This window comes from Acidisphaera sp. L21, assembly GCF_009765685.1.
Lineage (GTDB): Bacteria > Pseudomonadota > Alphaproteobacteria > Acetobacterales > Acetobacteraceae > LMUY01.
Genome location: NZ_LMUY01000032.1, coordinates 91,273 through 146,455 on the forward strand (window position 1 = coordinate 91,273; position 55,183 = coordinate 146,455).

Here is a 55,183-nt window from a genome sequence, read left to right on the forward strand (position 1 = left end):
AATAGCGATCCGCGGATGACGCGAGTGTTCTCCACCTTCACGGCCACCAACCCGTCGCTGTTTCTGGATATCGACCGAGAGAAGGCGCAGGCGCTGGGGTTGGCGGTGACGGACGTGTTCAACGCGCTGCAGGCGACGTTGGGCGGTGTCTACATCAACGACTTCAACCTGTTCGGCCGTGTGTGGCAGGTGAACATCCAGGGCGAGGAGCAGGATCGCAGCAAGATCGACGACCTCTGGAAGATCTATATCCGCAACAAGACCGGCGGGGTGGTGCCACTGCGCGCCATCGCGGATTTGCGCATCGTGCTGGGGCCGCAGGTGATCACGCGGTACAACAACTACCGATCGGTCACGGTCAACGGTAGCCCGGCGCCCGGTGGGTCTACGGGCGCGGCGTTGACGGCGATGACGCAGGTCTCGGCCAAAACCTTGCCCAATGGCTACAAATTCGAGTGGACGGGCACGGCGTATCAGGAGGTGGCGGCGTCGGGGCAGACCGGGTTCATCCTGGCGCTGGCGATCCTGTTCGCGTACCTGTTCCTGGTCGGGCTGTACGAGAGCTGGGTGATCCCGATTCCGGTGTTGCTGTCGGTGTCGGTTGGCGTGCTCGGCTCGTTCGCGGGCATCCTGCTGGCGGGGCTGACGCTGGATCTGTATGCGCAGATCGGGCTGGTGGTGCTGATCGCGCTGGCGGCGAAGAACGGCATTCTCATCGTGGAATTCGCCAAGGACCGGCGCGAGGCGGGCGAGAGCATCAAGGATGCGGCGATCCTGGGGGCGAAAACCCGGTTCCGCGCGGTGATGATGACGTCGGTCGCGTTCATCCTGGGGCTGCTGCCGCTGGTGATCGCGTCGGGCGCGGCGGAGATCAGCCGGCGGGACGTGGGCACGCCGGTGTTCGCCGGGATGATTGCGTCGTCCAGCATCGGGATCTTCATCGTACCGATGCTGTACGTGACGTTCCAGACGATGCGGGAAGGTGCGAAGCGGCGGTTTGGGCGTAAGCCGCCGGTGGTCGAGGCGCACTGACGGGGCTTACAAGGCCCCGCCCTGCACCCCTTTTGCCAAGCTACTTGCTCCGGTGGGGCGTCTGCGGTCATGCTCCCACTTAGGCCGTCGCTAAGAGCGGCCTCAGTTGGGGGATACCTGCCATGTCCGACGCTGCGCGCGCCGGCCGCAATACCATTGGGGATCTGCTGCGCCGGTCGGCGGAGCGTTACCGCGATCGCGTGGCGTTGCGCTGGGGCGATACCGCCTGGACATACCGCGCGCTGGATGACGCGGCGGAGCGTGCGGCGGGGGCGCTACTGGGCGCCGGGTTGGCGTTCGGCGACCGGGTCGTGGCGTATGGACGCAACTCCGACCTCTACCTGATTGCCTGGCTGGCGTGCTGCAAGGCGGGGCTGATCCATGTCTCCGCCAATTACGCGCTGACCGCGACGGAACTGCGCTACATCGTGCAGCAATCCGGCGCCAATCTGCTGCTGCACGACCCGTCGCTGAGCGATAACGCGGCGGCGGCCGGCGTGCGCACGGTCCTGTTCGCCGATGCGCTGGATGGTGCGAAAGGCCCAATGGGAGAGCAGGTGAGCGACGGGGACATCGCCCAGCTCTGCTACACCTCGGGCACCACCGGGTCGCCCAAGGGCGCGGTGATGACGCATCGGGCGCTGATGAGCGAATATGTGAGCTGCATCGTGGCGTGCGAGCATAGCGCCGCCGATCGCGTGCTGGCGGCGCTGCCGCTGTATCACACGGCGCAACTGCATTGCTTCACCATGCCGCAACTGATGGCGGGGGCGGAGATCGTGCTGATCGAGGCGCCCGTCCCTGCCCTGTGCCTGGAACTGATCGAACGGCACCGGATCACCTCGTTCTTCTCGCCGCCGACGGTGTGGATCAATTTGCTGCGGCATCCGGATTTCGACCGGCGGGATTTGTCCAGCCTGCGCAACATCTATTACGGCGCGGCGATCATGCCGGTGCCGGTGCTGCACGAGTTGCGGCAGCGCATCCCGGGCGTGCGGGCGTTCAACTGCTATGGGCAGAGCGAGATGTCGCCGCTGGCCACAGTACTGCGGCCGGAGGAGCATGATGCCCGCCCCTCCTCCGTCGGGCGGCCGGTGCTGCATGTGCAGACGCGGGTGGTGGATCTGGACATGAAGGATGTGCCGCCGGGTGAGCAGGGGGAGATCGTGCATCGATCCCCGCATTTGATGCTGCGGTACTGGGACAACCCGGCGGCGACAGAGGAGGCGTTTGCCGGTGGGTGGTTCCATTCCGGCGATGTCGGGACGATGGATGCGGATGGCTATCTCTACGTCGTCGACCGCATCAAGGACGTGATCAACACTGGCGGCGTGCTGGTGGCGAGCCGGGAGGTGGAGGATGCGATCTTCACCCACCCGGCGATCGCCGAATGCGCCGTGATCGCCATCGCCGACGAACGCTGGATCGAGGCGATTGCCGCCGTGGTGGTGCTGCGCGAGGGCGCCGAGGTAACGGAGGACGCGCTGTTGGCGCATAGCCGGCAAACTCTGGCGCCGTTCAAAGTGCCGAAACGGGTGTTCTTCGCCGAGGCGCTGCCGAAGAATACGGCGGGCAAATTGCTGAAGCGGGAGTTGCGGCGGGCATACACCGGGCAGACGAGCGCGGTGCTGGGAATGGCGGCTTCCGCTTGACAGGGGGCAGGAGTTTCTGCGAGTGAGAATTGCTCGCAACAAGCTCTGCCCGCTTTCCTGGAGTGACTCGCATGCCCGACGACAGGCCGGAAAAACCATCGCGCACTGTGTGGTTCGAGACGGGGATGGCGATGACGATGAGTTGCAGCCCGTCACGCGAGACGGGTGCGCTACCGCAAAAGCAGGCGCCGGCGAATGATGAAGGGCGTCAGCAGCGCGGGACCGCCAAGTAGGTGAGCGGGTCGACGGCCTGGCCGTTGACCAGGACGGCGAAGAAGACGTGCGTGCCGTAGGTGACGCCGGTGCGGGCCACATGTCCCAGCGGCTCGCCTGCGGCGACGTTGCGTTTGCCCTCCGCGATGGCCGGCACGAGGTTGCCGAGATGGGCGTAGAGCGTGATCATGCCGCCCGGGTGTTCCAGGTGGACGGTGACGCCGCCCAGGCCTTGGCGCTTGATGATGAGGACCCGACCGGCCGCCGCGGCGTGGACCAACGCGCCGGCAGGGGCTGGCAGGTCGATCCCGTTGTGGAACGCCGCGGGGGCGTGCGGGCCGACCGCATGGCGCATCCCGAAGGGCGAGGACACGCAGGCCGGGGTAACGGGTGATTGCAGCACGGGTTGCGCGCGCGGCTGGCCGAGCGGCACCAGCAGGAGCGCAGCCAATAGGGCGCGCCTCATCGTCGGGTGACCGAGCCTGGCGCCGGTGCGGGGGCCAGCAGGTCGATCGGTTGGTTTGTGGCCAGGGCCGCAAGCACCTTCAGCGGGCCGCCATGCGAGATTAGGATGTGGTCGCCCATCGGTAGGTCGCTCCAGAAAGCGCGTATGCGAGCCACCAACGCGGCGCCGGTTTCGCCACCGGGTGGGCAGAAGGCCCAGGGGTCGGCGGCCCAGGCGTCCAAGGCTTCGCGGGGCACATCGTCCCAAGGCAGCCCTTCCCAGGCGCCGAAGTCGAGTTCCATCAGGCGGTCGTCCGGCCGGCATGGGCCCAATGCCTCGGCCACGGCGCGGCAACGCTGCAGGGGGCTGGTCCAGATGATGCCACCCTGCCCTGCCAATTGGGCCGAGAGCGTTGCCGCGGATTCCGGGTCGGCCAACGGCAGGTCGGTGCGTCCGTAACACCGCCCGGCCGCGTCGACCGGGGGGTGGCGGACGAGCGCGATCAAGCGGGGATCAGGCTGGCATGGGCGGCGACGACCCGCCATCCTTCTGGCAGGCGCACCCAGCTTTGCATCTGGCGGCCGATCTTGCCGGGCGCGCTGGCGCGCTCGAACAGGGTGGAGGCGGTGGCGAAATCGTGGCCGAAGGTGGTGATGACGGTGCGGGAGATGCTGCGGGTCAGGCCCTGGGACGGGCGGGCGGCGCGGAAGGCGGCGATCTCGGCGGCGCCGTAGAGGTTCTCGCCGATGCCGTAGCGGATGACTTCGGCACTGTCCCAGAAGGTGGCGTCCAGGACGGGCACATCGTTGGTGTTGAGCGCGACCTCGTAGCGCATGAAGGCCTCGTGCACTTCGGCGACGATCTCGGGCAGGTTGATTTGCATGGTTAGTCCCATCCTATGGGTTGGCGCGTGGCGCAGATGCCGTCGCGTTCCAGGGCGCGGGCGACCCGGAGGGCGATGTCCTCGCGCCAGGGGGCGGCGATGAGTTGGACGCCGATCGGCATGCCCTCGACGGGTGCCGGGACCGCGACGACGGGCAGGCCGATGAAGCTGATGGGCTGGGTGAAGATGCCCATGTTGGCGCGGACCGGCAGGGTGACGCCGTCGAGTTCGAAGGTTTGCTGGCCCAGCAGGGGGGCGCCGCAGGGGGTGGCGGGGGCGAGGATGACGTCGACCGTGTCGAACAGCGCGAGAATGTCGGCGCGGAATTGGCGGCGGAACTTCTGAGCCTGGGTGACGAGGACGGAGGGCACCAGGGCACCGGCGAGCAGACGGTCGCGCACGGCCGGGTCGAAATCGGCGGGGCGGGTGCGGAGGCGGTCCAGGTGTAGCGCCGCGCCCTCGGTCGCGGTGATGACGTAGGCGGCGGCGCGGGCGCGGGCGGCGTTGGGGAGATCGATCTCGCGGGTGGCGCCGAGGGCCTGGGCGATGGTGTGGAGGGCGGCGAGTGCCTCGGGGAAGGCGTTGCGCTGGAAGTAGCCGCCGGCGATGCCGAGGCGGAGGCCGGCCAAACCGGTCTCAAGCGAGGGCATGGCGGGGGTGATGGGTTGGTCGACGCAGGCGGGATCGGCCGGGTCGGGGCCCTGCATGGCGTCGTAGCTGAGCGCCAGGTCGGCAACGCTGCGGGCCAGCGGGCCGAGATGGTCGAGGGAGGCGACGAAGGGGAAGGTGCCGTGCCGGGTCAGGCGGCCGAAGGTGGGTTTGAGGCCCCAGATGCCGCAGAGCGAGGCGGGGACGCGGATGGAACCGTTGGTGTCCGAGCCTAGGGCGATTGGGACCAGGCCGCCGGCCACCGCGGAACCGGAGCCACCGGAGGAGCCGCCGGACATGCGGGTGGGGTCGTGCGGGTTGCGGGATGGGCCGTCATGCACGTTCTCGCCGGTGAAGTCGTAGGCGTATTCGCCCATGTTGAGCGCGCCGACCAGGATGGCACCGGCGGCTTCGAGGCGGGCGATGAGGGGGCCATCCTCGGTAGCGGGCGGGCGGTCGCGGTTGATGAATGAGCCGGCGCGGGTGGGAAGGCCGGCGACGTCGAACAGGTTCTTCACGGCGAAGGGGACGCCGGCCAGTGGCCCCGTGGGGTTGGTGGCGGCGCGGGCCAGAGCGCGTTCGGCGACGATGTCGGTGAAGGCGTTAAGCGTGCCGTCATGGCGGGCGATGCGGTCGAGCGCGGCCTGCACGGTGGCGGTGGCGGTGGTGCGGCCGGTCGTGACGTCGGCAGCGATGGCGGCGGCGGTGGGCCAGGTCATGCGCGGAATACCGGGGCTGGATCCAGAAGGTCTGGCAAGGGTGGGTCGGTCAGCGTGGCGGCTTGGGCGAGGATGGTGCGCAGGTTGAAGGCGATGCCGGCCTCCCACGCCGGGTCGATGGGCAGGCGCATGAGGGCGGCGCCGGCGCGGATGAAGTCGGTGATGGCGGTCGCGGCGAGGTAGGCGCGCCAGCCGCCGTGGGCGGTGATGTCCTGGGCACCGGCGACCCCCGCGGCTTCGGCCAGGAAGCCGAGGCAGGGGCCGGATTGGAGCAGCACCGTGCCGAAGCCGAGCGGTGGTGGAATTTGGGCGAGCAGAGGGCCGATGGCGGTGGTGGGGAGCGCCCAGATCTCGCCGGCGATGGAGGCGCCGCCTTGGGTTGCGACCAAGCCGGGGCGGTTGCCGAGGGCGTAGAGGCGGTAGCCGGGGACGGTCTTGGCTTCGGCGACGAAGCGGCCACCGAGGGCGGTGACTTGGCCGTTGAGCGGCAGGCCGGCCATGTGGCCACCGATGCAGAATAGTTCGGTTTCGTTGGGGCCGGCGGCGTCCGGGGTGGCGGGCTGGGGCAATGGCGCTGCGGTGGCGCCGACCGTGTTGGTGGCGGCGCGGTGGAGTTGGTCGGCGAGCGCGGCCAGGCGGCCTTCGGACCAGGCGGGGCCGACGAGGGTGATGCCGCCGGGCAGGCCGTCCGCGCCCATGCCGGAGGGCACGGCCCAGGCGGCGAGGTCGCAGAGATTGACGAAGTTGGTCCAGGTGCCGAGGCGGCTGTTGGGGCCGATGGGGTCGGCGGCCAGGTCGGCCAAACTGGGGGTGTTCGGGGCGGTGGGCAGTAGCAGCACGTCGAATCTGGCGAAAAGCTGGGTGGCGAAGCGGCGCGCCTGGGCCAGTTGGTGAAAGGCGTCGAAGGCGTCGACGGTGCGGCGGTCCAGGCCGCCCTCCAGGATGGCGCGGGTGGTGGGGTGCAGGATGTCCGGGGTTTGTAGGACACCTCGGAGGGCGGCGGTGCGCTCGGCGACCCAGGGACCGTCGTAGAGCAGGTGGGCGATTTGCAGGAGCGGGGTGATGTCGACCTCCGCTGCGCCCAGGCTGGCGGCGGCGGCGCGGTACAGGCGGGCTTGCTCGGGCGCGCAGATGTCGGCGGCGACGCTGGCCACACGCATCGTGGCGGGGGCGCCGCGGCGCAGATGGGGCACGGGGGCGGCGCGGGAATACGGGTCCGCCTCGTCCAGGGCAGCAATGATGCGGGCAATTTCCAGCGCCTCGTCCACGCTGCGGGCGAAGACGGAGATGGTGTCGATCGAGCGGCATGCGGGGATCATGCCGCGGGCGGATACGCTGCCGATGGTGGGCTTTAGGCCGACGATGTTGCCGAACATCGCGGGGACGCGGCCGGACCCAGCGGTGTCGGTGCCGAGTGCGAACGGCACGATGCCGGCGGCGACCACGGCGCCGGAGCCGGAGGATGAGCCGCCGGGCACGCGCGCCGGGTCGAAGACATTGCGGGGGACGCCGTAGGGGCTGCGGACGCCGACCAGCCCGGTGGCGAATTGGTCGAGGTTGGTCTTGCCGATGAGCACTGCGCCAGCGTCCAGCAGGCGCTGGACGGCCGGCGCGTGGACGGTCGGGGTGAAGGCGTAGCCTGGGCAGGCGGCAGTGGTGGGCACGCCGGCGACGTCGATATTGTCCTTTACGGCGAAGGGCACGCCCCAGAGGGGACGATCTTGCGGACCCTCTGCCTCCAGCACGGCCGCGCGGGCGAGGATCTCGGCATCGGGGATGCGGGTGATCCAAATGGCCGGGTCGGCATGGGCCGCGTCGGCTGCCAATGCGGCCTGGACCGCCGATACCGGGGAGGAAAAATTCATGAGATGCTCCGTAGCCGCGCCGATCGGATGCAGCAACATTCGGGCCACGCTCGACAGGTCATCCTGCGAAACCGTAGGTTCCGCGTTGATGGACACAACCAGACTCCTCGGGCTGCCACCCTTCGTTGCTGTCTGTGCGCTGGCTGCGCTGTCGTTCGGGATGCACCGGATGGATTTGGCGCTGGGGGAGTTGGGGCTGTTGTGGTTGGCCATCGTCGCCACCATTGCGGTGTTCGCGCCGGCCTGCGCCAACGCGGCGTGGCTGGCGCCGTATCTGGCCTGGGTCACGTTCGCCGGGGCGCTGAATGACGCGGTCTGGCACATGAACCGTCGTCCTGCTTAACAGGCCCGCATGATCGAGATTTCTGGCCTGACGAAGCGGTTCGGGGACACCACCGTCCTCGATCATCTGAACCTGACCGTGCCCGGCGGTAGTCTGCTGGCGCTACTGGGGCCGTCCGGGTCGGGCAAGAGCACGGTGCTTCGGATCATCGCCGGACTGGAGGCGCCGGATGCGGGGACGCTGCGGTTGGATGGGCAAGATGCGGCGGGGGTGACGCCGGGTGCGCGCCGGATCGGGTTCGTGTTCCAGGGATATGCGCTGTTCGCGCACATGACCGCGGCCGAGAACATTGCGTTCGGGCTGCAGGTGATGCGGCGCCCGCAGCGACCCACGCGGGTGGAGATCGCGGCCGAGGTGCAGCGGCTGCTGGCGCTGGTGCGGTTGGATGGGCTGGGCAACCGCCTGCCGGCTCAGCTCTCGGGCGGGCAGTGCCAACGTGTGGCGCTGGCGCGGGCGCTGGCGATTCGGCCTCGTATCCTGCTGTTGGACGAGCCGTTCGGCGCACTGGATCGCGAAGTACGCGACGAGTTGCGGGGGGAATTGCGCCGGGTGCACGACGAGTTGGGCATCACCACCGTGCTGGTGACGCATGACCACGAGGACGCGGCTGTGCTGGCCGATCGCGTGGTGACGCTGAACCGCGGCCGGGTTGTGGACGATGCAGGCCCGGCTACAACCGCCGCACCGGAATCGTCCAGGCCAGCACCAGCGCCACGCTGACGAAGCCGGCGATGGTGAGGAAGGCGGATCGGAATGCGTCCCGGATTTCCGCCGACACCAGCGCCTGGTGCGCTGCGTCCAGCGACGCCATGACGACGGGGCCGCGTTCCACCATCCCGGCGAACAGCGTGGCGGTGTTGCGGTCGGTGGCGGACAAGACGGCGAACAGCACCGCGCCGACGATCGCCGTGCCGAACGCGCCGCCGACGGAGCGGGAGAACTGCACCGACGCCGCGGCCGAACCCAAATTCGCCCGGCCCGCGACCAACTGCACCGTCAGCTGCACGACCGGCATGCCCGTGCCCAAGGTCATCGAGTAGACGGCGAAGAGGATCGGGATGGAAATGTTGGACAGGTGTGGCGCCGCCAGCGCCAGCACGACCAGGGTGCACACGGTGAATGCCAGCCCGATCGACGGGAAGATGGCGGTGCGCTGGGTCTTGGCCATCATCCGCCCGGTGAACAGGGAGCCGAAGGCGATGCCCGCCGTCATCGGCAGCAGCATCAGCCCGACCTGGCCGGGCCCGACGCCGCGCACCACCTGCAGCCAGATCGGCACGAACGTCACCATCCCCACCAGCCCGGCGCCGATGAAGGCGCCCATGAGGTCGCAGCGCCAGATGGCGGATTGCTTCAGCAAGTCCAGCGGCAGCAGCGGGCTGGCGGCCCGGCGTTCCTGCCGCAGCAGCAGCACCAGGGCGATGGCGGCGACGATCACCATCGCGGCCACCAGGGGCAGAGCCGCCAGGTCGAATTGCTGAATCCGCTCCAGCGCCAGCAACAGGGAGGTGATGAAGGCGGAGAATAGCACCACGCCGGTGACGTCGAATTGCAGGCGGCCGCCGGTGCCGGGTTTCTGCGGCAGGCGCAGGGCCAACAGTCCGGCGATGATGCCGAGCGGGATGTTGACGATGAACACCGACGGCCAGCCCCAATGCTGCGTCAGCCAGCCACCGGCGACGGGGCCGAAGGTGGAGGACGCGACGAAGATGCTGGCGAGGTAGCCCTGGTATCGTCCGCGCTCCCGTGGGGGCACCGCCTCCCCTACCAGGGCCTGGCTGGTGGTCATGAGGCCGCCGCCGCCGAACCCCTGCAGCACGCGCGCCGCGGTGAGCAACAGCACGGTGGGGGCGGCGGCGCAGAGGATGGATGCCAGCAGGAAGACCGCCAGGGCCACGAACAGCATCCGGCGGCGGCCGAGCACGTCGCTGAGCCGGCCGTACACGGGGGCGGCGATGGTGGTGGCGACCAGGTAGGAGACCACGACCCAGGACACACGCTCCACATCGCCGAGCGAGCCGGCGATGGCGGGGAGCGCGGTGGCGACGATGGTCTGGTCCACTGCGGCCAGGAACATCGGCAGCATGATCGACGGAAAGACGGTGAAGAAGAGCGCGCGCGAGCTTGGTTCGGCGCCGGCCGTTGCCGCGGCTGAGTTGGACGTCATGCGCAGCAGCATCGGCCGCAGCGGCTTGTCCGGACATTGCTGGCGTGTTCACGTTTCCGCGAGCGAGGTCCTGACAAGTGCCCACTGGACGGTTTGGCCGCGTGCCCCGAGTATGCGCGGCAATGAACGAAACCATTCCACTCGACGGCCTGCCAACCGCACGCCGGCGATGGGCCGTGACCACGATCGTGATCGCCGTGGCGATGGCGGCGATGGACACCTCGATCGCGAATGCCGTGCTGCCGACGATCGCGGTCGACCTGCATGCCACGCCGGCGGACTCGATCTGGGTGGTGAACTCCTACCAGCTTGCTCTGGTGGCCTGCCTGCTGCCGTTTTCGTCGCTGGGGGAGATTTTCGGGTATCGGCGGGTCTATCAGTATGGGCTGATGCTGTTCGTGGTGGCGTCGCTGGCGTGCTCGTTGAGCTGGTCGCTCGGGAGCCTGACGGCGGCGCGCGTGCTGCAGGGCATCGGCGCGGCGGGCATCATGAGCGTGAACACCGCGCTGATCCGCTTCATCTACCCGGCGCGGCATCTGGGCCGGGGCGTGGGGGTGAATGCGCTGGTGGTGGGTAGTTTCACCGCGGTTGGTCCGACGGTGGCGGCGGGCGTGCTGTCGGTTGCGTCGTGGCAATGGTTGTTCGCGATCAACGTGCCGTTCGGGCTGGTGGCGATCTACCTGGCGCATCGCGCCCTGCCCGCGACGCCGCGGGCGACGCATCGGTTCGACGGCATCAGCGCGTTGCTGAACGCGGCCACGTTCGGGCTGTTGATCTTCGGCATTGGAGAGGCGGCGCATCATGCCAACTGGACCACCACGGCGGCCGTGGTGGGCGGGACGGTGGTGATGGGGTTCCTGCTGATCCAGCGGCAGATCGGGCTGCCGGCACCAATGTTCCCGGTGGATCTGTATCGCCGACCGATCTTCGCGTTGTCGTCGCTGACGTCGACCTGCTCGTTCGCGGCGCAGGGACTGTCGTTCGTGTCGCTGCCGTTCTTTTTTCAGACGGTGCTGGGGCATACGGCGGTGGAGACGGGGCTGCTGCTGACACCCTGGCCGGTGGTGACGGCGATCATGGCGCCGATCGCCGGGCCGCTGTCGGACAAATACCCGCCGGCGATCCTGGGCGGCATCGGCATGGTGACGTTGTGCATCGGGTTGACTCTGTTGGCGACGCTGCCGAGTGATCCGACCAATCTTGGCATCGTCTGGCGGATGATGATTTGTGGCGCCGGGTTCGGGTTTTTCCAATCGCCGAACCTGAAGGCGCTGATGTCCGCCGCGCCGCCCGAACGCAGCGGTGGCGCCAGCGGCACGATTGCCACGTCCCGCCTGGTGGGACAGTCCACCGGGGCAGCTCTGGTGGCGCTTTGCTTCGGGATTTCCGCCGTTCATGGGCCGGCCCTGGCGCTGACGCTGGGAGCGTGTTTTGCGGGTGGGGCGGCGGTGGTGAGTTTCTCGCGGTTGCTGACCAAGCGGTAGCGTGGCGGCGGGCTAGACCAGGCCGGCCGCCTTGGCCCAGACCATGAGCGCCCAGCCCAGGGTTACCCCGGTGATGGCCATCGTGGGGGCCATGCCGATGGTGCGGCCGACCGGCGTGACCAGGTAGCCGGCCCAGAACGTGACCCGGCAGACGGTGAACACGATGCAGAGCGCCGCGATGGCGGGCATGTGCGGCGCGTCCACGCCGGCGACCAGCGCCAGCAGACCGGCGCCGAAGACGATCCCGTGTTCGACCGAGTTGCCGATGATGCGTTGATTGGTTCGCAGGAATGGACCGTCACCGCCGGCCGCCGGGTCGAGGGCGCCGGTGACCATGCGGGCGGCCATTTGCACCAGAAGCATCAGCCACACCAGGATGGCGCTTGGCAGCAGAAAGGCCAGGCCCAGGCCCAGACGGACCGCGATGCTGGCGGCGCCGGGGAATACGGCGATCTGCCCGGCGAGGTGGCGCCACAGCAGCGCTGCTGCAACTACGCCGCAACTGCCCAGCAGCAGGGACACGCCTCTCACGATCGGGGTCCGTTATATTGCGGTAACATGGCAGCGGCATATCCGCGCCCGCCATCGCGAAGGGATGCCGATGTTGTGCCGATCCATTGCCGCCGCTGTTCTGGTTCTGCTGGCAGGCTGTGCGTCCCCCTATGATCCGCCCCTGGCGGGGGACCATGCCGCCGTCCGCTACCAGACCGACCTGCAACGCTGCAACAAGCAAGCGCAGACGGCCGCGGACCGGGTGGCGAACGCGACCCCGACCTCGGCCGTGAGCGCGGTGTTCGCGTCCGACCAGCCGCGGCGGGCTGCGGTACAGGCTTGCATGGTGTCGCGGGGGTATCGAACGGCGGGGTAGACGCGGTCTGGCGCTGGCGTGGCGGCCGGATCAGGCGGCCAGGAAGCCTTGCAGGACGGTCTGGTCGTCTGGTCGATCTCGAGGCAGAGGACGTTGCGCCGTCTTGCGTCCTTGAGCACGACCCAGCGTCCATCGGGACTGATGGCGGGCTGCACCTCGTAAGGCTGGCCCTCATTGGCATTTGCGGCGCGATACAAGAAGGCGCGCTCGCCGGTTTTGGCATTCACGATCACCACGTCCGAAAAGCTGTAGCCCTTGGCACTCCGCAGCCAGTCCGGATCGGCGGCGCCGCCAGGGCGGGCGCATAGATCGAGGAGGCCGGCGCTGCTCGTCGTGTCGGCGGTGCCTTGTAGCGATACAATATACCACCGTCCGTCCCGGCTGGCGTTGCAATGGAGGTCGCGGTTCGACTCGCTTACCAGGCGCGGTGCGGCCCCGGATAATGGGAGTTCGTACAGGCCACGTGGGCCGCCCGAACTTGAGCCGTAGACAATCGCCAGCATGGCTGGACGGTCGAACAAGGCTCGTTCATGAGTGAACAGCAGGGGCTTCGGCTGCGCGCTCTGGTCGAAGAGTGGGCGTGCTGGGTTGGCCTTGGTGGCGTGCCATATCCACATTCTGCGGGTGGTGTTGGGGTGTGCATCGCAGAAGCAGATGTATTCGGGATCTGCCGGGGAGAAATGCGCGTGATCGAGGGGATCGATCGTGCCGGTGGCCGGATCGGCGGCGGATTTGGCGATCGTGGTGGCAGTCCCCGTCGCAAGATCGATGAGCAGGATGCTCGAGGCGACAACCTCTTTCTTGTCGCCATAGACGACCCTGGTGAGCAGGGCTTGCCTTCCATCGGCGGCGATGTCGACGTCCTGGGCCATGCGTAATCGTTGCGAGACCCGGTGAGGATCCGCCTTGTACTCCGGATCTTCCCAGCGGAGGATGGACTTGCCGCCTTTGGCGAGATCGACGAACTCGGCCCCGAACAGGGTCGGCGCGACCAGCACGCCGGTGTGGGAGATGGCGTAGTACATTCGGACGCCTCTGAGCGTTGCCAGGGGCGCCGGGGATTGCGACGCGCCGGTCAAGTCGATGGCGGCGTATTGGACCGTTTGCGGATCCGTGCGCTGCGCGAGGACCAGGCGGCCGTCGGGCAAAAAGCCGTTGGCGTGGGGGTAGGTTGCATAGGTGTTGTCGGGCGATGCGACCGTGCGCTTCACCAGCCGCCCAGCCGACCCGGCGGCCTGTGGAAAGGCGCAGGCCGGCCGGGCCGCCGCCGACGTACGGCTGAGCGAGAGGAGTTTGGCACTGGCAAGCCCGCCGAGCACAAACCCGCGCCGCAGCATCGAGGGCATTCGGATCGTCTTCATGGGATTGCACCTGGTGTCGTTGGGATCGGCCATGTCGAACAGCCCGGAGATGGCCGCTAGAACAAGGCGAAATGCCTCATCCTCGCCGTCTCTTAAACCATGTTTGGAGCATCCAGTTCCTTACAATGCATCAGCGAGCCACATCGTTACGAAGGCAGCCGGCCTCTCGACAGTCTGTTTGCATTTGCCCTATGCATAGAGACATTGGCGGTGCCCGAAGTTGCCTCGCGCAAGGTGCCGATGACTGTACGAGGGCAGGAACCCCCTCCCGAGAGGATTTCGCAGAATGTCGTCCACGGCGTCCACGTTGACATGAACGCCTCCGCCAATGCCGCGATAGGTTCCGATCATTCCGCCGTACTATACAACGCTGAATACTTGCCGCGTGACTGCTGCACGGAATCGGGAAAACACTATGAACTTAGCTGACCGCGAACTCTGGTATCAGTATAGCCGGTCTATCGCAGCCGCTGAGCAGATGGGCATTGCGCCGGTTACTTGGCAGGTCTTCAAGTTCAAGTCTTCTACCGGCGATACGCTCTCCCGCTCGATGCTGACACTACATGAGATGGCGCTGCTGTATGCCCTCGCCCGGCATGTTTACAAGGGGCGCGGCGCGATCGTCGATGCGGGTCCACTGCTGGGTGCGTCGACCTTCGCGCTGTGCCGCGGCCTGGCCGACAACACGATGATCACGCCGGCACAGCGGGTCGGCCAAGTGTATTCGTTCGATCTGTTCCGCAGCCAGGGATACGAGAAATTCCTCGGCGACATCACGCCGCCCGCGACGGGAAGCCTGCTTCCCGAGTTTCTGAAGGTGAACGCCGACCATATTACCAGTATCGTTCCCCATCAGGGCGACTTCATGTCGTGGGCTTGGCCCAATATGCCGGTCGAAATCTTCTTTCTTGATCTGGCCAAGTCATGGGAACTCAACACCTTCGCGATTCGGCATTATTTTCCCGTTCTGATTCCCGGCGAGTCCATTCTTGTTCAGCAAGATTATATTCATTTCAATGAATATTGGATTCACATCACGATGGAGCACTTTGCCGAGCATTTCGAGGTCTTGGGGTTCATGCACGGCGCAACCTGCTTTTACCGCTGCGTGAAGGCGATAGATCGCCAAGCCGCAATGGTCGATCTGAAGGTGCTTCCCTACGATGCGAAGCGGATCCTCCTCGAACGGGCACGGGCGAAGGCGCCGTTTGGGGTGCAACAGGTGATGAAAAGCGCCGCGGCGAAGTGCGCGATCGAGCATGGGAAGCTACAGGACGCGCGTGACCTGCTGAACGACGTGGTTCTCGACGCGCCGGTCGAGCATCCCACCCTGGACGTCAGAGGCATCGCGAGGAGCAACTATGGTGTCGTCACCAAGATGCTGGAAACTGCGCTCGCCAAGCAGACCGTGGGATTGGCCGCCCCGCATTAGAGAACGCCGTTCGTCTGCTGCCACAAACCTCAGTTCACCGCGTCAAGATATTCTTATGATTAGGCCCCGAACGCATGCCGTATAATCTTTCGATACCCGGCCAGGTGTCAGAGCATCAATTGAAGGCAATCGAAGCGGTCGCGCGGCTGGTTCCACGCAACGGAAAAGTGGTAGAGGTCGGGTCGCTTTTCGGCAGTTCCAGCTGGGCATGGGCCAAAAGTGTCGACCCGTCCGTTACCGTCTACTGCATCGATCCCTGGGAAAAGAACGCAGGGGTTCGCTCGATGGAAGCCCGATACGGTGTTTCCTACGGGCTCGAGCAATTCAAGGTGCATACGGCGGACTGCCCGAACATTAGGCCGATGAAGGGCTATAGTCCCAACGATTTCCTCGATTGGTCCGATCCAATCGACCTCTACTATGAAGATGCGGTTCACGTAGACCCAATCCTGGCACGCAACCTTGCGTTCTGGTGCGGCAAGCTGAAGCCGGGCGGTATCGTTTGTGGCGACGATTACCGTCCTCGCTTCCCCGATATCCGCCGGGGCGCCAGGGAGTTGGCCGACCGCTTCGGCCGCGAGATCCTGACGGTGGATTTCTTTTGGTGCCTGTTGCCGGGGGACGATATGCTGCCAGGCAGCGCGGCCGTCGCCGAAACCCTGCGCGAGTTGGGCCGCCAGAACGACGCGCTGAAGCGGAGTTACGGCCCCGTCCTCTCGATCGGTCCACGCCAGCCCATCGCGGCGATCAAGCCGGGCGAGAGCGCCAGCGTCTCCTGCCGCCTCGCGAATGACGGTGTCGACCCATGGCCTGCCGAGGCGAGTGACGGCCTAGGCGTCGGTGTGCGCATCGTCGCTGCCGACCGGCCCGAGCGCATCGTGGCGGAAAGCTGGATGCTTTTGCCGCTGCCGCAACTCGAACCGGATGCACCGCTGGATTTCGACCTCAGTACGCCGACCAGCACGCTGATAGCGGGGAGTTACCGGGCCATCTTCGATCTGCTTCGGCCAGGGCTCGGCTGGACGATGCATCCCTCATTGGCCCGGGCGTGGGGCTTTCCGCTCGAAATCAAAGGCGAGGTGGCGCCAAACCCACCGATGCCGCAGCCGGCAGTGCCTGCGGCGGACACCCCGGCGCGTCCGACGGCGGCGCAAGCGGACGGCGCGCATTACGTCTTTGGAACGCCCATCGCGTTCCGCGCCGGCGGCCAGTCGGCGCGCTATACAAGGGAGGGATGGGTCCCGCCCGAGACGCGCCATCGCTGGATGTCAGGCGACACATCGCGGATCGTCCTGAGCGTCGAAAAACTGGCCGAGGCCGCGATCAGCGGTGCGACGGTGCATCTCGGCATGAAGGCAAAGCCGTTTCTGGTGCCCGGCACGCTGGATCACCAATCGCTGCTCATCAGCGTCAATGGCACGGTCGTGTTCGAAGAGGCGCTCACGGCCGAAATACCGGTTGCGGCCGTCATCCCGGCGGCAGTTTTTTTTGCGAAAACGCCCGTGGACGTCGTGTTCCGGCATTGGGATGCGGCGCGACCGTGCGATCTTATCGAGGGCAGTCTCGATCGCAAGACGATCTCGTTCGCGGTCTCTGAATTGTCGCTGACTCTCGATCTGGGATAAGCGGCGGGGTCGTCACCATTCCAAGGGGGGCCAGTCCAGAGGACGATTGTCCTCTGGTCGGGTGCGGGGCGACGCTTCGCTTGCGTACAATCTGCCTGGGCGCGTTATCCTAGACCGGGATCTCGCGCCCCATTGCGAGGAATTTGTCGCGCCGCCGGGCAATCAGGGTGGGACCGTCCATCCCGTCCAGGCTGGCGAGCGCGGTTCGCACTGCCTCCCCCACGGCGGCGATGGCGGCCGGGACGTCGCGGTGGGCGCCACCCAGCGGCTCCGGGATGACGGTGTCGATCAGGCGGAGCAGACGCAGATCCTCGGCTGTCAGCCGCAGCGCCTCGGCCGCGGTCGACGCCTGGGCCGCGTCGCGCCACAGGATCGAGGCACAGCCCTCCGGCGAGATGACGGAATAGATCGAGTGTTCCAGCATCAGCACGCGGTCGCCGGTGGCAAGGGCGATGGCGCCGCCGGAGCCGCCTTCGCCGATGATGGTGGCGATGATGGGAATGGGGGCGTCGAGACACGCCTCGACCGAGCGGGCGATGGCTTCGGCTTGGCCGCGCGCCTCGGCCTCGATGCCGGGGAAGGCGCCGGCGGTGTCGACGAAGGTGAGCAGCGGCAGGTTGAAGCGGCCGGCGAGTTCGATCAGGCGGCGGGCCTTGCGGTAGCCCTCGGGCTTGGCCATGCCGAAATTGTGGATGACGCGGCTGTCGGTGTCGTCGCCCTTCTCCGTTCCCAAGACGACCACCGGGCGGCCGCCGAAGCGGCCCAGGCCGCCGACGATGGCGGCGTCCTCTGCATAGGCGCGGTCGCCGGCCAGGGGCGTGTAGTCGGTGACCAGCGCCTGCAGATAGGCCAAAGCGTGCGGGCGGTCGGGGTGGCGGGCGACCTGGGCCTTTTGCCAGGCGGTGAGCCTGGCGTAGGTCGCGCGAAGTTGTTTGTCGGCCTTGTCGGTGAGGCGGGCGATCTCCTCGGCGATGTTGATCCCGCCGGGCTCCTGCATCTGGCGGAGTTCTTCGATCTTGCCCTCGAGTTCGGCAATCGGCTTTTCGAATTCTAGAAACGGGCGCATGGCGGCGTGCTGTAGCACAATCGCGGGGACCGGCTAGTGTGCGGATAAAGTTGAGGGGTAGGCTTCGTTCATGACGATCAAACGCCAAGCATACATCGTGGGCGCCTTCGAGCACCCGACCCGCAAAGCGCCGGACAAGTCGGTAGCCCAGCTTCATGCCGAATCGGCTGCAGGTGCGCTGAAGGATGCCGGGCTGACGAAGGACGATGTCGACGGCTATTTCTGCGCGGGCGATGCGCCAGGCTTGGGGCCGTTGGCGCTGGCCGATTACATGAATCTGAAGCTGCGCCACCTGGACAGCACCGATCTGGGAGGCTGCTCCTACATCGCGCATGTGGCACATGCGGCGGAGGCGATCGCCGCCGGGCGGTGCACCGTGGCCCTGATTACCCTGGCGGGGCGGCCGCGGAGCGAGGGGCATTCGGGGACCAATGCCCGGCCGGTGGTGGGCAACGTGCCGGATGCGACGTGGGAGGCGCCGTTCGGCCCGGTGACGCCGAATATTTATGGTCTATGTGCCATGCGCCACATGCATGAGTTCGGCACCACCTCGGAACAACTGGCCTGGATCAAGGTCGCGGCCAGCCACCATGCGCAATATAACGAGCACGCGATGCTGCGCGACGTGGTGACGGTGGAGGATGTGGTGAACTCGCCCATGATCTCGGACCCGCTGCATCGGCTGGATTGCTGCGTGGTGAGCGATGGCGGCGGGGCGCTGATCGTGACCAGCGAGGCGATCGCCAAGACGCTGAACCGGCCGCTGGTGCGGGTGTTGGGCGCGGGTGAATCCTATAAGGGCCAGGCTGCGGGTGCGGTGGACCTGACGTATTCCGGCGCCGTTTGGTCCGGACCGCCGGCGTGGGAGATGGCGGGCGTGAAGCCCGCCGACATCAAGTATGCGTCGATCTACGACAGCTTCACCATCACGGTGCTGATGCAGTTGGAGGATCTCGGCTTCTGCAAGAAGGGCGAGGGCGGCAAGTTCGTGTCCGACGGCAACCTGATTTCCGGCGTGGGCAAGCTGCCGTTCAACACGGATGGCGGCGGGCTGTGCAACAACCACCCGGCCAATCGCGGCGGGATCACCAAGGTGATCGAGGCGGTGCGGCAGTTGCGCGGTGAGGCGCATCCGAAGGTGCAGGTGCCCAATTGCGACATCGCCTTGGCCCATGGGACCGGCGGCTTCCTCGGTAGCCGGCATGGCTCCGCAACCCTGATCATGGAGCGCATCTGATGGCAGACCATGTGTTCGTGGCCCCGCCGGCCAGTCCGGAGAGCGCGGCGTTCTATGCCGCCGCCAAGGAAGGCAAGTTCCTGATCGGCAAATGCACCGGGACCGGCAAGTATTTCTGGTATCCGCGCGCCGTCTCGCCGTTCGATTTCGGGCCGACCACGATGGAGCCGGCGTCGGGCAAAGGTGTGATTTACAGCTACAGCGTGATGCGCCGGGTCAGCCCGCCGTTCAGCATTGCGTATGTGACACTGGATGAGGGGCCGACGATGATGACCAGCATCGTGGATTGCGATTTCGACGCGCTGAAGGTCGGGCAGAAGGTGACGCTGGTGTGGAAGCCGAGTGCGGACGGCACCCCCGTTCCCTGCTTCACCCCGGCATAACGCCATGGACCTCAACGACCTGTCGGACGACGAATTCCGCGGCACCATCCGGACGTTCGTCGAGGAGAATTACCCGGCGGCGATGCGGAACCCACCGCATCGGCTGCATTGGGCCGAGGCCAAGCCCTGGTACATGACGCTGTCGGCGCAGGGTTGGCTGGCGCCGTCATGGCCGCGCGAGTATGGCGGCATGGGCCTATCTGCCTCCAAGCAGCTTCTGTTCATGGAGGAGTTCGAGCGGCATGGCGTGGCGCGGAGCCCGGATCATGGGCTGGTGCTGCTGGGGCCGCTGCTGATCCGGTATGGGACGGAGGCGCAGAAGCAGCGCTTCCTGCCGCGGATCCTGGCCGGCGAGGATATCTGGTGCCAGGGCTATAGCGAGCCCGGCAGCGGATCGGACCTGGCCAGCCTGCGGACCGAGGCGGTGCGGGACGGCGACGAATACGTCGTGAACGGCCAGAAGATCTGGACCACGCTGGCGACCGACGCGAACTGGATCTTCATGCTGGTGCGCACAGACAAGACGGGGAAAAAGCAGGAAGGTATCTCCTTTCTGCTGGTGGCGCTGGATACGCCTGGGGTGACGGTGCGGCCGATCATCAACCTGCAGCTCCATGACGAGTTCTGCGAGGTGTTCTTCGATAACGTGCGCGTGCCGGCGGAGAATTTGGTCGGCGAGGTGAACCGCGGCTGGACCATGGCGAAGGCGCTGCTGGGGTTCGAGCGCATCTTCCTCGGCTCCGCCCGGCAATCCGCCTACGCGCTCAGCCGGTTGCGGCAATTGGCCGAGAAGATGGGCGTGTTCGACGACCCGGCCTTCGCCGGGCGTTATACCGAGCTACGGCTGGATTTGGCGGATCATAAGGCGCTGTTCGAGGTGTTTGCCGAAAAGCTGCGCGCTGGCGAGACGCTGGGGCCGGATGTGTCGCTGCTGAAGATCCATCAGTCGGAACTGTTCCAGCGCATTACGGATCTGATGCTGGAGATTTCTGGCGAGTATGCCGGGCTGCTGGACCCGATTGGCGGCAATCGCGAACTGCACCCGACGGGGATGTTCATCGAGGCGCGGCCGACGACGATCTATGGCGGGTCGTCGGAAATTCAGCGCGGGATTGTTGCAAAGAATGTGTTGGGGTTGCCGGGCTGAAAAGGATTGCAGGGCTTTGCCCTGCACCCAGAAGGGGACAGTCGTCCCCTTCACCCCTTGATTGGGGGGCTCGGGGCGACGCCCTGGGATCAGGCGTAGACGAGGGTGATGGTTTCGGCGACCAAAGCGGGACGATCCTTACCCTCGATCTCCACCGTAGATTCCATGATCAGGCGGCGGCCACCTTCGACGGTCTCGGATGCTTTGAGTTTGCCGTGCAGGCGCACGCGGGAACCTGCGGGGACCTGGCCGGTGAAGCGCACTTTGTTGGAGCCGTAGTTTAGGCCGCGACTGCGCTTGGTGATGGCGTAGACGGTGGTCATCAGTTTGGGCAGCAGCGACAGCGTCAGATAGCCGTGGGCGATGGTGGAGCCGCCGGGCATCTCCGACCTCGCGCGCGCGACATCGACGTGGATCCATTGGTGGTCACCGGTCGCGTCGGCGAAGGTGTCGATCATCGCCTGCGTCACGGTCACCCACTCGCTGGTGCCTAGCGTTTCGCCCACATGCGCGTCCATGTCGGCGGGTGTTTCGACTTGCAGCATTATGCTGTCTCCTCCGGTTCTAGCGGGGGAGCCTTATCCAATTCGGCGGGTTTGGCCAGCGGGTGATGGTCTTCGACCATGCGCTGCAGGCGTTCCGGCAGGACATGGGTGTAGATCTGGGTGGTGGCGATGTCGGCATGGCCCAGCAGGGATTGCAGGCTGCGCAGGTCGGCGCCGCGGGCGAGCATGTGAGAGGCGAAGGAGTGGCGGAGTACGTGTGGGGAGACGCGCGCCTGGTCGATGCCGGCGGTGATTGCGACCGGCTTCAGCAACAGGGCGAAACCCTGCCGGGTCATGGCGTGGATCGGGTTGCGGCCGGGGAACAGCCAAGGGCTTTCCGGCCCGGCGCGCAGCAGGGCGGCGGCGGCTTCGCGGGCGGCGCCACCCAGCGGCACCAGGCGTTCGCGCCCGCCCTTGCCGCGGACGGCCAGGAGGGCAGCACCGCTGGTGAGTGCGGTGCGGGGCAGCGACAGCAGTTCGGACACGCGGAGGCCGGTGACGTACAGCATCTCCAGCGCGGCGACGGCCCGTAGGCCGCTGCGGCCGGGGAATGACGCGGCGGAGGCGAGCAGCGCGTCCACTTCCTCGACGCTTAAATATTTTGGCAGCAGGCGCGGCAAACGGGGCGAATCGAGTGTTTGGGTCGGGTCGTCCTTGCGAATCGATTCGCGTAGGAGGAACCGGTAGAACTGCCGCAGGCACGATAAACGCCGGGCGGCGGTGCGTGCAGACAGGCCGCCCGTGTGCAACCCTGCCATGTAACTACGGAGCGTCTCAAGCGAGGCCGCGACCGGCGCCTCACCCCGTGCGGTGGCATGGGCGGCAAAATCGGCCAGGTCCGAGGCGTAGGCGGACCTGGTATTCGGCGCTGCGCCGCGCTCCGCAACCAGCATTTCCAGGAATGCTTCGGCGTGGCGATCCATCAATGGGCTTGGAAACGGTCGTTCGGAAGCGTGTGTGCCACGGGCTGCGGGGCTGCGTGCGGTGGGAAGACGCCAAGCATGAGTATCCCTACCCCGGCGAGGACGATGATGGCCAAAACAATGATCAGCAGTATTTGGCGCATCCGCCATCCTTGGCCGTGAACAACCGGCCTGTGCTAGCGTCGGGCGTCATGACAAGCAACACCGCGCTCGCCGGGCGCCCGGTCGCCAAGCCGGCGGCGCCGCTTCCCCGCAGCGTCGTACTCGTGGGGTTGATGGGCGCCGGCAAGACCGCCATCGGGCGTCGTTTGGCCGCGCGACTGGGGCTGCCGTTCCGCGACTCCGATTCGGAGATAGAGGCGGCGGCCGGGCGCACGGTGCCGGAATTGTTCAGCCAGTTCGGGGAGGCCTATTTCCGCGCCGGAGAGCGGCGGGTGATCCGCCGATTGCTGGAGGGGCCGCCCATCGTGCTGGCGACCGGTGGCGGTGCGTTCATGGATCCGGCGACGCGGGCGACGGTGCGGCAGCGCGGCACGTCCGTCTGGCTGCGTGCGCCGTTGCCGGTGCTGCTGCGCCGGGTGGCGCTGCGGCGAAACCGGCCGCTGCTGGCCAATGGCGACCCGGCGGCGATACTCAGCCGGCTGATGGCGGTGCGCCATCCCATCTATGCGGAGGCCGATATCGTGGTGGACTGCGCCGACGACCTGCCCGACCAGACCACGCGCCGGGTGGCGAGCGCGATTGCGGCGTTCAAGCCACCGCGCCGCCTGCCGGTGCGCACCGGCAGCGCTGCCTATGACGTGGTGGTGGGGGATGGGCTGCTGCATCGCGCCGGGGCGCTGCTGGCGCCGGTGCTGCCGCAGAAGCGCGTGGTGGTGGTGACCGATACCAATGTGGCGCCGCTGCATGGACAGACGCTGATGGACAGCCTGGCGGCCACCGGGTTTGCCGCGACGATGTTGCAGGTGCCGCCGGGCGAGGGCTCCAAATCGCTGGCCAGGTTCGGGGATCTGGTGGATCGCCTGCTGGACTCCGGGGCCGAGCGGCAAACGGCGGTGCTGGCGCTGGGCGGGGGCGTGGTGGGCGATTTGGCCGGGTTTGCGGCGGCGGTGGCGCTGCGGGGACTGCCGTTCGTGCAATTACCGACCACGCTGCTGGCGCAGGTCGATTCGGGCGTCGGTGGCAAGACCGGGATCAACACTGCCCGCGGCAAGAACCTGCTGGGGGCGTTCCATCAGCCCCGCATGGTGATCGCCGATACCGGGACGCTGGCCACGCTGCCCCCGCGGGAGAAGCGCGCCGGGTATGCCGAGGTGGTGAAGGCCGGGTTGATCGGCGATGCCGAGTTCTACGATTGGTGCGAGCAGCACGGCGCTGCCGTGGTGGGCGACGACACGGATGCCCAGGCGGAGGCGATTTTGCGTGCGTGCGCGTTCAAGGCCCAGGTCGTGGGCGATGACGAGCGGGAGGAGCGGCCGAACGATGGCCGCGCCCTGTTGAACCTGGGGCACACGTTCGGCCACGCGATCGAGGCGGAATGCGGCTATGGCGCGGTGCTGCATGGGGAGGCGGTGGCCGTCGGGCTTGGCCTGGCCTTCCGCCTGTCCGCGGCGCTGGGGCATTGCGACCCGGCGGTTGCCGACCGGGTGGAGGCGCATGTCGCCGCCGTCGGTTTGCCCGCCGAATTGTCGATGCTGAACCGTCGCTTCTCCGCCGCCAAGTTGATGGGGCTGATGCGCCGGGACAAGAAGATGCGCGACGGCCAACTGCATTTCGTATTGGCGCGGGGCATTGGGGAGGCGTTCACGGCCTCGGACGTGCCGCCCGAGGCCGTGGAGGCGGTGCTGCGCAACGCCGGGTGCGAGGCGTAGGCGCTAGATCGCCGGGGTTTGCGGGATTTGCGGGGTTTGCAGGCCTTCGGTATGCGGGCGGTTTACGAGGGCGTCGCGGATTTCCTGGAGCAGTAGCTCGGACTTGGTCGGCAGCGGATCGGCTGGCTTGGCGAAGGCGTCCTTGTGCTGCAGGCGGCTGAGCGCCTTCACCACCCAGAAGATGGCGAACCCGACGATGAGGAACTGGATGCAGGCGTTGAGGAACACGCCGATGTTCAGCGTGGCCGCGCCGGCTTTCTGCGCCGCGTCCAGGGTGGGCTGCGACGGCCCCTTCAGGGTGACGAAGATGTTGGTGAAGTCGATGCCGCCGACCAGCAGGCCGATGATCGGGGTGAAGATGTCCTTCACCAAGCTGTTGACGATGGTGGTGAAGGCAGCGCCGATGATGATGCCGACGGCCAGGTCGACGACGTTGCCCCGGAGGATGAATGTCTTGAACTCGGTGATCCAGCCCGGCGTGCTGATGTGGATCGGTGGCTGCATGGCGGCGTATCCCGTGAATTGACGATGCTATACCGGCATTATCAGGCGTGCTCTGGCAAGCCGGGCTGTTGATGCCGAATCGTGCACAGACCGGTCTGTCTGACCATGATCGAAGCAGTTCGGGTTCGGTTCGAGCATGACGCATAACCTCATCGCCTGGCACGTCGCTTGCTGAAACAATCGGCAAAATCGTGTTGAGGAGAGCCGCCATGAACGACGCCAAGACCGCGCTCGGCCAGAAGATCATCGCCGCGAAGAAGGCCAAGGGCTGGACCTGGCCGCAAGTCGCCGAAAAACTCGGCTACGCGCCGGTTTGGACCTGTGCGGCGTGCCTGGGCCAGATGTCGATGCTGCCGGAAACCGCCGACAAGGCTGGGGTGATGTTCGACCTGACCCCGGCCGAGGTGGAGTTGCTGACCCAGGCGCCGTATCGCGGATCACTGCCGACCGCGGTGCCGACCGATCCGCTGATCTATCGTTTCTACGAGTTGATCAGCGTCTACGGCACGACCTGGAAGGAGATGATCCACGAGGAATTCGGCGACGGGATCATGTCCGCCATCGATTTCGACATGACGATGGAGCGCCAGCCCGACCAGAAGGGCGACCGGGTGAAGATGACGCTGAGCGGGAAGTTCCTACCCTACAAGCGCTACTAACGCCCTAGGATTGGTGGGCTGCGTGCATGCGCCGGAGGATGGTGATGGCGTAGTCCACGCGGCGCTCGAGCTTGGGCGACACCAGCCACTGCGCGGCAGCCGGGCTGGCGCGTAGGGCTGTCCAATCTGCCGCCGGGAGATCGAGGAGCGTACGCTCCTCCGCTTGGCTGAGCGCCAGGGCGTCGCTGACCGCCAGGAAGGCAGTGATCTTCGACGCGAGCACTGCGCCGCGGCTACCGCCCATGGCGGGGAGCCCGACGACGTGTAATGCATCGTGCCTGACGGGACCGCTCAACATTTGACCTCTTCTTACTCACGTTCAATTAATTGTTTACGGAGCTTTACATAACGCCGTAATCCGTACGAATACGGGATTGGACCCCCCGGAGGGACCATGCGCGTGGAAGAGGTGCGTCAGAGGCCGGTTATCTGGCCAAATGCTGCGTTCACCGCATGGCGCCGTTATATCGCGTCCGCGATGCTTGGGCTGCGGTTCTCCCTGTTGGCGCTGATGGCCGCCATCATGTTGCCGCTGCTGATCCTGGCCGCGGTAGAGGCCTCGGACGCCATTGCCGCCAGACGGTCCGAGGCGAACGTGCAAATGCGCCTGTTGCTGGAGGACACGTCGCACGGGTTGGATCAGGGTTTGGCGGCGATGACCGCGACGGCCCAGGTGTTGGCGCGCTCGCCCTCGCTGGGCAGGTCCGATCTGCGGATTTTCCGGCAATTGGCCGATGACGTGGCGGCGGTTCGCAAAGTCGACGTGGTGTTGCGCGATTCGTCGGGTGCGCAGTTGCTGGCGACGCGGGTACCGCCGGGTGCGCCGGCGCCGACCTTGCCGCAGGAGGACCGGGATGCGCGGGCGGCCATCCACGCAGGAAATTCCTACGTGTCGGACGTGTTTTCCACCGGCATCACGCATCCCTTCCTGGCACGCGTCGTGGTTCCGGCCGTAGCCGCCACTTCGACCGGGTTGGACACGGGATGTAGCGTGGAAATTGCGTTTCCGCCGCAGATGATCGCGAGTTGGCTGAACATGGACGGGCTGCCCAAACGCTGGATCGTGACGGTCATCGGGCGCAACGGGCAGGTCATCGCGCATAGCGGCAACCCGAACGACTATGTGGGCCGGGGGAGCGCGCTGGACGTGTTCGGCCCCAGCGACGGCGTGCGCGGCACTTGGCAAAGCTTTGCCAATGACGGCGCGCCGCTGACAGGGGTCTATACGAAGCTGGCCACGGGCTGGACGGTGGCCGTCGGCGCGCCCAACACCGTGCTGGCGCGGCCGGCACGATTGGCGCTGCTGTGGCTGATCGGCACGGCCGTGCTGCTGAGCCTGCTCGGCCTGGCCGCCGCCACCCTGCTGGGCGGGCGGATCGACCGCAGCGTGGTGCGATTGGAAGAAGCGGCGCGGGCACTGGGCGACGGCGCGCCGGTGCCACCGGGCAAGCTGCCCGTGCGGGACCTGGATTTCGTGCGTGCTGCCATGGACGCCGCCGGTCGCGACATCGCCGCCCGCCGTATCACCGAACGCACCTTGCTGGACGAAGTGCAGGAGGGTCGCGATCTGCTGCAGGCCGTGGTCGATGGATCGGACGACCTGATTTTCGCACGGGACCGGGACGATCGCCTGGTGTTGGCCAACCAGGCGACTGCTACGCTTTGCGGGCTGCCATCCGGCGCGCCGGCGGTGGGGCGGCGCATGGACGAGATGATGCCGAGTGCGGACTGGCCCGGCATCGCCCCCCTCGCCTCCCCCGAACTGGGCACGGCCGGGGCCGTGTTGACGGCGGATGGAAGGCTGTTCGAGGTCAGCCACTCGCCGCTGCATGTGGGCGGCGCCGAACGTGTGGGCACCATTTCGATCGCGCGCGATGTTACCGAGCGTGTGGCGGCGGAGGCGCGATTGGGGCGGCTGCAATCCGATCTGGCGCGGGCGGGGCGGCTGAGCGCGGTGGCGGCGATGGGTGCCGGGCTGGCGCACGAGTTGCACCAGCCGCTGTCGGCGGCAGCGAACTTTCTGGCCGCGGCCAAACACCGCCTGTCCCGAACGGACAATGCCGAGCCAGCGCAGGAAGCGATCGCCGAGGCATCGGCGCAAGTGCTGCGCACCGGGGAGATCGTGCGCCGGCTGCGGGACTTCATCGGCAAGGTGGAGATGCAGGCCGTCGTGCTGGCGCCACTGGTGCGCGAGGCGGCGGAGGCGGCGTGGCGCCATGCCGGACCACCGCGCGGGCGGCTGACGCAGCAACTGGATGAAAGCCTGGAGGCGCTCGGCGACCCGGTGTCGATCCAACAGGTCGTGTCCAATCTGGTGCGCAACGCTGCCCAGGCGATCGGCGAGGAAGGGGATGTGTGGGTGATGTTGGAACGGGTGGAAGACGGCTCGGCCCTCGTCAGCGTGCTGGACACCGGCCCTGGCATTGCCGCGGGGGGCGCCGACCGGTTGTTCGACGTGTTCACGGGCAGCAGCAAGGAGGGTGGGCTGGGCGTGGGCCTGGCGATCTGCCGCACCATCGTCGCGGCGCATGGCGGCTGGATCACCGCGGCCAACCACGAGCGTGGGGGCGCGGCCTTCGCCTTCACCCTGCCGCCGCGACCCGGCGTGCCCGGTGCCGAACCGGCGGTGCGGGCATGAACACCGACCCGCTGATCTACGTCGCCGACGACGATGACGGCGTTCGCCGGTCGTTGGCGATGTTGCTGGAGGGCGCGGGCTACCGGGTGGAGACATTCCCATCCGGGGAGGCGATGCTGGCGGCGATGGAAGCCACCCCGGCGCCCTCACCACGTTGCGCCGTGGTGGATGTGCGGATGGGGGATGGGATGAACGGCGTCGAGGTGCAGCAGACGCTTGCGCGCCGCCCGGGCCCGGGACTGCCGGTGGTGATGGTGACGGGGCACGGGGACATTCCGCTGGCCGTGGCGGCGATGCGCGCCGGGGTGCGGGATTTTATCGAAAAGCCCTACCCGCCGGACAAGTTGCTGGCCGCTATCGCGGAAACGCTTTCCGCGAGTGTGTCGTCAGCTTCCCCGCCCCGCACGCCAGTACCCGCCTTGATGGCGCTGACCCCGCGGGAGCGGGACGTGTTGGTAGCGCTGGTTGCCGGGCAGTCGAACAAGGAGATCGCCCGCATCATGGGGATCAGTCACCGAACGGTGGAGGGCCATCGTGCGGCGCTGATGACCAGGCTAGGCGCGCGCAGCCTGGCGGACGTAGTGCGGATGGGACTGGCGGCCGGGTTGGGGAGTGCCCACCCGGCCGGATAGCTCACTCGGCAGCGAGCATCGTCTGGACGTTGCTGTTCTGGCGCATCAGGAGGTCGCGATAGGGGCCGTTGCTGCGTTCCAGCTCATCAGGCTTGCCGTCCTGCAGGATGCTGCCGGACTGCATGACGACGATGCGATCGAAATCCTTCAACGTGGACAGGCGATGGGCGACGGCGATAACGGTGCGGCCCTGCATCAAGCGGTTGAGCGCGCGCTGCACCGCGGCCTCGGACTCGCTGTCCAGCGCGCTGGTCGCTTCGTCCAACAGCAGGATCGGGGCATTGCGCAGGAAGGCGCGGGCAATCGCCAGGCGTTGGCGCTGGCCACCCGACAGCTTTACGCCGCGGTCGCCGACTTGGGTATTGTAGCCCTCCGGCAAGCCATCGATGAACTCGCGGCAGCAGGCGGCTTCGGCGGCGGCACGCACTTCGGCGTCGGAGGCATCGGGACGGCCGTAGCGAATGTTGTCCATCACCGAGCGATGGAACAACGCCACGTCCTGCGGCACCACGCCGATCGCATCGTGCAGGCTGTCCTGCGTCAGATGGGCGATGTCGTGCCCATCCATGAGGATCCTGCCCGATGGCACGTCCCGCAGGCGCTGCAGCAGCGCCAGCACCGTGGACTTCCCGGAGCCGGAGCGGCCGACCAGGCCCACGCGAGTGCCGGCGTCGATCTTCAGCTCGAAATGAGTTAGCACGGCCTGGCTGCTGGCCGGGTAGGCGTAGGTGACGTCCTGGAACTCCAGGGCGCCCTTGGTCTGGGCCAGGGTGTGGGCCTTGTCGGCGTCCTTCAACTCGTGCGGCAGCAGCAGGGTGGCCAACGCTTCGGACAGGCGGGCAACGTGCTGGATGGTGTCGACCAGCGCCACGGCGAGGTCACGTGTGCCGTGCAGGATGGTGAAGCCCAGCGTGGTGACCAACACGACGTCACCAGCGCTGGCGGACCCGGCCTCCCACAGCATGATCGCCCAGGCCAGCAGCCCAGCGGTCAACCCGGCGGTGACGGCGGCGTGGAACAGGCGGATCTTTTCCAGGTAGCGCAGCGAACGGCCGCGGGTGCTCATTTCCTGCTCGACACGGTCGCTGAAGCGCTGACGCTCCCGCATGGTGGCGCCGAAGGCACGGACCAGCGGCATGTTGTTGATGACGTCCACCAACTCACCGTCCACGGCGGCGGCTTCGCTGGCATATTGATGGTGCAGCGGGCGACCGCGGGCGGCGAGCTTGCTGATGACAAGGGCGATGACGCCCGAGATTATCACCAGGGTGATCGCCATCATCGGGCTGACGGTCACCATGACCGCGATCGATCCGGCAACCGCCAACAAGGGCGGCAGCACGTTCCAGGCGAAGGTGTTCTCGACTGTGTAGATGGCGTTGCCGGTGGCGGTGATGCGCCCGGCCAGCGTGCCCGGCGGGCGATCGACGAAATAGGCCGGGGAGTGGCCGGTCAGATGCTGGAACAGGTCGCGCCGTAGATCACCGGTGACGGCGACGAAGCTGTGCGAGGCCATCCAGCCACCGAGGCGCCACAGCAGATTGTCGGCCGCGATCAGCGCGGCCAGCATGATGAAGGCGGTCCAGACCGGACCGTGTGCCCCGGCGGTCAACGTGTCGACCAGGTGCTTGATGCTGTATTGCGACGCGACCGAGCAGCCGACCGCCAGCACGACGGAGACAAGGACTACCAGGTGCCCAACAAGATGGCGGCGCACGTAGCGTAGCATGAACGCCAGGGGGCGCTGAGATATGTCGACCGTCTGTGTTTCGCGTCGGTCCATCGGTGCTAACCTCTTCGCTTGATACGGACGCATGACAGCGCCGATCGTCTACCCAACAATTTCGTGATGGGTCACGAACGCTGACCTCTCTCGTTGTGCAGAGAGTGGACGCGCTTTGGGGCAATGCTGTGGCGAGGATCGCCCTATTGATGCCGCGATCCCGGTGTTGAAGAGGCCTACGAAAAGGAGTTACCCGACACATGCGTATCGCGCAGATCGCTCCCCTGCATGAGGCTGTCCCCCCGAAGCTGTATGGCGGCACCGAGCGTGTCGTCTCGTTCCTCACCGAGGAGCTGGTCGCGCTGGGCCATGATGTGACTCTGTTCGCCAGCGGCGACTCTGTCACCAGTGCCAAGCTGGAGCCGATCTGGCCTCGCGCGCTACGCCTGGACCCAGCCATTCGTGACCCCATCGCGCCGCACATGCTGCTGATGGAGGCCGTGCGCCGGCAGGCCGAGGACTTCGATGTCCTCCATTTCCATATGGATTACTGGTCGTTCAGCCTGTTCGGACGCCAGCGGACGCCGTTCGTAACCACCTTGCATGGCCGGTTGGATCTGCCGGAACTGCAGCCGGTGTTCAATACATTCCCGAACGTTCCGGTGGTGTCGATCTCCGACAGCCAGCGCCGGCCGTTGCCGCAGGCCAATTTCGTCGACACCGTGCTGCACGGGCTGCCGCAGAACTTGCTGACGCCGCAGGGTGAACCGCAGGGCTACCTGGCGTTCCTCGGCCGCATCGCGCCGGAGAAGTGCCCGGACCGTGCGATCACGATTGCCCAGGGCTGCGGCATGCCGATCAAGCTGGCGGCCAAGGTCGACGCAGCGGACAAGGCGTATTTCGAGAAGCACATCCGCCACCTGCTGGACCTGCCGAACGTCGAGATGGTTGGCGAGATCAGCGACAAGCAGAAGCCGGCCTTCCTATCGGGCGCCACCGCGCTGCTGATGCCGATCGATTGGCCGGAGCCGTTCGGCCTGGTGATGATCGAGGCGATGGCGTGCGGCACGCCGGTGATCGCATTCAACCGCGGTTCGGTGCCGGAGATCGTTGAGGATGGCGTGACCGGGTTTATCGTGGAAGACGTGGAGGGCGCGATGGCCGCCGTCGCACGCCTGCACACGCTGGACCGCGCCAAGGTTCGTCGTCGGTTCGAGGAGCGGTTCACCGCCCGTCGCATGGCCGAGGATTACCTGAACGTCTATCGTAGCCTGGCTGGCGAAGACCGCTCGGTCCTGCGCGCGATCCGGTGAGGCAAGACGGGGTCCGGCTTGCCTGATGGCAGGCCGGACCACCTTTGGATTACGCGTGACGGCGCCGGGGCCGGCGGGTGGGTAAGAGCTGGTCTGGTCGGACCGCTTCGCCATGACGCCGAAGATTAGGGCGGGGCAGGCCCACATCACGAACTGCATGCCGGACGAGGCAGTTCGGAATTGCCACAGCACCACGGCGTGGAATTCGTCCGGCACTTCGTTGATGCCGGGTCGGAACGTTGCGGCTATGGCATTGAGATGGGACCTGCGGCGGTTCAGGCGCCGAGCCGGGCGCCGAACGCCGGGGTTCAAATAAGCCCCTGATATTCCGGTAGCGGCGGACGGATTTGAACCGCCGACCAAGGGATTATGATTCCCCTGCTCTACCGCTGAGCTACGCCGCCATCCGGAACGGCGGGCTGTTTCGCCTGAAGGGCGGCGCAAGTCAACCATCGGGCGCCAAACTCACGCCAGACAACACCCCAAGATCACCCCAAGATCACCGCTGAGATCACAAAGAAGACATTCCACCTTCAGATAGTAGATCAATATCAACACACTAACTCGCTGTTACCACTAAGTAATGCTTATTTCGCTAGCTAAGTGCCCGCAAGCTCTATAGGTCGCGCCGACAACCAGCTTAAAGAGAGTGCCACCATGCAGCTTCGAAAACTCCTTGCCGCCTCCGCTGCGGTGGTCGCACTGCCGACCCTCGCAATGGCGCAGCCAATTACCGGCCTTTATGTGGGCGCCGGCGCTATGTACAACTTCAAGCAGATCGAACACACCAAGGCCTCGCCGGGCGCCGGCATCGGCTCGGGCAAGCTCCGCCCGGATGCGGACGGCTTCGGTGGCGTTGGCAGCGTGGGTTACGGCCTGGGCAACGGCCTGCGGTTCGAAGTCGAAGGCAGCTATCGCCAGGACAGCATCCGCTCGTTCGGCACCAGCGCCCCGCGCACTGGCCAGAGCACGCAGCAAGACTACGGCGTGATGGCCAATGCGCTGTATGACATCGACCTCGCGCCGTATGGCGTGTCGTTCATGACCCCGTATGTGGGCGTCGGCGCCGGCTATCAGTGGAGCCACCTGAACGGCTTCGCCAGCAAGAACCTGACGACGGGCAACGTGGCCCATATCGGTGGCACGGACGGTAACTTCGCCTATCAGGGCATCGTCGGCGCCGCCTTCCCGATCAGCGCAGTTCCCGGCCTGGCACTGACCGCGGAATATCGCTTCATGGGCATCCTGGGCGACCAGACCTTCGAAGCGCAGACCTACTCGAACGCTGGCACAGGCCGTCGTGGTAACTTCAAGACCACCGAGAACCTGAACCACAGCCTGCTGCTCGGCGTGCGCTATGCCTTCAACACGCCGCAGCCGGCTCCGGCGCCGGTTCCCGTCTCGGCCGCCCCGGCCGTGGCACCGGCCCGCACCTACCTGGTGTTCTTCGACTGGGATCGTGCGGACCTGACCGATCGCGCCCGCCAGATCATCGGCGAGGCCGCGCAGAACAGCACCCGCGTGCAGACCACGCGCATCGAAGTGCAGGGCAACGCCGACAAGTCCGGCACCCCAGCCTACAACCAGCGTCTGTCCCTGCGTCGCGCTCAGACGGTCGCGGCCGAGCTGGTGCGTGATGGCGTGCCCTCGGGCTCGATCGACATCCAGGCGTTCGGCGATACCCGTCCGCTGGTGCAGACCGCGGCTGGCGTGCGTGAGCCGCAGAACCGCCGCGTGGCGATCATCCTGCGCTGAGGATAAGGTCCCGGTTCATCTTTGGATGGACCGGGGCTGCATGGTGGAAGAGGGGGCGGCGGGCAAGTGCTCGCCGCCCCCTTTTTTTAGTGCGGGGCTTTGCCCCGAACCCCAGAAGAGGACAGTCGTCCTCTTCACACCTGGGAATTAGGGGTAAAGGGGATGACTATCCCCTTTCGGGTGCAGGGCAGAGCCCTGCTAGATGGCGCGGGCTTCGATGAAGCCGCCGCCTAAGATGCGATCACCTTGGTAGAATACGCAGCCCTGGCCTGGCGCGGGCAGTGCCGGCTCGTCCAGCAGGACGGACCCGTCGGCCATGACGCTGGCGGGGTGCAGTTCGTCGCGGGCGCGCAGTTTGACGGCGCAGCGCAGGACCTCGGGCGGGTCGATCAGCCAGTTTACGTCGCGGAGCTGCAGGTGCCGGGTGCCGGTGCCGCGGGGGCCGACGATGACGCGGCGGCGGGGGGCATCCAGTGCCACGACGACCTGGCCCATGTTGCTGGCGGCGCCCAGGCGCTTGGCCTGGCCGACGGTGTAGCGGCCGATGCCCTCGTGCTTGCCGAGTACGGCACCGTCAGCGGTGACGATCTCGCCGGGGGCCATGGCGTCGGGGCGTAGCGTGGCCAGGGTCGTGTCGTAACGGCCGGATGGGACGAAGCAGATGTCCTGGCTGTCGGGCTTGGCGGCGACTTCCAAACCCAGGCGGGTGGCCTCCGCACGGACGGCATCCTTGTCCGGCATGTCGCCCAAGGGGAACAGGGAGCGGGCGAGTTGCGCCCTGGTGGTGGCGAACAGGAACCAGCTCTGGTCGCGGCGCAAATCGACGGCGCGGTGGAGTTCCGGGCCGTCCGGGCCGTCGACACGGCGCACATAGTGCCCCGTGGCCATGGCGTCGCAGCCGAGGTCGGCGGAGAGCTGCATGAGGTCGGTGAACTTGACCGTCTGGTTGCAGCGGACGCAGGGCACGGGGGTGCGGCCGGCGGCGTAGCTGTCGGCGAAATCGTCGATCACGGCGGAGCGGAAGCGGGCTTCGGCGTCGATGACGTAATGGGCGATGCCGAGGCGGTCGGCGACCCGGCGGGCGTCGTGGATGTCCTGACCGGCGCAGCACGCGCCCTTGCGGGCCGATGTGGCGCCGTGGTCGTAGAGCTGCAGGGTGGCGCCGATCACCTCGTGCCCGGCCTGGTGCAGCAACCCGGCGACGACGCTGCTATCCACGCCGCCGGACATCGCGGCGAGGACGCGCATCCGTATTACCCCGCTGCGTTTCGGGTGGAGGCCGGGAGGCGCACCACCAGGCCATCGAGCGCCTCGGTCATCACCAATTGGCAGCCGAGGCGGGAGGTCTTTTCCAGGCCGAAGGCAAGGTCGAGCATGTCTTCCTCGTCTTCCGTCGGGGAGGCGAGCTTGGGGAACCACGCCGGGTCGACGATGACGTGGCAGGTGGAGCAGGCGAGCGAGCCTTCGCAGGCGCCCTCGATATCGACGCCGTGTTTGTGCGCGACCTCGAGCACCGACAGGCCCAGCGGGGCGCTGACTTCGCGACGGGTGCCGTCACGCTCGACGAAGGTCATCTTTGGCATGGTCAGGCCTCGACAGGTTCGGACACGGCGGACAACGCCGAAATGGCGAAGTCTATATCGGCGGGGGAGGTAAAGCGTCCTAGCCCGACACGCAAGCTTCGTGCGGCGGCCGCGGGGTCCAGCCCCATGGCGGCGAGCACGTAGGAGGGGGCGATTTCGGCGGAGGAGCAGGCGGAGCCGGTGGAAACGTAGAGGTCCGGCGCGGCGCGCATGGCGGCGAGGGCGTCGCGGTGCGGCAGGGTGATGTTGAGGTTGCCGGGTAGGCGGCGGACCATGCTGCCGTTGATCCGCAGGCCGGGGAGACGGTCGCGGAGGCCGGCGAGCAGGCGGTCGCGGAGGCTGGCGAGGCGCGCGGACTCGGACTGCAATTCCAGCCCGGCGATGCGGCAGGCTTCGCCGAAGCCGACGATGAGCGGGGTTGGCAGGGTGCCGGAGCGGAGCCCCCTCTCCTGCCCGCCGCCGGAGAACAAGGGCAGCAGGCGGGCACGGGGGCGGCGGCGGACGTAGAGGGCGCCGACGCCCTTTGGGCCGTAGAGCTTGTGGGCGCTGAAGGAGGCGAGATCGATGCCGGCGACGTCGAAGGGGATTTTGCCGAGAGCCTGCGCGGCGTCGGTGTGGAACAGCGCGCCGGCCTGGTGGGCCAGGGCGGCGAGGGTTGGCAGGTCCTGCAGGACCCCGGTCTCGTTGTTGGCCGCCATGACGCTGACGAGCAGGGTAGGTTCGGACAGGGCGGAGTGGAGGATCGCCGGGTCTAGCAGGCCGTCGGGGCCGACGGGGAGATGGAGCGGGTCGAAGCCTTCGGCGCGTAGGTCGGCCACGCTGTCCAGGACGCATTTGTGTTCGGTCGCGACGGTGATGACCCGGCGGCGCTCGCTGCCTTGGGTGGCGGCGTAGCGGGCGGCGCCCTTGATGGCGATGTTGTTCGCCTCGGTGGCGCCGGAGGTGAAGACGATTTCGCGGGGGTCGGCGGCGATGAGGGCGGCGAGTTGAGCGCGGGCGGTTTCGACGGCGTGCTCGGATTCCTGGCCCATGGCGTGTTCGGCGCTGTGAGCGTTGCCGAAGCGCTCGGTGAAGAAGGGGAGCATGGCGTCGACCACGCGGGGGTCGCAGGGGGTGGTGGCCTGGTTGTCGAGATAGACGCGCATCAGGCGGCACGCCGGGTAACGCGGGCGGTCATGGCGGCGTAGGCGGTGGCGAAGGCGGCGACATCGGCCTGGGTGGCGTTCCAGGGGAGCGACACGCGGATCGCCTCGCCGGCCAGGGCGCCGAGGCCCATCGCTTCCAGCACGTGGCTGCGGGCGACCTTGCCGGAGGAACAGGCGGAGCCGGCGGAGACCTGGATGCCGGCGATGTCCAGGGCGATGAGTTGGGTCTGCGCTGCCACGCCGGGCAAGGCGACGCAGATGGTGTTGGCGAGACGGTTGTCGCCGCCCAGGACGATGCCGCCGCAGGCGATGGCAGCCTGCTCCGCGACCTGGCGCAAGGGGAGCAGGTCGGGCGCTGGTTCGGCGATGGCAGCGGCGAAGCCGGCGATGATGGGGATTGCTGGCGTGCCGCCGCGGCGGCCGCGTTCCTGGCCGCCCCCGACGATGAGCGACGGGCCGTCCCAATCGGCTGCCAGCACCAGGGCGCCGGCGCCAGCGGGGCCGCCGAGTTTGTGAGAGGAGATGGCGAGGCTGTCGGCGCCCAGCGTGCGCAGATCGACTGCCATGCGGCCGGCGGCCTGCACGGCATCGACATGCAGGCGGGCGCCGTGGCGGCGGCATAGCGCCGCGGCTTCGGCGACGGGCTGGATGGTGCCGGTTTCGTTATTCGCGGCCATGAGGCAGACCAGTGCGGGGGAGCCGGATAGCGCGGTTTCCAATGCGGTGAGGTCCAGGACGCCGTTGGCATCGACGGGCAGGATCTCGGCGTCGGCGCGGGCGGCGCGGACGGCATCGTGCTCGGTGGCGCCGATCAGCAGGCGGCGGTTGTGGCCCAGCGCGTGGATAGCGAGCGCGTCCGATTCCGTGCCGCCGGAGGTGAAGACGATCTCCCCGCCGAGGCGCCGGGCGATCGCGTCGCGTGAATCCTCCAGTATCCGACGCGCGGCGCGGCCGGCGGTGTGGACGCTGGAGGGATTGCCCACGCCGTCCAATGCCGCGAGGAGTGCCGCCCGGGCTGCGGGGCGCAGTGGCTCGGTCGCGTTGGCGTCCAGGTAGACCGTGGCGGTTACTCCGCAGCCTTGGCGGGGTGGGGCTGATTGCGGACCATCTCGGCCACACGCTCCTCCACCGCCAGCAGCTCGGCCCGCAGGGTTTCGATCTGGCACATCAGCGGGTCGGGCGAACCGTCGCAGGGTGTGCCGTAGGCGAGGAAGCGTGGCGCGGGCATTGGCTTGGTGCGGTCGCGTTCGGCCGGGTTGCGCTCGACCGGGCGGGCGGGGATGCCGACGACGGTCTGGCCGGGTTCTACATCGGCCACCACGACGGCATTGGCGCCGACGCGGGCGCCGTCGCCGACCACGATGTTGCCGAGAATCTTGGCGCCGGCGCCGAGAATGACGTTGCGGCCGACCGTCGGGTGGCGCTTGCCCTTCTCGGTGCTTGCGGTGCCGAGGGTGACCTGGTGGTAGAGGTAGGCGTCGTCGCCGAGGATCGCGGTTTCGCCGATGACCACGCCCATCCCGTGGTCGATCACGACGCGGCGGCCGAGTTGGGCGCCGGGGTGGATCTCGATCCCGGTGAGGAAGCGGCCCATGTGGGAGACCATCCTGCCGAGCAGGAAAAACTTGCGGACCCACAAACCGTGCGCCAGGCGGTGCAGGGTGATGGCGTGGAGGCCGGGGTAGCACAGCAGCACTTCCAGCTTGGAGCGGGCCGCCGGGTCGCGCTGATGGTAGGCGTCGACCATCTCGCGCAAAAACATGAATGGCATGCGTCAATTCCGTTATGAAAGCGCGGTTGCACTCTCTATATATCTGCTCGGCGCCCGGGTTGAAGGCCCGCCCTGGGTGTAGCTGGCGGACGGGTCAAGACACATCCGGAACGAAGCCGGCTTGTAGGGATTGCCGGAGGGCGGGGCGAGCCTCTGCCGGGAATAATATGGGGTGCGGTCCGTCGGGGTGGGGCATCGCCTGGATGGGCATTATCGCAGATCGAAGCATTTTTTCCACGCCATGCCTGGCTGTGGGTTCAGGAATTATCGGTACACCATGCCAGAGGTGATGTTCGCCGGCCCCGACGGCCGGCTCGAGGGCCGTTACCATCATAGCAAGGACACAGGTGCCCCGCTTGCCCTCGTCTTGCATCCGCACCCGATGCATGGCGGGACGATGAACAACCGCATCACGTTCACCATGTATCAGAGCTTCCAGAAGCTCGGCTTCTCCGTCATGCGGTTCAACTTCCGCGGTGTGGGCCGCAGCCAGGGCCGCTACGATGGTGGCATTGGCGAGATTAGCGATGCCGCGGCGGCGCTGGACTGGATGCAGATGGTCAATCCGTCTTCGAAGGGGTTGTGGATCGCCGGGTATTCGTTTGGCGCGTTCGTGGGCATGCAGCTGTTGATGCGCCGGCCGGAAATTTCGGGCTGGATCAGCGTGGCGCCGCCGGCCAGCCATTACGATTTCGGCTTCCTGGCCCCCTGCCCCTGTGGCGGCCTGCTGATCCATGGCGATTCGGACGAGCTAGTGCCCGAGCCTTCGGTTCGCAAGCTGGTCGACAAGTTGAACACCCAGAAGGGCGTGCAGGTCGATTACCGGGTCTATCCGGGTGCGGACCACGTGTTTGCCAACCATGCCGAGCAGGTGGGTGAAGCGCTGGAAGACCATGTGGGCCTGATGCAGGCGCGCCGGGCGATGGCGCTCGCCGCCGATTAGGCTGGCGATGTAGACACAAAAAAGGGGCGGCCATCGTGGCCGCCCCTTTTTCTATTTCGAGCTCGGCCGGCTAGCGGGCGAACCAGTCGGCGATGGGGCGGACGGAGTCCATCGTCTTGGCGCCCCAGGCGACCTCGGCCCGGGCCTTGCGGACGGCGCGAATGTAGTCCGCACCCTGCAGGTTGGTGGAGCGAAGCATCTCTTGCGCGCTGGAGACCAGGCGATCGATGCGCTGGAAGACGACGCGGCCGATGTCGGACACGCCCAGCTTCTCGATCCGAACGACCTGGAAGCGGGTGGACTCCGTCTTCAGGATGCGGTCGCGGAATTCGGTCCATTCTGGGGCGGCGCCGCCATCGAAGCGGCCGAGATATTCCTGTTCGACCGCGAAGATACGGACCTTCGGGCCCCAGCCGATCGCGGCCTCGATGGCGGCGATGGCGGATTCGACGGAGTCGGTGGCGGTGGTGACGGGCACCACGACGCCCATCGTCTCCCCCCCATCCGGGAAGATCGGGCGCGGCTCGTCATCCAGGATGCGGCAGATTTCGGCGAAGATGTTGGCGCCGAGGTCGACTGCCATGCCGCCGGCACCCAGGGCGAACAGCAGATCGTCCCATGCTGTGGCGTTGGGATCGTGCGCCAGTTCGCGGCTGGCCTCGAACGCGTGGGCGTTGCGGGCGTCGTAATGGGTCATGCTGCCCAGGCCGTCTTCCTTGCGGAAAATGTTGGCCAGGCGCGGCTGCCGATCATATTCGCGCACTGCGACAGAGCGCATCAGCATCGGATAACGGTCCAGCAGGCTGACCAGCACGGCGTTGGCGGTGGTCGTCTTGCCGCTGGACTTGTCGTTGGCAAAAACGAGCGTCTTGCGCGTCGTCGTTGGACCGGCGGATGCCGGCGCCGTCGTCGTTGGGGCGTCGGGGGCTGCGTCGTCCGGCGGGGCCATTCGCGAATCCTGTTCGAGAGCGTGTTTATCTGGTCGGTTTCTAGCACAGGACGATACGATATCCAGTGCGCGGGACGCCGGGTCATGCTAGCCCGCCACTCCCACCGATCGGCGAGCCTTCGATGTCAGTGTCCACCAGCGAATTCCTGCGCGAGGCTGCGGCCCGCGGCTTCGTCCATCAATGCACCGACCTGGCCGCGCTGGACGCGGCGTGCGTGGCCGGGCCGATCGCCGGCTATATCGGGTTCGACTGCACGGCGGACAGCCTGCATGTGGGCCATCTGATGCAGATCATGATTCTGCGGATGATGCAGCGGCACGGCCACCGGCCGATCGCGCTGATGGGCGGCGGCACCTCCCGCATCGGCGACCCGTCGTTCCGGGACGAGGCGCGGGTACTGCTGGATGACGAGCGGATCGCCACCAACATGGCGGGCATCAAGACCTGCATCGAGCCGTTCGTGCGGTTTGGCGAGGGCGCATCCGACGCGCTGATGCTGAACAACGCCACATGGCTGGACAAGCTCGGCTACATCGACCTGCTGCGGGAGGTGGGGCCGCATTTCTCCATCAGCCGCATGTTGTCGTTCGACAGCGTCCGCACCCGGCTGGAACGGGAACAGGGGCTGACGTTCCTGGAGTTCAACTACTCCATCCTGCAATCCTACGATTTCCGGGAGCTGCTGCGCCGCCATGGCTGCGTGCTGCAGATTGGCGGGTCGGACCAGTGGGGCAACATCGTGTCCGGTGTGGAACTGGTGCGGCGTACGGACGCCAAGAGCGTGTACGGGCTGACCACGCCGCTGATCACCACCGCATCCGGCGTCAAGATGGGCAAGACGGCCGGGGGGGCGGTGTGGCTGTCGGGCGCGCGGCTGGCGCCCTACGATTACTGGCAGTTCTGGCGCAACACGGAAGACGCCGATGTCGGGCGCTTCCTGCGGTTGTTCACCGATCTGCCGATGGAGGAGATCGACCGCCTCGCCGCGCTGGGCGGGGCGGAGATCAACGAGGCGAAGAAGGTGCTGGCGACCGAGGCGGCCGCCCTGGTGCATGGCCGCAACGCCGCCGAGCAGGCTGCGGCCACCGCGCGTTCCACGTTCGAGACGGGTGCGGTGTCCGAAACGCTGCCGACGTACGAGATCGCGGCCGACGATCTGGCGCGCGGCATCGCGGTGTTCCGCCTGCTGGTCGATAGCGGGCTGGCCACCAGCCTGGGCGAGGCGCGGCGGTTGATCCGCGGCGGGGGCGCCCGGGTGAACGATGTGGTGGTGCCCGATGAGGCGGGGATCGTCACCGCGGCGGACCTGCGGGACGGCGCGATGAAGCTGTCGTCGGGGCGCAAGCAACACCGACTGATCAAAACGACATAGCGCAGCGACAGGCCGGAACTCGCGAGGGCGTGGTGGCTTTAGACACCATCATTTGAAGGGGGATTCCGGTGAGCATCATCGGTTGGATCGTATTCGGGATCATTGCGGGCTTCATTGCCAGCAAGATCGTGAACAAGCAGGGCGAAGGCATCGTTCTGGACTGCATCCTTGGCATCGTGGGTGCGGTGGTCGGCGGGTATCTGGTGTCGTTCTTCACGGGCGCGCCATGGGAGAGCGGGTTCAATATACCCAGCATGATCGTGGCCATTGTCGGCGCGATTATCGTGCTGGCGCTGTATCACGCTGTGTTCCGGCGGCGCTCCTACTAGCTTCAGGCTGCCCTTCTCCAGACAGGGGAAGGGCAGTGCCGGGGGCTTTGCCCCAAGCCCTTCCAAAGGACGGCCGTCCTTTGGAACCTGATGTTAGACGGTGAATTGCTCGGCTATGATTCGCTCGGACAGCGGGATGTCTGGGTCGAACAGGACGATCCAGGACATGGTGCGGTCCTCGCTGACCGCTACCGAGGCAACGTTGCGGACCTCGAATGCGTCCGCAACCGCGGCGACCGGCCGCTTCTCCGGTTCCAATACCTCGAATAAGACGTCCGCCGTGCTGGGGAGCAGCGCGCCGCGCCAGCGCCTGGGGCGAAAGGCGCTGATGGGCGTCAGCGGCAACAGATTGGCTGAGAGCGGGACGATCGGGCCGTGCGCGGACAGATTGTAGGCGGTCGATCCGGCGGGTGTGGCAACCAGGACGCCGTCGCAAATCAACTCTGGCACTCGCACACGGCCGTCGACAGAAATGCGAATTTTTGCGGCCTGGCGCAGTTGGCGCAGCAGGCTCACCTCGTTCAGCGCCACGGCTTCCTCGACCGCGCCGGTCTGGGTGACGGCGTGCATGCGCAGCGGGTGCAGCACGGCAGCTTGGGCGTCGGCTAGGCGGCGGGGGAGATCGTCTTCCTTGAACGGATTCATCATGAACCCGACGGAGCCGCAATTCATACCAAAGATCGGAACGTGCCGCCCGGTCACGTCATGCATGGTTTCGAGCAGATGGCCGTCACCACCCAGCGCCACGATGACCTGGGCGTCGGCCATGGCGGCGTTGCCGTAGAGTTCAATCAGGCGGTCTTTCGCCTCGCAGGCGGTGGTGGATCGGGCGGCGACGAAGGCGATGCGCGTGATCGGCTCGGACGGCATACCCGGGGCCGGCCCCGCCACGATCGTCGCGCTCATGCCATCGTCAGCTCTGGTCGAAACGAGGTTCGGCGCGGGTCTGGCGCGGGGGCGGCACGCGGCGGCCCGGCGATGGCGGCGGCCGGTCTGGCTCGGCCATGCGTGGGGGGATCGGGGGGCGGGACGATGGCTCCCGCCAGCTACGGCGGTCGTCCAGTTCGGGCTCGTATTCGGTGCGGCCGGGCTCCGGCAGCCGGAGGGCCAGCATGCGGATTTCGCGGTGAATTTCGTCGAGCCTGGCTTCGACGCCGTCCAGCCGGCCCTTCAATCCGAAGACGTTGAACGGCATGAGCAGGAAGGCGAGCAGGAACAGGACGCCCACCACGATGATGACGAATCCCACCCATGGTGGCGCCCAGTCCGGCAGGGTAAACGGCAACTGCATGGCGGGATGTTAGCCGAGGCATGGCGCGCCCGCTAGCTACCGCTTGATCTCTGGCGGCAAACAGGCGAGGGCTTGGCGGTAAAACGAGAGGGGATGTCATGAAGCTGTTGATCCCGGGGCCTGTCTCCACCCAAGCCGCCGTTCGCGCTGCCGCGGCGCTGGATTACGCCCCCTGGGATAACGATTTCCGCCCGCTGAACGTCGATATCCGCGCCCGCGTGCTGGGCGTGGCGGGCACGGATGACACGATGCACGCCACGCTGCCGCTGCAGGGTTGTGGCCATTTCGCGATGGAGGCGGCGTTGCGCACGTTCGTGCCGCATGGCGGCCGCATCCTGATCCCGGCGACCGGCGCCTATGCGGACCGGGCGATCCGCCTGGCGCGGGAGATCGGGTGCGACGTGGCCACCCTGCCCGTCGGCGAAACCGAGCGGGCCGACCCGGCGGCGTTGGAGGCGGCGTTGCTGGCCGATCCGACGATCAGCCACGCCGTGCTGGTGTATAGCGAGACGGGCAGCGGCATCATCCACGACGTCCCTGCCCTGGCGCAGGCCGCGGCACGGGCCGGGCGCCGGGTGATCGTGGATGCGGTGTCCGCCTTCGGTGCGCTGCCGTTGAGTCTGCGGGATCTGCCGATGGTCGACGGGGTGGTGTTCACCGCCAATAAATGCCTCGAGGGCCTGCCGGGGCTGGCCTTCGTCATCGGCCATATCGGGCGGCTGGTGGAATGCCAGGGCCGCGCCGGAAGCTGGTCGTTCGACCTGGCGGATATCTATCAACATGCGTTGCGGGTCGGCTGGGGCAGCTTCCGCTTCACCCCGCCGGCGCAGGTGATGGCGGCGTTCCAAGTGGCCTTGGATCTGTATCAGGCGGAGGGCGGGCAGCCTGCCCGGCTGGCGCGCTACACGGAGAATATGGGCATCCTGTATGACGGCATGCGCGCGCTGGGGCTGCGCCCGTATTTGCCGGAGGCGATGCAGGGGCCGATCGTGGTGAACATTCACGCGCCGGAGCACGCGGCCTGGTCGCTGCAGGGGTTCGTTGACGGGGTGAAGTCTCGCGGCTTCGTCGTCAGTAATTTCTACAACACCAAACAACCGTCCTTCCGGGTTGGCTGTATCGGGGCGATCAGCCCGGCGGACATGCGGGACGCCGTGGCGGCGATGGGCGCAACCCTGGCCGAGATGGGGATCGGCCAGGCGAAGGCCGCGTGATGCGCAGCGACATCGAAATCGCCGACTCGGCGACGCTTCGCCCGATTGCCGACATCGCGGCCGAATTGAAGATCCCGGGCGACGCGCTGGAGCCCTACGGCCGCTACAAGGCGAAAGTGGGCTACGACTTCATCCGCGGCGTGGAAGACCGGCCCGATGGTGCGCTGGTGCTGGTGACGGGGATTAGCCCGACGCCGGCCGGCGAGGGCAAGACCACCACCACGATCGGGTTGGGGGACGCGCTGCGGCGGATCGGCCGGCGGGCCGCGATCTGTTTGCGGGAGCCGTCGTTGGGCCCGTGTTTCGGCGTGAAGGGCGGGGCGACGGGCGGGGGCATGGCGCAGGTGGCGCCGATGGCGGAGATCAACCTGCACTTCACGGGGGACTTCCACGCCATCACCTCGGCCAACAACCTGCTGTCGGCGATGATCGACAACCATCTGTATTGGGGCAACGAACTGGGGATCGACGCGCGCCGGGTGAGTTGGCGGCGGGCACTGGACATGAACGATCGTGCCCTGCGGGACATGGTGGTCGGGCTGGGCGGCGCGACGAACGGGGCGCCGCGGCAGGACGGATTCGACATCACGGTGGCGTCGGAGGTGATGGCGGTGTTCTGCCTGGCGCGCGACCTGGACGATCTGCGCGAGCGATTGGGGCGCATGATCGTGGCGCCCGGCCGCGACGGCTCGGCAGTGACGGCGCGGGATTTGAAGGCGGATGGAGCGATGGCGGCGCTGTTGCGCGATGCATTCCAGCCGAACCTGGTGCAGACGTTGGAGGGTTCGCCGGCGCTGATGCATGGGGGGCCGTTCGCCAATATCGCGCATGGCTGCAACTCGGTCATGGCGACACGGCTGGGGCTGAAGCTGGCGGATGTGGTGGTGACGGAGGCGGGATTCGGCGCCGATCTGGGTGGTGAGAAGTTCCTGGACATCAAGTGCCGCAGCGCCGGGCTGCGGCCGGCCTGTACGGTGGTGGTGGCGACGGTGCGGGCCCTCAAGATGCATGGCGGCGTAGCCCGGGCCGATCTGGGGCGGGAGGATTTGGGCGCGGTCCATCGCGGCGTCGCCAACGTGGCGCGGCATGTGGAGAACATGCGCAAGTTCGGCCTGCCCGTGGTGGTGGCGCTGAACCGCTTCACCGGGGACACGCCGGCGGAGTACGACGAAGTTCGCGCCGGGCTGCCGGGCGTGGAGGTGGTGTTGTGCTCCCACTGGGCCGATGGCGGCGCAGGGGCGGAAGATTTGGCGCGTGCGGTGATGCGCCGGGTGGAGGGTTGGACCGGGGATTACCGGCCGCTGTATCCGGATGCGATGGGTCTGGCGGACAAGCTGCGCACCGTCGCGCGTGAAATCTACCGGGCCAGCGACATCAGCCTGGCACCCGCGGTGTCTCGTCGGCTGGCCGCGCTGGAGGCGGCGGGGTTCGGGCACCTGCCGGTGTGTATTGCCAAGACCCAATACAGCTTCACCGCCGACCCGAAAATTATGGGCGCACCGTCCGGCCACACGCTGCCGGTGCGGGAGGTTCGCCTGTCGGCGGGGGCTGGGTTCGTGGTGGCGATCTGCGGCGACATCATGACAATGCCTGGTTTGCCTCGCCGCCCGGCAGCCGAGGGCATCGGGTTGAGCGCAGACGGACGAGTGAGCGGAATGTTCTAGCGCAAGTTCGTGCTGACACGAATTTTGCTCTAACTCTCTATTTTGGCGAGCATTTTTTGCGGCCCGATGACTGGCATTGGGCGCAAAACCGCTCTTGCGTAAGCTACCGAGCCTCGCCGGCTTGCAGCAGCTTTAACAGCGCGTCAGGCAACGGCTCGTGCGCCACGGCGTCGTGTCGCTCTCGCAAACACACTCGAAGCCATTGATCGAAGGCTTGTTGGTCGCGCTGGCGTGGTGCCGGCATCTCTGCCCTCCATGGCTGAGTATCATCCATGCATCGACAAGTGCCTGCAAACCCACCGGTTCCCCGGCGGTGATCACGTTCCGTGTAGCAGTGCTGGCTAGGAGGGTGCGTTCGCGCCGGCGGTGACCATGTGCGCAAGGCTATCGCCGAGGCAGGCGTGCAGGGCCTCGACCGCCTTCAGGCGCTTGCCCTTGGGCGTGCGCTCCAGGTCGATTTGGCCTTCGTTCGCCCAATGTCGCATCAGGTCGAAGCGATGGAACAGCATGACGCCGGGCTGGCCGGCGATTTGCTGCATCGCTTGCTCGAACGGGGCGATGTCGACATTGGCGTGCAGGAAGCGGCTGAATTGCGGGTCGACCAGGATCAGGTCGGCACCGGCTTGTGAGATGGCGGCCGCACCGTCGGACAGGGTTTGGTAGAAAGCGGAGGCGGGAACGTTGCGCACTGCTTCCACCGTGCCGGTCTGCCATATCACGAGTTGGTAGTGATGGGCGGCCAGTTCGGTATGTAGGATTTCGAGCATTTCGGCTGCGGTCATGCCGCGGCCGCCCTTCACCACGACCGAGACGGTGGCGCCCGGCGTGGCCTCCCGCAAGGCCGAGGCCATTTTCAAGGGGAACGCCGCATCGGACGCACTCGGCGCGGGGGCAGCGCGCGGTGTCGAGCCGAGGCCCAAGGCCATGCTGGTGACACCGCCGGACTGCAAGGACTCGACGGGGCTGAAGACGGTGGCGGACCCGATTGTCAGTACATTCAGCGTGCCGCCGGGCTTGAGGTTGGCAGCCACTTGCTTCATCGCCGACACATCCGAGGTCAAGTCGGCGGGGGCGGCGCAGATATCGTCGGCCAACGCCTGATGCACGGATCCAAGCAACAAAATTGTCGCAAGAGCCGTCCAGCGTCTAACAATATGGCCATTCATCACGGATGAATCGATATCAGGGCGTGACACCCCCGGCAAGGCGCTGCGGGGCTGGACGACCCTTCTCACGGTAATAAGCCGCCAGTGCGCCGACTGCGATGAGCAGGATGGCGCCGATGATGTTGACGGGGATCTGCGCCCACCAGCCATCCGCCTCCTCCAGCACGAGCCGGCCGAGGAAAGATAGGAAGATGCCGGCACAGAACACCGGCAGCGAGTGCTGGCCGCAGAGCACGAATGGGGCGGCCCAGCGGGAGGAAATCCATCGCGCGCTCGCCGGCACCCAGCGCGAGACGATCCAGGCCAGCGCCAGGATGGACATCAGGCGGAATGGGTGAAGGCCGCCCTTGTCGACTGCCATCAGCGATCGGGCGATACGGGCCGGCAGATGTGCGGCAAGTTCCGGATGTTCCCACAGGCCGAATTGCATGAACAGGCCGAAGACGACGATGCCGGCGCTGAGCCAATCCATCAGCAACGTGACGGCGCGGCTAGGCTGTTCGGGTGGCAGATAGGCCATGATCGCGCCCAGCATGAACAATAGCTGCCATGCCAGCGGGTTGAAGTACCAGCCGTCCCCGGTGATGGAGGGCAGGTTGATCCCGGCCAGCCGCGCCGTGGCATAGAGCGCAAAGGACAGCACGGCGAGCAATTGGGGCCAGCGCAGCAGCGGCATCACCACGGCGAACAGCACCAGCAGCGCGATATACATCGGCAGGATGTCGAGATAGGCGGGCTGGAAGTGCAGCATCAGCGCCTCGAGCATGGCGCGATACGGCTCCTCCCCCAGGACATCCAGGTGGATCTCGTCCAGGTAGTCGGCGCGGTCCAACGTGGTGGCGGAGTAGGAGACCTGGGCGGCGAAGACGACGAACAGGAAGATGTGGGCGATATACAGGGTCCAGGCGCGCTTCAGCGTGTCGGATGCGGCGTAGACCCAGCCGTTCCGGTCCATCGATTTGCCGTAGGCGAGACCGGCGCCGTAGCCGGCCAGCAGCACGAAGACCTCCGCAGAGTCGCACATGGCGAAGTTGCGCAGGCTGAACTGGTTGACCCAGTTGGCGGGGATGTGGTCGGTGAAGATCCACCACAAGGCTAGGCCGCGGAAGAAATCCACCCGCATGTCGCGGCCAGCACGTATCAGCCGCATGCTGCGTTTCCCCTCCCCGCTCGCCTTCGACATAAGGGCGCGGGGTAGCAACGCGCAAGCCGCGCCACGGGCGCAAGGTGGCCTGGTTACAAAACGCTGGTCAGGAGGTCAGCAGGGCTGCCAGCCGTTCGACGTCCTGGGCGGCCGGGGTGTTGGGGTGGCGCACCTGCAGCAGGATCTGCCGGCGGATGGCGTCGCGCACGTGGTCGTCCTTGCGGATGATGCCGGCCAGAGGCGGTTTGCGGCCCAGGAACTTGGCGCTGGCCTGGGCGAGCGTGGCGTAAGTGCGTTCGGCCGCGGCCTTGCTGCTGGCCTGGTTGACCACCAGGCGCACGTCGCCGCCGGGGCGGTCGGCATTGGCCAGCTTCAGCACGGCGTAGGCGTCGGTCAGGCTCGTTGGTTCCTCGGTTGCGACGACGAGGAGCGTGTCGGATACGGCGGCCATGCGGCGAACCGAGCGGTCGAGGCCGGCGCCCAGGTCCAGCACGATGTCGCTGACGGAGGTTTCCGCGGCCAAGGCCGCCAGCACGCGGTCGAGGATTTGCGGGTCCATGGTGGATAGCGCGCCGGAGCCGGAGCGGCCGGCGAGCACGGTAAAGCCGCCCGCCGGATAGGCCACGGCGGTGTCGGCGATGCTGCGGCGGCCGGCGATCACCGCCGTCAGGTCGTGCTCGGGCATGATGCCCAATTGGATGTCGATGTTGGCCAGGCCCAGATCGCCGTCGAACAGCATGACGCGGCGGCCAGCCTGCACCAGGGCACGCGACAGGGTGACGGACAGCCAGGTCTTGCCGACGCCACCCTTGCCGGACGCGATGGCGATTAGCCGGGGGCGGCGGAGGGGTGGGGTCGCGATGGATGCGCTCATGCCTGCAACTCCGCGGACAACGCTCGTGATCGGGTGGCGCCGGTGTGCGACAGGCGGTTGGCGAGCATCGCGGCGGTCAATGCCTCCAGCCCGTCGGCGGCGCCGGGGCCGGTGCCGGCCTCCGTCATGGTGAGTTTGCCGGCGTCGGCCGCCGCCAGCAGGCCGCCGAGGCGGCGGGCCATGTCCAGGCGCGTGCCGACCAGCATGGTGGCGCCGGCGGAGGCGAAGGCGGAGGCGAGATCGGCGGATTCCGCGGCGTCCAGCCCGGCGGGAAGCACCAGCGCGGTGGCGGCGTTGGCGGTGCAGGCGAGGCCCGCCACTTCGTCGTTCTGCGCCTGGTCGAACGGGTCGGTGCCGGGCGCGTCGATCAGCACGGGGGCGCCGGGTTGGCGGCGTGTGAGGGCACGGGAGAGCGTGGCGGGGTGGCTGGCGACGATCAGGGTCAATCCTAGCAAACGAGTGAAGGCGGCGAGCTGTTCGGTGGCGCCGGCGCGTCGACCGTCGGTGGTGATGATGAGCGGCTGGACCCCGGCCATGACCAGGCGGGTGGCAAGCCGGGCAACGGTGAGGGTCTTGCCGGCGCCGGGTGGACCGGCCAGCAGCAATGGCTGGGGTGAGTCGCCGGTGAAGTCGAACTCACCGAAGCGCAGCACACGGCCGAGGGTGGATTCTAGTTTTCCCACGGCGAGCTTGTCCGCCAGGCGGGCGGGCACGCCGTGCCAGGCAAGCATCCGCTCGCGCTCGGGGTCGGGTAATGGGACGGGCGGCTCGTCATCCGGCTCGAGCACCGCGGTGAGTTCGACGCCGTCGGCGACCCGGCGGGTGCCGAGAATGAGTGCGTCGGCGCCAAGCTCCGCGCGAACGCGGGCCATGGCTTCTGTCACGCCCGCAGCACGATAGAGCTTCAACCGCATGGCCGGACCCTAGGTGGGGGGTGTTGCCAGAGAGTTAATGAGGCGTATCGTCGCTGGCATGAGCGATCTGCGGGCTATCGTTTTCGACACGTTCGGCACCGTCGTGGACTGGCGAACCAGCCTGATTACGGAGTTGACCGCGTTTGGCGCGAGCCGGGGCATCCAGGCGGATTGGGCGGCGCTGGTGGATGACTGGCGCGGGGCGTATGCGCCGTCGATGGCCCGGGTGCGCAAGGGTGACCTGCCCTGGACCAAGCTCGACGATCTGCATCGCGGCTCGTTGGACCAGTTGGTGGCGCAGCACGGCATCGTAGGGCTGAGCGAGGCGGACCTGGTTCACATCAATCTCGGCTGGCACCGGCTGCACGCCTGGCCGGATTCGGTTCCGGGCATGGTGCGGCTGCACCAGAGGTTCATCACCGGGCCGCTATCGAACGGGAACGTGTCGCTGCTGCTGGATCTGGCGCGGTTCAACGGCCTGCCGTGGGGGATGATCTTCGGTTCCGATATCTACCGGCACTTCAAGCCGGATCCAGAAACCTATCTCGGCGCGTGCGCGCTGCTGTCGTTGGAGCCGGACCAGGTGATGCTGTGCGCGGCGCATAACGCGGACCTGGCGGCGGCGCAGAGCCACGGCATGCAAACGGCGTTCGTGCCGCGGCCGACGGAATATGGACCTCGGCAGGTCAAGGACACGAAAGCCACCGGCAACTGGGATTATGTCGTGACGGGGATCGACGATTTGGCGACGAAACTGGGGGTTTGATGCGGCAGGGCGCTGCCCTGCACCCGGAAGGGGATAGCCATCCCCTTCGACCCCTTGGTTAATAGCGGCGTAGGAGGCCTACCAAGCGCCCTTGGACCTTTACGCGGTCGGCGGGGAAGATGCGGACCTCATATTTGGCGTTCGCGGGCTCCAGCACGATCGTGCTGCCGCGGCGGCGCAGGCGCTTCAGCGTCACTTCGCTGTCATCGACCATGGCCACGACGATCTGCCCGTTCTCCGCCGTTTCGCCCTTGCGGATGATGACGGTGTCGGTGTCAAGAATCCCAGCCTCGATCATGGAATCGCCGGCGACCTCTAGGGCGTAATGCTCACCGCTGCCGAGCATGGCCAATGGCACCTCGATCTGGGTGCCGCCGTCGCGCAGTGCCTCGATCGGTTGGCCGGCGGCGATGCGGCCGTAGAGCGGCAACTGCACCGCGGCGGCATCCCCGGCGGCCCGCACCCCGGCGAGCCGATTGGCGCCGAAATCGCCGCGGATGACGTTGGGCGCGAAAGTCGCTACGGCCTGCGCGGGCTCGATCGATTTGTCTGGCACGCGGACCACTTCTAGCGCGCGAGCCCGGTGGTGGTGGCGGCGGAGGAAACCCCGCTCCTCCAGCGCCGAGATCAGGCGGTGAATACCGGATTTGGAGCGCAGGCTGAGCGCATCCTTCATTTCCTCGAACGAGGGAGAAAATCCGGTAGTGCGCAAATGATGGTCGATAAAGAGCAGTAATTCATGCTGTTTGCGCGTCAACATCGCAGGACTCCCGCGGAACAAATCGGCAACCGTTTCGATGTTCTATATTGGTTCCTCGCGCCTCGTCAAGCGAGACCGAATCTCGTTTAAGCGGGCGAGTTCCAGCAGGATTCAGAGACCCAGACTGTCCAGCCGGATCACTTCCACCTCGGCGCCTTCCGGCAGGGCCGGGGCGTTGGGGGCGCGGAGCACCAGGCCGTCGGCGCGTGCGAGCAGGCTGAGCATGCCGGAATCCTGGCGGGGGAATGGGGTGGCGACCAACAGGCCGCCGGGCGCCATCGTGAGGGTCGCGCGGAGATGGTCGGCGCGGCGGTCGTTCGCCGGCACGGGCACGCCCAGCACGGCGCGTTCGGTTCGCGGGGCGGCGGCGGGCAGGCCGCCCAGGACGTCGAGCGAGGGGAGCAGGAACAGGGCGGCGCAGATGAGGGCGGACACCGGGTTGCCCGGGAGGCCAAGGACGGGGGTGTTGGCGACACGGCCGGCGATCAGCGGCTTGCCGGGGCGCATGGCGATCTTCCAGAAGTCGAGTTGGAAGCCACGCTCGGCCAAGGCGGCCTGGACCAGATCGTGCTCGCCGACACTGGCGCCGCCGGTCGTCACCAGCATGTCGATGCCGCCGAGGCTGTCGACCGTCGCGGCGATGGCGGCCTGGTCATCGGGGACCACTGGCAGGATGACCGGCACGCCGCCGCCGGCGCGCACGAGGGCGGCGATGGCGTGGGAGTTGGAACTGACGATGCCGCCGGGCACGATCGGCTCGCCCGGCATGGCGATCTCGTCCCCCGTGGCGAGGATGGCGATGCGGGGGCGGTGGTGGACGACAAGCCAGGGATGGTTGGCGGCGGCGGCCAGGCCGATGTCGCGGGCGCCGAGGCGGCGGCCGGGCTGCAACAGCGCGTCGCCGGCGGAAAAATCCTGGCCGGCGCGGCGGATGTGTTTGCCTTTGGTGCAGGCCTCGCGCACCAGCACGTCGTCACCCTCGCGGGTCGCGTCTTCCTGCAGCAGGATGCAGTCGGCACCGTGGGGCACGACGCTGCCGGTGAAGAGGCGCACGGCCTCCCCGGGGCCGACCTCGCCGTCGAAGGGGTGGCCGGCGGGCGCGGCACCGATGACGCGCAACCTTGCATCCAATACGCCGTCGGCTGCCCGCAACGCGTAGCCGTCCATGGCGGATACGTCGGCGGGGGGCTGAGTCAATCGCGCCAGAACCGGGCGGGCCAGGACGCGGCCCCAGCCCTCGGCCAGCGCGACGGTTTCGGTGGGCGTGGCGCGCAGTGGTTCCAGGATCCGGGCGCGGGCTTCGGCGACGCTCAACATGGGAGGGAGATCATGGCTGGGTGAACTCGCCGGACTTGCCGCCGTCCTTGTGGACGACGCGCAATGCCTCGATCCGCATGCCGCGGTCCATGGCCTTGCACATGTCGTAGACCGTGAGCGCGGCGACGCTGGCGGCGGTCAGCGCCTCCATCTCTACGCCGGTGCGGCCGGTGGTGCGGACGGTGGCCTCGATCTCGACAGCGCCGTCGCCGGGCTGGAGGTCGAGCGTGACGGCGGAGATGGGGAGCGGATGGCAGAGGGGGATGAGGTCGGCGGTGCGCTTGGCAGCCATGATGCCGGCGAGGCGGGCGGTGCCGAGGACGTCGCCCTTCTTGGCGTCGCCGGCGGCGACGATGGCGAGCGTTTCGGGCAGCATCACGACGCGGGCGCGGGCGGTGGCGGTGCGGGCGGTTTCGGGTTTGGCGGAGACGTCCACCATCACGGCACGGCCGGCGGCGTCGAAATGGGTGAGGCTCATTGGGCGGCGCAGGTGCCGAGCAGGGCGTGCACGGCCTGCCCTATGTCGGCCTGGCGCAACAGGCTTTCGCCGACCAGCAGGCATTGGGCGCCGACTTCGCCCAGGCGGTGCACGTCGTGGTGGTCGCGGATGCCGCTCTCGGTGATCAGCAAGCGGTCGGGCGGAACGAAGGGGGCGAGGTCGATCGTGGTTTGCAGGTCGGTCCGCATGGTTTTGAGGTTGCGGTTGTTGACGCCGATCAGCGGGGTTTGCAGGCCCAGGGCGCGGTCCAGTTCGGCCTGGTCATGCACCTCCACCAGGACGTCCATCTCGAGGCTGCGGGCGATGCCCTCCATCTCGATGGCCATGGCGTTGGTGACGGCGGCCATGATGATCAGGACGCAATCGGCACCCATCGCCCGGCTTTCATAGATCTGCCAGGGGTCGACCATGAAGTCCTTGCGCAGCACCGGCAGCCTGGTGGCGGCGCGGGCGGTCTTCAAGTGGGCGATCTCGCCCTGGAAATAGGGCGCGTTGGTGAGCACGGAGAGGCAGGTGGCGCCGGCGTGTTCGTAGGCTTGGGCGATGGCCGCCGGGTCGAAATCGGGTCGGATAAGGCCGGCGGAGGGGGAGGCCTTCTTGACCTCCGCGATCAGCCCGCAGCGGCCGGAGGCAACGGCTTCTTTCAGGGCGTTGGCGAAGCCGCGGGGTGAGCCGGCGTCGGTGATCTTTCGGCGCAGGGTCTCGATCGGGTAGGCGACCCTTCGCTCCGCCACCTCCCGCATCATGTCGCTGCAAATGCGAGCGAGCACATCCGGCATTGCCTGGTCCATCGCCGTCTTCTCCTACGCCGTCGCCTGCCGCAGCCGAGCCAGGGAGGCCAGGGCGGCCCCGCCGTCGAGTGCCGCCGCAGCCTGCGCCGCGCCATCCATCAAACCATCCGCACGTCCCGCGACGACAAGGGCCGCCGCGCTGTTCAGCACGACGGTGTCGCGGTAGGCGCCGGGTGCCCCTTGCAACAACGCAATCAACGCCGCCGCGTTTTCCGGCGCCTCGCCACCGCGGATCGCGGCGACGGGGGAGCGGGGGAGCCCGGCCTCCTCAGGCGTGACGATCCGCTCGGCGATAGCGCCATCGGCGAGCGTGACGACGCGGTTCTCGCCGGCAGTGGTCAGTTCATCGAGGCCGTGGCCGTGGACCAGCCAGGCATGGGTGGTGCCGAGGGCGGAGAGGGTTTCGGCCATCGGGCGGGCCCATGCCGGGTCGAACACGCCGGTGAGTTGGCGGGTGACCTGGCCGGGATTGGCGAGCGGGCCGAGCAGATTGAAGATGGTGCGGGTGCCGAGTTCGACGCGGGGACCGGCGGCGTGGCGCAGAGCGGAATGGTGGCGCGGGGCGAACAGAAACGCGCAACCGGCCTGGGCCAAAACGGCGGGCAAGCGGTCCAGTGCGACGTCCACATTCACGCCCAGCGCGGTCAGCACGTCGGCGGCGCCGCTGCGCGATGAGAGGGCGCGGTTGCCGTGTTTGGCCACTGGCACCCCTGCCCCGGCCAGCACGAAGGCGACGGCGGTGGATACGTTCAGCGTGCCGGCGGAGTCACCGCCGGTGCCGCAGACATCGATGGCGTTGGCGGGGACTTCCACGGCCACCATGCGGGCGCGCATGGCGCGGACGGCGCCGACCAGTTCGGCGACGGTTTCGCCGCGCAAGCGCATCATCATCAGCAGGCCGGCGATCTGCGCGGGCGTTGCCTCCCCGGACATGATGAGGCCGAACGCGTCCTCCGCCTCGGCCTCGTTCAGCGTCTCGCCACGGGCCAGCCGGGCGATGACGGGCTTGAGGTTACTGTCCACTCGGGAAAGGCGTCAGGCGGCGCGGCGGGGCGCGTTGGCGCCGCGGGCGATGGCCAGGAAGTTGGCGACGATGTCGTGGCCATGTTCGGAGGCAATGCTCTCCGGGTGAAACTGCACGCCGAAGATCGGCATGGTGCGATGGCGCAGGCCCATCACCAGGCCGTCCTCGGTCCAGGCGGTCGCCTCCAGCACGCCGGGCATGGTGCTGCGCTCGACGATGAGGCTGTGATAGCGGGCGGCGTCGAACGGGCTGGGCAGGCCGGCGAAGATGTCGGTGCCGGCGTGTTCCACGCGGCCGAGTTTGCCGTGCATCGGGGCGGGCGCGCGCTGGACCACGCCGCCGAAGACCTGGCCGATCGCCTGGTGGCCCAGGCAGACGCCCAGCACGGGGATGCGCCCGGCGGCGGCGGCGATCAGGTCGAGGCAGATCCCGGCCTCGTCCGGCGTGCAGGGGCCGGGGGAGAGCACGATCGCCTCGGGCGCCATCGCGATTGCCTGATCGACGCTGAGCGCATCGTTTCGCCACACCTCGCA

General features: G+C 67.3%; 55 protein-coding genes, 1 tRNA gene and 1 pseudogene (1 of these 57 cut by a window edge). 23 read left to right on the forward strand and 34 right to left on the reverse strand.

Annotated features, from left to right (window positions below; translation table 11 throughout):
* The 3 genes from GSQ76_RS31705 to GSQ76_RS08115 all read left to right on the forward strand — a co-directional run.
* On the forward strand, positions 1-1,032 hold a 1,032-nt coding region (locus tag GSQ76_RS31705; protein ID WP_254070299.1), incomplete at its 5' end, for an efflux RND transporter permease subunit.
* 122 nt (positions 1,033-1,154) lie between these two features.
* Complete coding sequence (locus tag GSQ76_RS08110) at positions 1,155-2,684, forward strand: fatty acyl-CoA synthetase (protein ID WP_158743402.1); 1,530 nt, start codon at positions 1,155-1,157, stop codon at positions 2,682-2,684.
* A 71-nt stretch (positions 2,685-2,755) separates the two neighbouring features.
* Positions 2,756-2,917 (forward strand): hypothetical protein, encoded by a 162-nt coding sequence (locus tag GSQ76_RS08115; RefSeq protein WP_158743403.1) that lies wholly within the window; start codon positions 2,756-2,758, stop codon positions 2,915-2,917.
* Here GSQ76_RS08115 and GSQ76_RS08120 read toward each other — a convergent pair.
* Genes GSQ76_RS08120 through atzF form a run of 5 tightly spaced genes read right to left on the reverse strand, consistent with a single transcriptional unit; the run spans position 2,893 to position 7,457 of the window.
* Entirely contained in the window at positions 2,893-3,348 is a 456-nt protein-coding gene (locus GSQ76_RS08120; RefSeq protein WP_158743404.1) for a M23 family metallopeptidase, read from the reverse strand. The two genes, GSQ76_RS08115 and GSQ76_RS08120, sit on opposite strands and share 25 nt — an antisense overlap.
* Before the next feature lie 11 nt (positions 3,349-3,359).
* Positions 3,360-3,848, reverse strand: a complete 489-nt coding sequence (locus GSQ76_RS08125) for a histidine phosphatase family protein (protein ID WP_254070300.1) — start codon at positions 3,846-3,848, stop codon at positions 3,360-3,362.
* Entirely contained in the window at positions 3,845-4,225 is a 381-nt protein-coding gene (gene hpxZ / locus GSQ76_RS08130) for an oxalurate catabolism protein HpxZ (protein ID WP_158743406.1), read from the reverse strand. Before hpxZ ends, GSQ76_RS08125 begins: the two co-directional genes overlap by 4 nt.
* Before the next feature lie 2 nt (positions 4,226-4,227).
* Positions 4,228-5,592 carry an AtzE family amidohydrolase gene (locus GSQ76_RS08135; protein ID WP_158743407.1) on the reverse strand — a complete coding sequence of 455 codons (1,365 nt, stop codon included), beginning with the start codon at positions 5,590-5,592 and terminating at the stop codon, positions 4,228-4,230.
* Positions 5,589-7,457 (reverse strand): allophanate hydrolase, encoded by a 1,869-nt coding sequence (gene atzF, locus GSQ76_RS08140; RefSeq protein ID WP_158743408.1) that lies wholly within the window; start codon positions 7,455-7,457, stop codon positions 5,589-5,591. Before atzF ends, GSQ76_RS08135 begins: the two co-directional genes overlap by 4 nt.
* A gap of 88 nt (positions 7,458-7,545) precedes the next feature.
* Between atzF and GSQ76_RS08145 the strand changes: the two genes are divergently transcribed.
* Positions 7,546-7,800 (forward strand): tryptophan-rich sensory protein, encoded by a 255-nt coding sequence (locus GSQ76_RS08145; protein WP_158743409.1) that lies wholly within the window; start codon positions 7,546-7,548, stop codon positions 7,798-7,800.
* A 9-nt stretch (positions 7,801-7,809) separates the two neighbouring features.
* Positions 7,810-8,520: an ATP-binding cassette domain-containing protein gene (locus GSQ76_RS08150; protein WP_158743410.1), complete on the forward strand. Its 711-nt coding sequence runs from the start codon at positions 7,810-7,812 to the stop codon at positions 8,518-8,520.
* Here GSQ76_RS08150 and GSQ76_RS08155 read toward each other — a convergent pair.
* The gene (locus GSQ76_RS08155) at positions 8,471-9,967 is read right to left on the reverse strand and encodes an MFS transporter (RefSeq protein WP_158743411.1); all 1,497 of its coding nucleotides are present in this window, start codon (positions 9,965-9,967) and stop codon (positions 8,471-8,473) included. The two genes, GSQ76_RS08150 and GSQ76_RS08155, sit on opposite strands and share 50 nt — an antisense overlap.
* A 176-nt stretch (positions 9,968-10,143) precedes the next feature.
* Here GSQ76_RS08155 and GSQ76_RS08160 point away from each other — a divergent pair, with 176 nt between their 5' ends.
* A complete protein-coding gene (locus GSQ76_RS08160; RefSeq protein ID WP_254070301.1) occupies positions 10,144-11,451 on the forward strand; it encodes an MFS transporter in 1,308 nt (435 codons plus the stop codon).
* Positions 11,452-11,463: 12 nt separating this feature from the next.
* On the opposite strand, the gene GSQ76_RS08165 is transcribed toward GSQ76_RS08160, so the two are convergent.
* Both GSQ76_RS08165 and GSQ76_RS08170 read right to left on the reverse strand, forming a co-directional pair.
* Positions 11,464-11,982, reverse strand: coding sequence for an MAPEG family protein (locus GSQ76_RS08165; RefSeq protein WP_158743413.1), 519 nt, complete (start codon positions 11,980-11,982; stop codon positions 11,464-11,466).
* Positions 11,983-12,150: 168 nt separating this feature from the next.
* Positions 12,151-13,680: a hypothetical protein gene (locus tag GSQ76_RS08170; protein WP_158743414.1), complete on the reverse strand. Its 1,530-nt coding sequence runs from the start codon at positions 13,678-13,680 to the stop codon at positions 12,151-12,153.
* A 415-nt stretch (positions 13,681-14,095) separates the two neighbouring features.
* On the opposite strand from GSQ76_RS08170, the gene GSQ76_RS08175 reads away from it, so the two are divergent.
* Positions 14,096-15,112, forward strand: a complete 1,017-nt coding sequence (locus tag GSQ76_RS08175) for a hypothetical protein (RefSeq protein ID WP_158743415.1) — start codon at positions 14,096-14,098, stop codon at positions 15,110-15,112.
* A gap of 119 nt (positions 15,113-15,231) precedes the next feature.
* Entirely contained in the window at positions 15,232-16,737 is a 1,506-nt protein-coding gene (locus GSQ76_RS08180; protein ID WP_158743416.1) for a class I SAM-dependent methyltransferase, read from the forward strand.
* Positions 16,738-16,846: 109 nt separating this feature from the next.
* On the opposite strand, the gene GSQ76_RS08185 is transcribed toward GSQ76_RS08180, so the two are convergent.
* Entirely contained in the window at positions 16,847-17,803 is a 957-nt protein-coding gene (locus GSQ76_RS08185) for an acetyl-CoA carboxylase carboxyltransferase subunit alpha (RefSeq protein WP_158743417.1), read from the reverse strand.
* 70 nt (positions 17,804-17,873) lie between these two features.
* Here GSQ76_RS08185 and GSQ76_RS08190 point away from each other — a divergent pair, with 70 nt between their 5' ends.
* The 3 genes from GSQ76_RS08190 to GSQ76_RS08200 are packed head-to-tail and all read left to right on the forward strand — an operon-like array spanning position 17,874 to position 20,570.
* Positions 17,874-19,040 carry a thiolase domain-containing protein gene (locus GSQ76_RS08190; protein WP_158743418.1) on the forward strand — a complete coding sequence of 389 codons (1,167 nt, stop codon included), beginning with the start codon at positions 17,874-17,876 and terminating at the stop codon, positions 19,038-19,040.
* Positions 19,040-19,423 carry a Zn-ribbon domain-containing OB-fold protein gene (locus GSQ76_RS08195; protein WP_158743419.1) on the forward strand — a complete coding sequence of 128 codons (384 nt, stop codon included), beginning with the start codon at positions 19,040-19,042 and terminating at the stop codon, positions 19,421-19,423. Before GSQ76_RS08190 ends, GSQ76_RS08195 begins: the two co-directional genes overlap by 1 nt.
* 4 nt (positions 19,424-19,427) lie before the next feature.
* The gene (locus tag GSQ76_RS08200; RefSeq protein WP_158743420.1) at positions 19,428-20,570 is read left to right on the forward strand and encodes an acyl-CoA dehydrogenase family protein; all 1,143 of its coding nucleotides are present in this window, start codon (positions 19,428-19,430) and stop codon (positions 20,568-20,570) included.
* Positions 20,571-20,659: 89 nt separating this feature from the next.
* On the opposite strand, the gene GSQ76_RS08205 is transcribed toward GSQ76_RS08200, so the two are convergent.
* Both GSQ76_RS08205 and GSQ76_RS08210 read right to left on the reverse strand, forming a co-directional pair.
* Positions 20,660-21,115 (reverse strand): MaoC family dehydratase, encoded by a 456-nt coding sequence (locus tag GSQ76_RS08205; RefSeq protein ID WP_174247308.1) that lies wholly within the window; start codon positions 21,113-21,115, stop codon positions 20,660-20,662.
* Positions 21,115-22,038, reverse strand: coding sequence for a tyrosine recombinase (locus GSQ76_RS08210; protein WP_158743421.1), 924 nt, complete (start codon positions 22,036-22,038; stop codon positions 21,115-21,117). Before GSQ76_RS08210 ends, GSQ76_RS08205 begins: the two co-directional genes overlap by 1 nt.
* Before the next feature lie 191 nt (positions 22,039-22,229).
* Between GSQ76_RS08210 and aroB the strand changes: the two genes are divergently transcribed.
* Positions 22,230-23,909, forward strand: a complete 1,680-nt coding sequence (gene aroB, locus GSQ76_RS08215) for a 3-dehydroquinate synthase (protein ID WP_158743422.1) — start codon at positions 22,230-22,232, stop codon at positions 23,907-23,909.
* A gap of 3 nt (positions 23,910-23,912) precedes the next feature.
* Here the strand turns inward: aroB and mscL are convergent, their stop codons facing one another.
* Positions 23,913-24,413 (reverse strand): large conductance mechanosensitive channel protein MscL, encoded by a 501-nt coding sequence (gene mscL / locus GSQ76_RS08220; RefSeq protein ID WP_158743423.1) that lies wholly within the window; start codon positions 24,411-24,413, stop codon positions 23,913-23,915.
* Between the two features lie 209 nt (positions 24,414-24,622).
* Here mscL and cynS point away from each other — a divergent pair, with 209 nt between their 5' ends.
* Positions 24,623-25,072 carry a cyanase gene (gene cynS / locus GSQ76_RS08225; RefSeq protein WP_158743424.1) on the forward strand — a complete coding sequence of 150 codons (450 nt, stop codon included), beginning with the start codon at positions 24,623-24,625 and terminating at the stop codon, positions 25,070-25,072.
* 4 nt (positions 25,073-25,076) lie between these two features.
* Here the strand turns inward: cynS and GSQ76_RS08230 are convergent, their stop codons facing one another.
* Positions 25,077-25,370 carry a hypothetical protein gene (locus tag GSQ76_RS08230; protein ID WP_158743425.1) on the reverse strand — a complete coding sequence of 98 codons (294 nt, stop codon included), beginning with the start codon at positions 25,368-25,370 and terminating at the stop codon, positions 25,077-25,079.
* A gap of 96 nt (positions 25,371-25,466) precedes the next feature.
* Here GSQ76_RS08230 and GSQ76_RS08235 point away from each other — a divergent pair, with 96 nt between their 5' ends.
* Complete coding sequence (locus GSQ76_RS08235; RefSeq protein WP_158743426.1) at positions 25,467-27,710, forward strand: ATP-binding protein; 2,244 nt, start codon at positions 25,467-25,469, stop codon at positions 27,708-27,710.
* Positions 27,707-28,342, forward strand: a complete 636-nt coding sequence (locus tag GSQ76_RS08240; RefSeq protein WP_158743427.1) for a response regulator transcription factor — start codon at positions 27,707-27,709, stop codon at positions 28,340-28,342. The genes GSQ76_RS08235 and GSQ76_RS08240 overlap by 4 nt, the downstream gene beginning before the upstream one ends.
* Before the next feature lies 1 nt (position 28,343).
* On the opposite strand, the gene GSQ76_RS08245 is transcribed toward GSQ76_RS08240, so the two are convergent.
* A complete protein-coding gene (locus GSQ76_RS08245) occupies positions 28,344-30,125 on the reverse strand; it encodes an ABC transporter ATP-binding protein (protein ID WP_158743428.1) in 1,782 nt (593 codons plus the stop codon).
* Positions 30,126-30,325: 200 nt separating this feature from the next.
* Here GSQ76_RS08245 and GSQ76_RS08250 point away from each other — a divergent pair, with 200 nt between their 5' ends.
* On the forward strand, positions 30,326-31,378 hold the full coding sequence (locus tag GSQ76_RS08250) for a glycosyltransferase family 4 protein (protein WP_158743429.1): 1,053 nt from the start codon (positions 30,326-30,328) through the stop codon (positions 31,376-31,378).
* Positions 31,379-31,498: 120 nt separating this feature from the next.
* On the opposite strand, the pseudogene GSQ76_RS32325 reads toward GSQ76_RS08250, so the two are convergent.
* Both GSQ76_RS32325 and GSQ76_RS08260 read right to left on the reverse strand, forming a co-directional pair.
* Positions 31,499-31,741, reverse strand: a pseudogene (locus GSQ76_RS32325) (CbtA family protein); the annotation flags it as partial.
* Positions 31,711-31,782 (reverse strand) — tRNA-Met (locus GSQ76_RS08260). The pseudogene GSQ76_RS32325 and the gene GSQ76_RS08260, both read right to left, overlap by 31 nt.
* Before the next feature lie 253 nt (positions 31,783-32,035).
* Here GSQ76_RS08260 and GSQ76_RS08265 point away from each other — a divergent pair.
* Positions 32,036-33,133, forward strand: a complete 1,098-nt coding sequence (locus GSQ76_RS08265; protein WP_158743430.1) for an OmpA family protein — start codon at positions 32,036-32,038, stop codon at positions 33,131-33,133.
* A gap of 198 nt (positions 33,134-33,331) precedes the next feature.
* Here GSQ76_RS08265 and mnmA read toward each other — a convergent pair whose 3' ends face one another.
* Genes mnmA through cysE form a run of 5 tightly spaced genes read right to left on the reverse strand, consistent with a single transcriptional unit; the run spans position 33,332 to position 37,632 of the window.
* The gene (gene mnmA / locus GSQ76_RS08270) at positions 33,332-34,381 is read right to left on the reverse strand and encodes a tRNA 2-thiouridine(34) synthase MnmA (RefSeq protein WP_158743431.1); all 1,050 of its coding nucleotides are present in this window, start codon (positions 34,379-34,381) and stop codon (positions 33,332-33,334) included.
* A 5-nt stretch (positions 34,382-34,386) separates the two neighbouring features.
* On the reverse strand, positions 34,387-34,716 hold the full coding sequence (locus tag GSQ76_RS08275) for a ferredoxin family 2Fe-2S iron-sulfur cluster binding protein (RefSeq protein ID WP_158743432.1): 330 nt from the start codon (positions 34,714-34,716) through the stop codon (positions 34,387-34,389).
* A 2-nt stretch (positions 34,717-34,718) separates the two neighbouring features.
* On the reverse strand, positions 34,719-35,861 hold the full coding sequence (locus tag GSQ76_RS08280) for a cysteine desulfurase family protein (RefSeq protein ID WP_158743433.1): 1,143 nt from the start codon (positions 35,859-35,861) through the stop codon (positions 34,719-34,721).
* On the reverse strand, positions 35,861-37,027 hold the full coding sequence (locus tag GSQ76_RS08285) for an aminotransferase class V-fold PLP-dependent enzyme (protein ID WP_158743434.1): 1,167 nt from the start codon (positions 37,025-37,027) through the stop codon (positions 35,861-35,863). Before GSQ76_RS08285 ends, GSQ76_RS08280 begins: the two co-directional genes overlap by 1 nt.
* Positions 36,928-37,632 (reverse strand): serine O-acetyltransferase, encoded by a 705-nt coding sequence (gene cysE / locus GSQ76_RS08290; protein WP_158743435.1) that lies wholly within the window; start codon positions 37,630-37,632, stop codon positions 36,928-36,930. Before cysE ends, GSQ76_RS08285 begins: the two co-directional genes overlap by 100 nt.
* Before the next feature lie 277 nt (positions 37,633-37,909).
* On the opposite strand from cysE, the gene GSQ76_RS08295 reads away from it, so the two are divergent.
* Entirely contained in the window at positions 37,910-38,575 is a 666-nt protein-coding gene (locus GSQ76_RS08295; RefSeq protein WP_158743436.1) for an alpha/beta hydrolase, read from the forward strand.
* Positions 38,576-38,645: 70 nt separating this feature from the next.
* Here the strand turns inward: GSQ76_RS08295 and GSQ76_RS08300 are convergent, their stop codons facing one another.
* Positions 38,646-39,524 (reverse strand): hypothetical protein, encoded by an 879-nt coding sequence (locus GSQ76_RS08300; protein ID WP_158743437.1) that lies wholly within the window; start codon positions 39,522-39,524, stop codon positions 38,646-38,648.
* A 122-nt stretch (positions 39,525-39,646) separates the two neighbouring features.
* On the opposite strand from GSQ76_RS08300, the gene tyrS reads away from it, so the two are divergent.
* On the forward strand, positions 39,647-40,897 hold the full coding sequence (tyrS, locus tag GSQ76_RS08305; protein ID WP_158743438.1) for a tyrosine--tRNA ligase: 1,251 nt from the start codon (positions 39,647-39,649) through the stop codon (positions 40,895-40,897).
* Positions 40,898-40,965: 68 nt separating this feature from the next.
* The gene (locus GSQ76_RS08310; RefSeq protein ID WP_158743439.1) at positions 40,966-41,226 is read left to right on the forward strand and encodes a GlsB/YeaQ/YmgE family stress response membrane protein; all 261 of its coding nucleotides are present in this window, start codon (positions 40,966-40,968) and stop codon (positions 41,224-41,226) included.
* 93 nt (positions 41,227-41,319) lie between these two features.
* On the opposite strand, the gene GSQ76_RS08315 is transcribed toward GSQ76_RS08310, so the two are convergent.
* Entirely contained in the window at positions 41,320-42,132 is an 813-nt protein-coding gene (locus GSQ76_RS08315; protein ID WP_158743440.1) for an NAD kinase, read from the reverse strand.
* Positions 42,133-42,139: 7 nt separating this feature from the next.
* Positions 42,140-42,517: a hypothetical protein gene (locus tag GSQ76_RS08320; protein WP_158743441.1), complete on the reverse strand. Its 378-nt coding sequence runs from the start codon at positions 42,515-42,517 to the stop codon at positions 42,140-42,142.
* Positions 42,518-42,615: 98 nt separating this feature from the next.
* Between GSQ76_RS08320 and GSQ76_RS08325 the strand changes: the two genes are divergently transcribed.
* Both GSQ76_RS08325 and GSQ76_RS08330 read left to right on the forward strand, forming a co-directional pair.
* The gene (locus GSQ76_RS08325; protein ID WP_158743442.1) at positions 42,616-43,731 is read left to right on the forward strand and encodes a 2-aminoethylphosphonate--pyruvate transaminase; all 1,116 of its coding nucleotides are present in this window, start codon (positions 42,616-42,618) and stop codon (positions 43,729-43,731) included.
* On the forward strand, positions 43,731-45,395 hold the full coding sequence (locus GSQ76_RS08330; protein ID WP_158743463.1) for a formate--tetrahydrofolate ligase: 1,665 nt from the start codon (positions 43,731-43,733) through the stop codon (positions 45,393-45,395). Before GSQ76_RS08325 ends, GSQ76_RS08330 begins: the two co-directional genes overlap by 1 nt.
* Positions 45,396-45,736: 341 nt before the next feature.
* Here GSQ76_RS08330 and GSQ76_RS08335 read toward each other — a convergent pair whose 3' ends face one another.
* From GSQ76_RS08335 to GSQ76_RS08350, 4 genes are all read right to left on the reverse strand, one after another.
* Complete coding sequence (locus GSQ76_RS08335) at positions 45,737-46,435, reverse strand: hypothetical protein (protein WP_158743443.1); 699 nt, start codon at positions 46,433-46,435, stop codon at positions 45,737-45,739.
* A 142-nt stretch (positions 46,436-46,577) separates the two neighbouring features.
* Positions 46,578-47,711, reverse strand: a complete 1,134-nt coding sequence (locus GSQ76_RS08340; protein WP_158743444.1) for an OpgC domain-containing protein — start codon at positions 47,709-47,711, stop codon at positions 46,578-46,580.
* 100 nt (positions 47,712-47,811) lie between these two features.
* On the reverse strand, positions 47,812-48,579 hold the full coding sequence (locus tag GSQ76_RS08345) for an AAA family ATPase (RefSeq protein ID WP_158743445.1): 768 nt from the start codon (positions 48,577-48,579) through the stop codon (positions 47,812-47,814).
* Positions 48,576-49,493, reverse strand: a complete 918-nt coding sequence (locus tag GSQ76_RS08350; RefSeq protein ID WP_158743446.1) for a GTP-binding protein — start codon at positions 49,491-49,493, stop codon at positions 48,576-48,578. Before GSQ76_RS08350 ends, GSQ76_RS08345 begins: the two co-directional genes overlap by 4 nt.
* A 37-nt stretch (positions 49,494-49,530) precedes the next feature.
* Between GSQ76_RS08350 and GSQ76_RS08355 the strand changes: the two genes are divergently transcribed.
* Positions 49,531-50,259, forward strand: a complete 729-nt coding sequence (locus GSQ76_RS08355; protein WP_254070302.1) for a haloacid dehalogenase type II — start codon at positions 49,531-49,533, stop codon at positions 50,257-50,259.
* Positions 50,260-50,317: 58 nt separating this feature from the next.
* Here GSQ76_RS08355 and lexA read toward each other — a convergent pair whose 3' ends face one another.
* The 6 genes from lexA to GSQ76_RS08385 all read right to left on the reverse strand — a co-directional run.
* Entirely contained in the window at positions 50,318-51,019 is a 702-nt protein-coding gene (gene lexA / locus GSQ76_RS08360; protein WP_158743447.1) for a transcriptional repressor LexA, read from the reverse strand.
* Positions 51,020-51,130: 111 nt separating this feature from the next.
* Positions 51,131-52,336, reverse strand: a complete 1,206-nt coding sequence (gene glp / locus GSQ76_RS08365) for a gephyrin-like molybdotransferase Glp (protein WP_158743448.1) — start codon at positions 52,334-52,336, stop codon at positions 51,131-51,133.
* Positions 52,337-52,346: 10 nt separating this feature from the next.
* Entirely contained in the window at positions 52,347-52,814 is a 468-nt protein-coding gene (moaC, locus tag GSQ76_RS08370) for a cyclic pyranopterin monophosphate synthase MoaC (protein WP_174247309.1), read from the reverse strand.
* Positions 52,811-53,626 (reverse strand): indole-3-glycerol phosphate synthase TrpC, encoded by an 816-nt coding sequence (gene trpC / locus GSQ76_RS08375; protein WP_158743449.1) that lies wholly within the window; start codon positions 53,624-53,626, stop codon positions 52,811-52,813. Before trpC ends, moaC begins: the two co-directional genes overlap by 4 nt.
* A 12-nt stretch (positions 53,627-53,638) precedes the next feature.
* Complete coding sequence (trpD, locus tag GSQ76_RS08380; protein WP_158743450.1) at positions 53,639-54,649, reverse strand: anthranilate phosphoribosyltransferase; 1,011 nt, start codon at positions 54,647-54,649, stop codon at positions 53,639-53,641.
* A 12-nt stretch (positions 54,650-54,661) separates the two neighbouring features.
* Positions 54,662-55,183, reverse strand: the 3' portion of a protein-coding gene (locus tag GSQ76_RS08385; RefSeq protein ID WP_158743451.1) for an aminodeoxychorismate/anthranilate synthase component II. Its footprint extends 75 nt past the window's final position; the window shows 522 of its 597 coding nt (coding positions 76-597); its start codon lies off the right edge, out of view; it ends in the stop codon at positions 54,662-54,664.

Coding starts and splice junctions, on each gene's coding strand:
- GSQ76_RS08230 (WP_158743425.1), bottom strand. CDS start 25,370: ATGTTGAGCGGTCCCGTCAGGCACGATGCATTACACGTCGTCGGGCTC.
- GSQ76_RS08355 (WP_254070302.1), top strand. CDS start 49,531: ATGAGGCGTATCGTCGCTGGCATGAGCGATCTGCGGGCTATCGTTTTC.
- atzF (WP_158743408.1), bottom strand. CDS start 7,457: ATGAATTTTTCCTCCCCGGTATCGGCGGTCCAGGCCGCATTGGCAGCC.
- GSQ76_RS08275 (WP_158743432.1), bottom strand. CDS start 34,716: ATGCCAAAGATGACCTTCGTCGAGCGTGACGGCACCCGTCGCGAAGTC.
- GSQ76_RS08195 (WP_158743419.1), top strand. CDS start 19,040: ATGGCAGACCATGTGTTCGTGGCCCCGCCGGCCAGTCCGGAGAGCGCG.
- GSQ76_RS08340 (WP_158743444.1), bottom strand. CDS start 47,711: ATGCGGCTGATACGTGCTGGCCGCGACATGCGGGTGGATTTCTTCCGC.
- GSQ76_RS08115 (WP_158743403.1), top strand. CDS start 2,756: ATGCCCGACGACAGGCCGGAAAAACCATCGCGCACTGTGTGGTTCGAG.
- aroB (WP_158743422.1), top strand. CDS start 22,230: ATGACAAGCAACACCGCGCTCGCCGGGCGCCCGGTCGCCAAGCCGGCG.
- GSQ76_RS08240 (WP_158743427.1), top strand. CDS start 27,707: ATGAACACCGACCCGCTGATCTACGTCGCCGACGACGATGACGGCGTT.
- GSQ76_RS08295 (WP_158743436.1), top strand. CDS start 37,910: ATGCCAGAGGTGATGTTCGCCGGCCCCGACGGCCGGCTCGAGGGCCGT.
- cysE (WP_158743435.1), bottom strand. CDS start 37,632: ATGCCATTCATGTTTTTGCGCGAGATGGTCGACGCCTACCATCAGCGC.
- mscL (WP_158743423.1), bottom strand. CDS start 24,413: ATGCAGCCACCGATCCACATCAGCACGCCGGGCTGGATCACCGAGTTC.
- GSQ76_RS08135 (WP_158743407.1), bottom strand. CDS start 5,592: ATGACCTGGCCCACCGCCGCCGCCATCGCTGCCGACGTCACGACCGGC.
- GSQ76_RS08245 (WP_158743428.1), bottom strand. CDS start 30,125: ATGGACCGACGCGAAACACAGACGGTCGACATATCTCAGCGCCCCCTG.
- GSQ76_RS08185 (WP_158743417.1), bottom strand. CDS start 17,803: ATGCGCCCGTTTCTAGAATTCGAAAAGCCGATTGCCGAACTCGAGGGC.
- GSQ76_RS08265 (WP_158743430.1), top strand. CDS start 32,036: ATGCAGCTTCGAAAACTCCTTGCCGCCTCCGCTGCGGTGGTCGCACTG.
- GSQ76_RS08235 (WP_158743426.1), top strand. CDS start 25,467: ATGCGCGTGGAAGAGGTGCGTCAGAGGCCGGTTATCTGGCCAAATGCT.
- hpxZ (WP_158743406.1), bottom strand. CDS start 4,225: ATGCAAATCAACCTGCCCGAGATCGTCGCCGAAGTGCACGAGGCCTTC.
- GSQ76_RS08145 (WP_158743409.1), top strand. CDS start 7,546: ATGGACACAACCAGACTCCTCGGGCTGCCACCCTTCGTTGCTGTCTGT.
- GSQ76_RS08150 (WP_158743410.1), top strand. CDS start 7,810: ATGATCGAGATTTCTGGCCTGACGAAGCGGTTCGGGGACACCACCGTC.
- GSQ76_RS08170 (WP_158743414.1), bottom strand. CDS start 13,680: ATGAAGACGATCCGAATGCCCTCGATGCTGCGGCGCGGGTTTGTGCTC.
- trpC (WP_158743449.1), bottom strand. CDS start 53,626: ATGGACCAGGCAATGCCGGATGTGCTCGCTCGCATTTGCAGCGACATG.
- GSQ76_RS08345 (WP_158743445.1), bottom strand. CDS start 48,579: ATGAGCGCATCCATCGCGACCCCACCCCTCCGCCGCCCCCGGCTAATC.
- GSQ76_RS08200 (WP_158743420.1), top strand. CDS start 19,428: ATGGACCTCAACGACCTGTCGGACGACGAATTCCGCGGCACCATCCGG.
- GSQ76_RS08350 (WP_158743446.1), bottom strand. CDS start 49,493: ATGCGGTTGAAGCTCTATCGTGCTGCGGGCGTGACAGAAGCCATGGCC.
- GSQ76_RS08325 (WP_158743442.1), top strand. CDS start 42,616: ATGAAGCTGTTGATCCCGGGGCCTGTCTCCACCCAAGCCGCCGTTCGC.
- GSQ76_RS08250 (WP_158743429.1), top strand. CDS start 30,326: ATGCGTATCGCGCAGATCGCTCCCCTGCATGAGGCTGTCCCCCCGAAG.
- moaC (WP_174247309.1), bottom strand. CDS start 52,814: ATGAGCCTCACCCATTTCGACGCCGCCGGCCGTGCCGTGATGGTGGAC.
- GSQ76_RS08320 (WP_158743441.1), bottom strand. CDS start 42,517: ATGCAGTTGCCGTTTACCCTGCCGGACTGGGCGCCACCATGGGTGGGA.
- GSQ76_RS08300 (WP_158743437.1), bottom strand. CDS start 39,524: ATGGCCCCGCCGGACGACGCAGCCCCCGACGCCCCAACGACGACGGCG.
- GSQ76_RS08330 (WP_158743463.1), top strand. CDS start 43,731: ATGCGCAGCGACATCGAAATCGCCGACTCGGCGACGCTTCGCCCGATT.
- GSQ76_RS08205 (WP_174247308.1), bottom strand. CDS start 21,115: ATGCTGCAAGTCGAAACACCCGCCGACATGGACGCGCATGTGGGCGAA.
- GSQ76_RS08155 (WP_158743411.1), bottom strand. CDS start 9,967: ATGACGTCCAACTCAGCCGCGGCAACGGCCGGCGCCGAACCAAGCTCG.
- tyrS (WP_158743438.1), top strand. CDS start 39,647: ATGTCAGTGTCCACCAGCGAATTCCTGCGCGAGGCTGCGGCCCGCGGC.
- GSQ76_RS08335 (WP_158743443.1), bottom strand. CDS start 46,435: ATGAAGCAAGTGGCTGCCAACCTCAAGCCCGGCGGCACGCTGAATGTA.
- GSQ76_RS08190 (WP_158743418.1), top strand. CDS start 17,874: ATGACGATCAAACGCCAAGCATACATCGTGGGCGCCTTCGAGCACCCG.
- GSQ76_RS08210 (WP_158743421.1), bottom strand. CDS start 22,038: ATGGATCGCCACGCCGAAGCATTCCTGGAAATGCTGGTTGCGGAGCGC.
- lexA (WP_158743447.1), bottom strand. CDS start 51,019: ATGTTGACGCGCAAACAGCATGAATTACTGCTCTTTATCGACCATCAT.
- GSQ76_RS08280 (WP_158743433.1), bottom strand. CDS start 35,861: ATGCGCGTCTATCTCGACAACCAGGCCACCACCCCCTGCGACCCCCGC.
- cynS (WP_158743424.1), top strand. CDS start 24,623: ATGAACGACGCCAAGACCGCGCTCGGCCAGAAGATCATCGCCGCGAAG.
- GSQ76_RS08315 (WP_158743440.1), bottom strand. CDS start 42,132: ATGAGCGCGACGATCGTGGCGGGGCCGGCCCCGGGTATGCCGTCCGAG.
- GSQ76_RS08175 (WP_158743415.1), top strand. CDS start 14,096: ATGAACTTAGCTGACCGCGAACTCTGGTATCAGTATAGCCGGTCTATC.
- glp (WP_158743448.1), bottom strand. CDS start 52,336: ATGTTGAGCGTCGCCGAAGCCCGCGCCCGGATCCTGGAACCACTGCGC.
- GSQ76_RS08110 (WP_158743402.1), top strand. CDS start 1,155: ATGTCCGACGCTGCGCGCGCCGGCCGCAATACCATTGGGGATCTGCTG.
- mnmA (WP_158743431.1), bottom strand. CDS start 34,381: ATGCGCGTCCTCGCCGCGATGTCCGGCGGCGTGGATAGCAGCGTCGTC.